The organism is Streptomyces sp. NPDC002888, assembly GCF_042888465.1.
GTDB lineage: Bacteria > Actinomycetota > Actinomycetes > Streptomycetales > Streptomycetaceae > Streptomyces.
The window spans coordinates 1-50,193 of sequence record NZ_JBIAPU010000050.1 but is presented as its reverse complement, the minus strand read 5'-3'; the positions used below and the strand labels follow the sequence as shown (position 1 = coordinate 50,193).

The window sequence follows — 50,193 nt, the reverse complement described above, 5'->3', positions numbered from 1 at the left end:
CCCACTCTCGGCTTCGCTCGAGCGGGGGGACCCCCATCGAGGGCTCTCCGGCGCCTTGCGATGCACGGCACCAGACCACGCGACCTGATCGGGCGTTCATAGTGCAAGGACCCCTTAGAAGCCGTTCTCGGGGCCGAGGAACACCTCGGGCACCTTGTTGTCGAGGACGACGCGGGCGAGGAGGGCGGCGAGCTGCTCGCGCTCGGGGCCGCTGAGGCCGGCGGGGAGGTCCTCGACGCGGCGGCAGGTCTCGTCGTAGAACTCCCTGGCCAGTACGGCCCCCTCGTCCGTCAGCCCGACGCGCACGGCCCGCCCGTCCCGGGGATCGGGCTCCCGTCGCACGAGCCCGCGCTGCATCATCCGGTCCACCAGACCGGTCAGGCTCGACTTCGCAAGGCCGAGGAGTTCGCCGAGTTCGGTCATGCCAAGGGGCTGCGGCATCAGTACGCACAGGAGCTTGCCCTGCTGCGGGGTGAGCCCGTAGGCGCGGCTCGAGTCGGCGTACACGGCGTTCACGAGGAACGCCGAGCGCACCAGCGCGGTCACGAGGCTCATCTGCTGCTCACCTGCGGCTTCGACCATCCGGCCAGGGTACCGAGCGGGGGAGCGGCGAGGGGGCAGGTGGCAACGCGCGGTGCTGTGCGGTCACTCGTCCTGCGGGGGCGCCTCCCCCTCCACCAGCCGCTCCGCGATGTCGTCCGCCCACTCCTGCGCCCACCGCCGGAGTGCGACGATGTCCGGCTCCTCGAGCCCGAGGGCGGCGAACTCGCGGTCGTCGATCCACTCGACGGCCGCGAGACGGCTCTGCAGGTCGGCGAGCTCGAAGACGTCACGTGCGTGGCGGCGCCCCAGCTCCTCGAGCTCGGGACGCGTCCAGTACTCCGCCCCGGCCCGCACATCGACGAGCTCCCGCGCGAGCCCTCCGTCGACGAGATCCCGCACCCTGATCCCGACGAGGTCCTCCAGAGCGACGGCGAGCCCGTTCTCCGTCTGAACAGGTGCCCGCCAGAGCACCTCCTTGAGCACGTCCACTTCCCAGGCCTCCCCCGTCGTCGGCTCACTGACGACCAGCCGCCCGGCCAACGGCTCCACACCGACCACCCGCACAACCCATCCCAGCCCGCTCAGCCCACCCCGAACCGCCTCGACGACATCCCCCATCCCCACCGCACTGTCGGTGGCGACCTCGACCCCTTCCCCGACCCGCCTCACCAACCCATGAGCCCACACCCCACATCTCCCGGACAGCGCAAGCGAATACCCCGCGCCCACAGCAAGGATGTCGGCCACCAGACGCCCGTTCATGGGAGCGACTGTAGGGGCCACCACCGACCACGACCGCCTGGACCGGCCGATCCGCGGTGTGTCGGAGCAGCCCGGTCAGGCCGTTACTTCCTTCTCGTCCTCTCCGTCCACGCCCGAGCTCCCCACCGCACCACCACACCGACCACCAAGGCCACCACGATCGCGCCCCAGTCGATGACGTGCGGCATCCCGGGAAAGAAGGCGAAGAAGCCGAGCGCCGCAATGAGCCCCACGAGGAACCCGCCGGCCCCGACCCGGCGTCGCCGCGCCTCGAATGCGTGGTCGGACTGCCGTCCCTGCTGCTCGATCATGACCGGCTCACTTCGTGACGTGATGGCATTGACTCACCCGCCGCACCCCGTTGACATGGAGATGCGCACACGCCTTCCCATAACGAGGCAAGGTCCGGGGAGAGTTGTTCCGCATCGGGTCGATCTTGCACTCGCTGTGCGTCCTGCCTCGGGATGTGCGGTAGGTCGTGTTGTTCGTGTCGGCATAGGTGAAATCGATACGCCAGTTGCAGAAGCCGCTGCTGAGCGCGCCGACGAAGGCGCAGTCGACGCCGGCGTTCTGGTACGTGATCTTCCTGCCGCTCCCACGGATGATGTGGGAGAACATGCATCCGGTCGGAACCTTCATCGTCACGCCACCCACGCTGTACTCGAAAGAGCGCACAGGAGTTGATCCGATCGCGCCGGCGTGTGCACTCGTTGGGCTGGCGAAGATGAGGCTCCCTGCGGCAGCGAGGGCGGTGATGAGGCGCTTGACGTACGGCGTGACCAAGATGGTCCCCTCCTGATGGTCTCCCGATGAGTACCGGGAACAACCGCGGATGGCGTCACTCCGTTGCAGCCTTCGGCGTTGATTCACCACCATAGGTGATCAAGTAAAGGGGTGCTGACCTGCAGAAACGTTGCCATGGTGGCTGTCGTGTCTATCCTCGGCAGGCAGATCACGCGCGGGGAGGGGGCTGGCGTATGGCAGAGGTGAGGTTGGAGCGGCTCAGGGCGGAGCATGCGGAGGCTTTGCTTGGTTTTGAGAGGGAGAATCGGGCTTACTTCGTTCGGACTGTGCCGGATCGTGGGGATGCGTACTTCGCGAAGTTCGGGAGTCGGCACCGGGCGCTTCTTGCGGAGCAGGACGCGGGGCTGTGTCACTTTCATGTCGTCGTGGACGGGCAGGGAGAACTGATCGGCCGGGTGAACCTCGTGGACGTCGAGGACGGGGTCGCTGAGCTCGGGTACCGGATCGGTGAGCGGGCGGCGGGCAGGGGTGTGGCCACGGCTGCGGTCGGGGAGGTGTGCCGGCTGGCGGCCGAGGAGTACGGGCTCTTTGGGCTCACCGCGGTCACCACGCTCGACAACCTGGCGTCCAGGGCCGTACTCGAGCGCAATCAGTTCACCTTTGTGGAGGACATCGTCCTCGTCGGGCGCCCGGGTGTCCGTTACCGGCGGCGGCTTGGTGCCGCGGCTGACTGAGTGGTCGTCCGTCGGGCCGCGGGCGTGCTTTGTCCGCACGTGGTTGACGTGGGGAGAGGACGGCTGTGCACTCGGCTCGTGGTGATTACCGGATTCGTCGTCTTCCTGGTCGGTGTGGTCGGTGTGGCGATCGGCAGCAAGGGCCAACGAGGTTGGGACATCTGGACCGGCCGGCAGAAGGTGATCTGCTCTGTCGCCTTCGTCATGGTGCTGGTCGGCCTCGTCCTCGCCGACGCGGGTGAGGGGCGCTTCGGAGCCGCCCCGTACAGGTAGACCGACCCGGGGTCGGCGTCAGTGGGGATGACCGACAGAACGTCGTCACTCATGGGAAACCTTCGACGTCGGCTTGCGGAACAGGTCGTAGGCGAAGCTGACCGCTTCGGTGAGAGGGGTGTGGCGGGTCAGTTCGGTGGTGAGGGCGGTGTCGAAGGCGGGGGCGTGGTCGGACAGGACCGAGGGCGGCAGGAAGGACGTGGAGCGGATGTGGCCGGCGATGTCGGGGATCGTCCAGCGGTGTTCGACGGAGAACTCGTGGCGCCCGAGCGGCTCGAAGCCGGCCTGGGAGAGGACCTGGTGGTCGGGGGTCCGTTGTCGTGAGCGGTTCCAGTCGGACGGGACGCGGGTCGCGGCGCCGAGGGTGTGCTGCCAGGTGTGCAGGAGGGCGGCGAGCGCGCGTTGCCAGTCCTGGTCGCCGACCCAGGGGGAATTCGACCAGCACAGGGCGAGGTGGCCGCCGGGCCTGAGCCAGGTGCAGGCGTGCTGGGCGACCCGGGCGCGGTCGAGGCGGTGGAAGGCGTTGCCGATGACGATCAGTTCGAACTGGGCCGGGTCGGCGTGCAGTTCCTCGGCGTCGGCGGTGACCGCCCGGATGTGGGGTGCGTCGGCGGCGACCGCCTTGGCCCGGACCAGCTCGGTCATGTCGGCTTCGGCGTCCACGGACCACACCTGCGCGAACCGGTCGCGCAGCGGGAAGGACAACTGGCCGGTGCCGCAGGCCAGATCGAGCAGACGGCCCTGTCCCGACGGGGCGGCCCGGTGTACGAGGTCGGCGATCATCGCGTCGGGGTAGGGGAGCCGGAAGCGGTCGTAGTAGTCGGCGGTGCCCCGGTACAGGCCGGGCTCGAACCTCACCTCATGGGCCATGCGCCCAGCTTCTCAGAGCCGGACCCGGCAGTGGTGGTGACGAAGGTCGGCCCGTTCATCGGCCTTCGGCCACTGTCCCACCCTCCTCGGGCGCACCTAGCATGCGAAATATGGAGAGCAGGCAGCCCGACCACGAGTTCGGCACATCCGTCAACGAGACGTCCACCACGACCGTGCTCGGCTATCCACGTTCCGACAGGATCCTGATTCTTGTGGGTATGCCCCTGGTCGGCGTCGTCATCGGATTACTCCTGCCGGTTCTGGCGAGACAGATCACCGGCTTGTCCAAGCTGCCTCTGCGGACGGTGGTCGAGTTCGTCGCCGCCGTGGAGGAGACCTGGCAGGTCGTCGCATTCATGGCCGGCGGTGGCGTCGTCGGGCTCGTGTTCGCCTTCGTCTCCCTCTCGGAGTCCTTGACGGTCACGCTCACCGACTCCCGGGTCGAGGCCTCCCACGACCACTGGGGCAAGGAGGGCTACGACCGCGCCGACGTCGCGGCCGTCTTCATGGACGGCACGACCCTCGTCGTCCTGGACCACGACTCCCGCCAACTCGTCCGCGGCACCCATGCGGCGCCCGCGCAGAAACTGGCCGCCGCCTTCCGCGCGCACGGCTATCCCTGGCAGGACAGCGACCCGTACGCCGCTCTGTTCCGGAAGTGGAGCCCCGGCTCGGGCGCCCTGCGCCCCGAGGTCGACGCCGTGCTCGCCGCCCGGAGAGAGGCGCTGAAGCACAAGTCGGGTCACGACGTACGCGAGTTGACCCGGGCCGTCGAGGAACTCGGCCACACCGTCCGGGACAAGGGGACCGAGCAGTCGTGGCGGCCCCTGGTCCGGTCCTGACCGCCGGGAGCGCGGCCCGTCCGGGACCGGCGCCGAGCGCACCAGGGCCTCGTCACGGGCGAGGGCCCCGGCTGCCACGTGCGCGGTCCGTGCGGTGCGCACCGGCGCCGGGCACGTCGAGCACGGCCTGGAACTGCTCGCGCGCTTCACGGACGCGGCCTGTCGCCAGATAGGCGCGGCCCAGGCGGGAACGGATGTCCATCTCCAGCCAGTCGTAGCTGGGCTCGGTGAGCGGGGACAGCAGTTGGTGCCGCAGGAGCGCCTGGCGATGCAGGACGACGGCCGCGTACGGGCTTCCCTCGCCCTGTTCGGCCGTCCCCAGCCGGGTCAGGCTGCGCACGCACAGGAAGATGTCCCCGACCTGCTCGACCAGGTCGACCGCCTGGCGGAGCAGATGCTTGGCCTCACGGTAGTGGCCGAGGCCGAGGTGGACGTCGGCGGCGCAGCTCAGGACCCTGCCGAGCATGCGCGGTCTGCCGCTCGCCTCGGCGTGGGTGCGGGCCTCGGCGAAGCAGACCAGCGCCTCCTCGCTCCGTCGTCCGTACTGGTGGGTGAGGCCGAGAATGACCCATGCCATCGAGGCGACCCAGTCGTTGCGCAGCCGCCGGGACAGGTCCACCGCGGCGGCGACATGGACGAGCGCCCGGTCGCCGTCGCCCACACTCAGGTCGAGAGCGCCCAGCGCGGCGAGAGCCCGGGCCTCTTCGTGCGGGTCGGGGAGGCGCCGGACGAGGTCCAGTGCCTCGGTGAGGCAGGTGCGCGCGTGCGTGTAGCGGCGTTGGTATACGGCGGTGTAGCCCAGGCAGTTCCGCAGCGCGGCGGGCATCCGCTCGTCGGTGGCCTCGTCCACGTGCGCGAGTGCGATCTCCAGAGCCGTCTGGCACTCGTGGTAGCGGCCCTGCCGTACGAAGTAGTCGCACAGCGCCTCGGCGATCCAGCAGGCGTAGTCGGCTTCGCCGAGGGCCGCGGCGTGCCCCACCACGTCGACGAGCTCTCCACCGGCCGCGTCCAGCCAGATCTCCGCGTCCTGCCAGTGCGTGAACGGTGGGCCGACGGGGCGGGGGCCGACGGGGCGGGGGCCGACGGGGCGGGGGCCGACGGGGCGCGGGCCGGTGGGGAAACCGTCGGGGCCCCAGTCGCTGGCGATGCGGGCGGCGTCCAGGTACAGACGGAGTGCCGCTGTGCGGGCGGCGGCGGCTTCGGCGGGTGCGGCCTCCGCGACCCGTCGTGCGTGGACGCGGACCAGGTCGTGCAGCCGGTAACGCCCCGGGCGCGGCTGTTGCAGAAGACTCGTGTCGACCAGGCTCTCCAGGATCCGCTCGGTGTCCTGGAACGGCCGGTCGAGCATGGTAGCCGGTGTCAGCAGGTCGAACTCGACCGTCGGTGCCAGGCCCAGGGCGCGGAATCCGCGCTGCTGCTCGGGGGCGAGCTGGTCGTACGACAGACGGAAGGCCGTCTCCACGCTGCGATCCCCGACGCTCAGTTCGCCGAGCCGGTGCTCGTCGCCCGCCATACGGCCCACCAGGTACTCCACCGTCCAGGTACGGCGGTTCTGCAGCCGCGACCCGGCGATGCGCAGGGCCAGCGGCAGCCCGTCGCACAGCCCGACCAGTCGCTGCGTCGCCTCCGGCTCCCTGCTCGCGCGCTCCCTTCCGATGATGTGCGTGAGCAGGGACACCGCGTCCGAGGTGTCCAGGGTCTCCAGGGTGACCCGCCGGTCGGCGTCCAGTTCGGCGAGCCGTCGCCGCCCGGCCACCAGCACCCTGCTGCCGGCTCCCGCGGGCAGCAGTGGTCGTATCTGGTCGGCGTCCAGGGCGTCGTCCAGGACGAGGAGCAGTCGTAGCCCACTGGTCGCCGCACGCCAGGCGGCGGTGAGTTCTTCCAGGTCGCTCGGCAACTCGCCCTGGGCCGCGCCGAGTGAGCGCAGCAGTCGCTGCAACGCCCGCTCCGGCGACTGCCGCCGCTGCGTGCTGTGCGCGCGCAGATCCACGAACAGGCAGCCGTCCGGGTGCTGGGCGCTGAGCTCACGGGCCGCGCGTACGACGAGCGCGGTCTTGCCGACACCGGCCGCGCCGTCCACCGTCACGATCGACACGGACCCGGGCGCGGCGGGCGCGATCAGCTGCGCCAGCTCGGACTCCCGCCCGATCAGCCGACCGGCGTCGCCCGGCAGGTCGTTGACGGTGCGACGGGCCGGGGGCCGGCTGGGAGGAGCGGGGGAGTGGGCCGCCGGCGCCGGACCGAGGAGGCGCTCGTCGTCCTGGCGCAGTACCGCGTCGTACGTCCGGCGGAGTTCCTCGCCGGGATCGATGCCGAGCTCGTCGCGCAGGCGCCCCCGCATGTCCTGATAGGAGTTCAGGGCTTCCGCCTGGCGTCCGCCGCCGTACAGGGCGCGCATGCGCAGTGCCAGTACCGACTCGTTGAGGGGAGCGGACGTGGACAGCTCGGCGAGTTCGTCCAGTGTGTCGGCGGAGCGGCCCAGCAGGACCAGACACTCGAGTCTCTCCAGCCGGAGCGAGAGCCTGCGCTCCAGCAGCCGTTGACGTTCCGCGTGGGCGCGCTGTCCCGGCAGGCCGGTCAGGGGTTCACCGCGGAACAGGGCGAGTGCCTCGGAGAACCGGTCCATCGCGGTGGTCACGTCACCGGACGCCTTCGCGTGCCGTGCCTCGGCGGCCCGTTCGTCCAGCTCGGTCACGTCGAGCCGGGCCGCGTCACCGACGAAGCGGTACCAGCCCTTGCCGCTGCGGATCACCGACTCCGCGGGCCCGACGCTCGCGATGTCGAGTGCCCTGCGCAGCGGGAGGATGTGGCTCGGCAGAACCTTGTGGCCCGACCCCGGCGGCTGCCCGTCCCACAGGTCGTCCAGCAACTGCTCATGGCTCACCTGCCGGTCCGCACGCAGCACCAGCGCGGCGAGTACGGCCTGTCGCCGAACCGGCCCCACGTCCAGCGGTGTTCCGTCACGCCAGGCCCGAAGTGGCCCGAGTAAAGCGATCCGAAGCCGCTGCGGATCTCCCCCGTCCACCGCGAAGCCTCCGCTCCCGTACGTCACCGGAATTTCATCAGCATTGCAGCACCCCCGGACAGGGTGACGGACACGACATCGCACAACCCGCACAACTGAAGGGGGTCCCGGTGACCGAAGGGGAGTTGGTGGCCACCGCGCTGGCCACGGGTGCGGCACCCGCACTCACGAACACGGCACGCGGAACCGTCCACGACCTCTACATCGGGTTGAGGGAGGCGGTCCGCCGGCGGTTGGCCGGGGACGGGGGCTCCGGTGGCGGCGGCCGTGGTGGGGCGGGCGGCTACGGCGTACGGGTGCTGGACGCGTACGAGACGGACCCCGACGTGTGGCGGACGCGGCTGCTGCGGGTCCTGGCCGGAGCCGGGGTGGAGTCGGACGAGGAGATCCTCGCGGCGGCCCGCGCCGTGCTGCGTGCGGAGCGCCGGACGGGGCACCTCACCGGCACCCTCGAGAGGCTCTGACGCACAGCGCGGGAACGCCGTGGCGGCCCGCCGGACATCCGGCGGGCCGCCACGGCATTTCCCGGGCCGGGGCCTCACATGTGGACGACGGGTGCGGCGTCGGGGTCGGTGACCGGTGCGCCGCGCCGGTAGAGGAGGACGCTGATGACGAGGCCGGCGGCGAAGAAGGCGGCGGACCACCAGTAGGCGGTGGAGTAGGCCTTGAGGCCGGCGTGGGCGAGGACGGTGGGGTCCTTGGGGTTCTTGCCGACGAGGTAATCGGCGGCGGCGCTGGTGGAGAGGGTGTTGAGCAGGGCCGTGCCGAGGGAGCCGCCGACCTGCTGCATGGTGTTGACGGCGGCGGAGGCGACACCGGAGTCCTCGGCGCGCACGCCGGCGGTGGCCAGGCTCATGCCCGGGGCCATCACCAGGCCGAGGCCGAGTCCCGCCACGATGAGCGGCGGCAGGATGTCCGTGGCGTAGCCGCTGGTCAGGTCGAGGTTGGTCAGCCAGACCATGGCGGCCGCGGCGAGCCCCATGCCGAGGGGGACCACCGGCTTGGGGCCGAGGCGGGGGATCAGCACGGTGGAGGCGAGGGTGGAGGCGAGCATCAGTCCGGCGACCATGGGCAGGAAGGCGAGGCCGGTCTTGATGGGCGTGTAGCCGAGGCTCTGCTGCAGGTAGTAGGTGAGGAAGAGGAAGACCCCGAACATGCCGGCGCCGGTGATCAGGATGGAGAGGAAGGAGGCGCCGCGGTTGCGGTCGAGCAGGATCCGCAGGGGGAGCAGGGGGTGCGTGGAGCGGGTCTGCCACCAGGTGAACGTGGCGAGCAGGACGGTGCCGGCGAGCAGGAAGCCCCAGGTGGCCACGGAGCTCCAGTCGTGGCTCTCGGCGTTGGAGAAGCCGTAGACCAGGCAGAACAGGCCGCCGCCGACCAGGACGGCGCCGGGGATGTCGATGGTGGCGGACTTGTCGCGGGTGGTGCGCTGGAGCAGGACGACACCGCCGACGAAGGCGACGACCGCGAACGCGAGGTTGACGTACAGGGTCCAGCGCCAGTCGAGGTACTCGGTGAGCACACCGCCGAGCAGCAGGCCGATGGCACCGCCGGCGCCGGCGATGGCGCCGAACACGCCGAAGGCCTTCGCGCGTTCCCTGGCGTCGGTGAAGGTCACGGTGAGCAGGGACAGGGCGGCCGGTGCGAGCAGCGCGCCGAACAGGCCCTGCCCGGCACGCGCGACGATGAGCATCTCGAAGCTGGTGGCGGCGCCGCCGACGGCGGAGGCGCCGGCGAAGCCGACCAGGCCGACGAGGAAGGTGATCTTGCGGCCGAAGAGGTCGGCGATGCGGCCACCGAGCAGGAGCAGGCTGCCGAAGGCGAGCGCGTAGGCGGTGACGACCCACTGCCGGTCCCCGTCGGAGAAACCTAGGTCCTTCTGGGCCGAGGGCAGCGCGATGTTCACGATGGTCGCGTCCAGCACGACCATGAGCTGGGCCACCCCGATGACGGCGAGGATCCACCAGCGATGACGGGGCGACGCCTGGCCGGTCGGTAGGGACGTGACGTTCGCGTCGACAGGGGTGTCGGCGGATGTTTTGGACATGACGAAGCTCCGGGTGAAGTGGGAGGCGGGGCGTCGAGCTCAGGCCGCCGGAACTCCGGGAGGCGACTCTGACACCTGTCAGATTAGCTTGCGTCTGACAGGTGTCAAGTAAACTGTCGACGAGCCCCAGGCGACCCAGGGGCCATCAGTGAGGGAGGCAAGGGTGGGAGCAGACACCGAATCCGCTCGACGACCGGGACGTCCCGGCGCGGGCACTCCCGCGGTGCCCGACGAGGCGAACATCCTGCTGCGCGGGCTCGAAGCCTTCGCGGAGCTGGGCTACGACCACGCCTCCGCGCGCGAGCTGGCCCGCCGCCTGGGCGTCAGCCACAACTTCATCAACGACCGCTACGGCTCCAAGGCGGCGTTCTGGCGCGCGGTGGTCGACTCCGCCCTCGGGGCACAGCTGGCCCGCATGCCCCAGGTGGACCCCGCGCTCGACGACGCCGAGCAGCTACGGCAGATCATCACCAGCTTCTACCGCACCGCGGCGGACGCCCCGCTGGTCGCCCGGCTCTTCGTCGACGAACTCAACCGGGACACCGAGCGGTTGGAGTACCTCTACGAGCACTACATCGCCCCGACCCTGCAGACCATGGTCTCCAGCATCGAGCGACTCGTCGCCGCCGGACGCATGGCACCCGTCCCCCTGGACGTTCTGTTCTTCGCCGTCATCCCCCCGGTCGGGGGAATGGTGGACATCCCCCTGGCCCGCCGCCTCGGCAGACCCGAATCCGTCACCCCGCAGCAGCAGGCGGCCATCGCGGAGTCTCTGGCGGCACTGGTGATCAACGGCCTGCTGGCGACGGGAGGTTCGGGAGCCCGGTCCTGATCCCGCTGGTCGACCTGCTTCGTGTGGCCCCGCAGCGGGGGCGGAGCGCGGGGCGTCGCCGGGGCACTGGCGTCCGAGGCCGGTGCGGCCCGGCACGCTCACTCCGCGTCGGCGACGACGGAACCGACGCGCTCGGCCAGGCTCGGGTCGCGGCGGACCAGGAGGGTCGCGTAGGCGATGGCGGCGAGCAGGGTGGCCAGCGCCGCGTAGGGGAACCAGCTGTACGGCGCGGGCTGTCCGGGCTTGGCGAGGTAGTAGAGCGGGACCAGGATCGCCAGGGCGCCGATCGCGGGCAGCACGAGATGGCGGACGGTGCGGAATTCCTGGGGGCGGTATCGGCGGTAGTACAGCGGCAGGGCGATGTTGGACGCGAGGTAGACCAGCAGGATCAGGATGGAGCCCAGGCTGGAGGATTCCGTGAAGAAGACCACGGGGTTCATCGAGCCGCCGTCGGACCCGAGGAGATGCCCGAGCCCCCACCCTCCGATGATCAGCAGCGCGGTGGCGGTGAAGGTGACGATCGCGTTGGTCGGCGTACGGCGGGTGGGGTGCACGTACCCGAAGAAAGACGGGAGCAGCCCCTCGCGTCCCGCGTTGAACACCAGGCGGGCCTGGGAGTTGATGCCCGCGATCAGTACGCCGAGGGTGGAGGTCAGGCCCCCGATGTAGGCGACGAACGCGAGCGCGCCGAGGGTGTGGTGGGCGACGTCGATGAACGGGATGGGGGAGTCGCCGAGCCGGGCCACGTCGTAGTCGAAGCCGGTCACCGTGGCGTAGGAGAAGAGGATGTAGCTCACGGTCATGATCGCGACGGAGGAGAACACGGCACGGCCGACGTTGCGCCGCGGGTTCTCCGTCTCCTCCGCCAGCGCGGCCGAGTTCTCCCAGCCGATGAACAGGTACACCGCCAGGGGGAATCCCGCCGCCAGGCCGCTGAGGCCGTGGCTGATGTGGCCGGGCAGGAACGGGGCGGCGGAGAGGTTGCCGCGGTGTTCGACGAGCGTCGCGACGGAGACCACGACCAGTACGAGCATCTCCACGCCGAAGAAGTAGCCGGCCCACTTGGTGGAGATCACCACCCCGCGCAGCATCAGCACCACCGACAGTCCGGTCAGCAGCAGCGTCCAGATGATCCACGGCAGGTCGACGCCGGTGTAGTGGTGCAGGGTGATCTGTACGAACCCGCCCGAGATCGCGATGACGGAGGCCATGGCGATGATGTAGCCCAGTCCGGCGAGCAGGGCCGTGGTCACCGCGCTGACCGGCCCGAACGTCTTGCCGACGAAGGTGATGAAGCTGCCGGCCGAGGGGTGGGCCCGGGAGAACTCGGCGAGCGTGTTGCCGAGCAGCGCGACCGCGATGCCCGCGGCGGTGATGGTCAGCGGGGACGCGACACCCGCGGTGGTGGCGAGAAAGGCGAAGCCGAAGAAGAAGCTCATGGCCGGGCCGACGTTGGCCATCGTGGCCGCGGCGATGTCCGCCATGCCGAGGACGCCGCCGCGCAGGCGCTGGGGCGTGCCGCCGCCAGGGCCCGACGTCGACGACGGGCCGGCGGCTCCGGGGTCGGTCATGACGGCAGCTCCTTCTGCGGGTGGCGGGGCAAGGGGCGCGCGGTGTCGGTACTCGGATCGGCGCGACCGGACGTCAGCTCGGGCGGCCCTGCTGGTGTGCCTTCACCGCTCGTACGGCCGGGCACGCTGGTGTGCCTTCACCGCTCGCACGGCCGGGTCCATCGCGCCGCGGCCGAGCTCGGTGAGCAGTTCGGCGTGGCAGCGGTTCTGCGCCCGTACGACCGCGGGGTCCGGAGTGGGCAGCAGCAGGCACAGCCGGCCGAGCAGGTCGCCCGCGAACTCACGCACCCCGGGGCCGCCGAGCGTCTCCGCGAGGTCGAGATGGAAGCGTGTCTCCAGTTCGAGCAGCCGTGCCGGGTCGTCGGCCACGTCCATCTCGTCGACCAGTCCCCGCAGCCCTTCGAGTCGGCCGGCCGGGAGCTCGCCCGCACCGTGCGCCACGAGACCGCACTCGAGCAGCAGGTGGAACGCGTCCAGTGAGGCCGCCTCGTCGGCGTCGTGCATCAGGGCGACGACCTCGCCCCAGCCCGGCGCGACGAACGTCCCGCCCGCCCGGCCGCGTCGGCGGTCGAGCAGCCCGTCCTGGCACATCCCCTCCAGCGCGCGGCGCACGGTGATCTCACTGATCCCCAGCTCCTCGGCGAGGACACCGGCGTCGGGCAGCCGGTCGCCGGGCGACACGGACTTCAGACGCACCTGCAGGGCGATCCGTGATCGGACGAGTTCGGAGCCCGTCTGGCCCCTGCCGGACAGGACGTGGGCGCTCCGCATCCCGGCGACCGCGGCCGGTCGTGCCGGACCTGGCTGGTCGTAGGGCCCGAACTTGCCCGCTGGATTCACCACGACGTCACCCTAACGGCCTGCTGAGCGGGGTCACGGTGGGCCGCGACGCCGTCCGCGCCGACGGTTCTCGCGACCACGCCAGGGTGTGCTGTGCATCGGGGCTCCCTCCGCGCTGCACGAAAAATAGAGCACGGTGAACACTTAAACAAGTCTTGTTCTTTTGGATCGTCCTGAACTAATTTCCCGGTCACCCCCCAGCGCCCCCCCAGGCCTTCCGCTCTCCTCACTTCCCTCCCTGGATGCCGAGATGACCACACGTCCCCCCGTCCCCTCCACGGCCCCCGTGACCAGCACGGATAGCGATCCGAACGCATCAGGCTCCTCCGGCCTGCAGGCCGGACTGAAGAACCGCCACCTGTCGATGATCGCGATCGGTGGTGTCATCGGCGCCGGCCTCTTCGTCGGCTCCGGCTCCGGCATCGCCGCCGCGGGCCCCGGCATCCTCGTCTCGTACGCGCTCGTCGGCGTCCTCGTCGTCCTCGTCATGCGCATGCTTGGCGAGATGGCCGCGGCCAACCCCACGTCCGGCTCGTTCTCCGCCTACGCGGACCGCGCGCTGGGCCGCTGGGCCGGGTTCACCATCGGCTGGCTGTACTGGTTCTTCTGGGTCGTGGTGCTCGCGGTCGAGGCGACCGCCGGCGCCAAGATCCTCGCGGGCTGGATCCCGGGGGTCCCGCAGTGGGGCTGGGCCCTGATCGTCATGATCGTCCTCACCGCCAGCAACCTGGTCTCGGTCAGCTCCTACGGCGAGTTCGAGTTCTGGTTCGCCGGCATCAAGGTCGTCGCCATCGCCGCGTTCATCGTGCTGGGCGGCCTCGCGATCTTCGGTTTGCTGCCCGGCTCGGACCACCCGGCGTCCGGCTTCTCCAACCTGACCGCACACGGCGGCTTCCTGCCCAACGGCCCCGGGGCCATCCTCACCGGCGTCCTGATGGTGGTCTTCTCCTTCATGGGCAGCGAGATCGTCACGCTGGCGGCCGGCGAGTCCGAGGACCCGCAGGGCGCGGTCACCAAGGCCACCAACAGCGTGATCTGGCGGATCGCGGTGTTCTACCTGGGCTCGATCCTGATCGTGGTGTCGCTGCTGCGCTGGGACGACCCGGCGATCCTCAAGGACGGCTCCTACGTCGCCGCCCTGAGCTCCATCGGCATCCCGCACGCCGCCCAGATCATGAACGCGATCGTGCTGACCTCCGTCCTGTCCTGCCTCAACTCCGGCCTCTACACCGCCTCCCGCATGGCGTTCTCCCTCGGCCGGCGCAGCGACGCCCCGGCCGGCTTCGGCCTCACCACGAACCGCGGCGTACCCCGTACGGCCATCCTCGCCTCGGTCGTCTTCGGATTCGTCGCCGTCGCCTTCAACTACCTCTGGCCGGACACGGTCTTCCAGTTCCTCCTCAACTCCTCCGGCGCGATCGCCCTCTTCGTCTGGCTGGTGATCTGCTTCTCCCAGCTGCGCATGCGCAAGATCATCCAGCGGGAGTCACCGGAGAAGCTGGTCGTCAGGATGTGGCTCTACCCCTACCTGACCTGGGCCACCATCGCCCTCATCACCTTCGTCCTGGGCTACATGCTGACCGACACGGCCGACGGCGGCGGCCGCGAACAGGTGGTCCTGTCCACCCTGGTGGCAGTGGCCGTGGTGGCTGTGGCACTGACCCGCGACCGGCTGCGCCGCAACAGGGCACACAGCCCGGCCGACCCCTCGTAGGGGCCAGGACCTGAGGGGGCGGCAGCTCCGGTCTTCTTGCCGGCGGCCCGACCCGTGGGGCGGCTCCCGTACTCCCGTCGGCGGGGAGCACGGGGCCGCCCCGTCCTGCCTCTCAGTCCAGGAAATAGGACCAGAACGGGATCGTGGCGTACTGCTGGTCTTCGGGTGTCGGCACGGCGCCACCGAACTCGTGGCGGAAGTAGTCGACCAGGTCGGTGCCGTAGTAAACGATGTCCGTCTGGCGCATCGACAACACCGGTGTACCGGTCCGGTCCGGATCGGCCAACAGGTACCGGTGCGAGTAGACCGGCACCATCACCGGAACCTTGGCCAAGTACGAGCGGGCCACGTCCAGGGCGTCCTGCGTGCCCGCCGGCCGCGGATCCCAGTCCGGATGCCAGAAGGCGTTGTGCTCGACGTCGAACAGCACGCCGTCCACCGGCCGGGCCAGCCTTGCGGCCAGGTCCTCCGGGTCGCCGTCCCGCCAATCGGGCCAGTCCCGCCTCCCCGTCGGCAGTCCCGCACCCAGCAGCGTCCGGTGCTCCGGAGCGAAACGGAATCCCCAGCGCTCCTCGACACCGTCAAGTTCCCGCTCGCTCATCCCCCGCTTGATCTCCACTCGGGCAGAGAGCCTGGCGAGCAACGCCTGGGCGTCTTGTGAGGTCAGCGGGTTCTCGCGGCTGATCGGAGTCATGCGCGGAACGGTAGGACACCCGCGGGACGGTGCGCAGGGGGATTTCGCGAAGGCTTCGGCTCGGGACTACGGCACGGGGAAAGGGTGCGCCTGAGCGACCACCGCCCCGGCAACTCAGGGAACCAGGAAGCCGATCAACAGGGCGAGGGGCAAGAAGATCAAGGGGGCCGACATCACCCAGCCCATGCGCCAGGATGTTCTCGAACCGACAAGGATGCAGAACGGCGCCATGAGGAGCAGGTAGAGGAAGAACACTGCCAAGACGATGATGCCTGCGCCCGACCCCACAGTTCCTCCCCGCGACACCGGCCGCAATACCGGCGGCAGCTTCCGTACGGTCATCCGCACACCATTATTTGAACACGTTCAACTCCATCCTGGCCAGAGCGGGGTCGGGGCCGGCACATTGAGCAGGGGCCGCGTACCCCTCACGAGATGATCTGTCCTGTGACAGAGGCGGCAGGCTCGGGCAGGAGCGCCCGCGGCTCCCGCGCGTCACTGGGGTGTGGGGCCGGGCCAGATGGCCGAGGCGTCGTCACGGTGCGGATCTGGCAGCCGGATCGGGCGTACCGGGATGGTGTGTGCGCGTCCTTCGGTGACGGCTGTCCACGGGGCGGCGTGGCCGGAGTAGCAGAGCGTCGTCAACGCGAAGACGTCGTCGGCGTAGACCTCGACGTACTCACCGACGGTCAGGATGCGCAGGCCGGCGGCGGGTTCGGGCAGCACCGTCTCGTCGAGGCGGGCGCCGTCGGGGCCGGTGGCCCAGAGGTGTTTGCCGTCGCAGCCGACGGTGAGGGCGGGTCGGCCGCCACCCGGGGTCTCGGTGCGCAGGGTGACCTCGACGGGGCCGGACACGAGCAGGTCCCCGACCGCGTGCGGGGCGGGCTGCTCCGTCTCCTCGCCGAGCCACGCGTCCAGGCCGGGCCACCACTCCAGACGAGGTGCCGAATCCTCTGGAACGACAAGGGACTTGGGCTGCGCGAGCATGCCGCGGCAGCGCTCGCCCGCGTCGGTCAGGCCGACCCGGCGGGGCGTGGTGTGCAGGACGACGCGGGAGCCGTCGGGTGCCGGGACGACGCGCGGGGCGTAGGAGCCAGTGGGCCCGAGAGGACCGCGGCGGGTCCAGGGGCCTCTCAGGTGAGGAGCCGTCCAGGCCTCGAAGCCGCGCGTGGCGCCGATGGAGCCCAGCAGCAGCCAACTCCCGTCGTCCAGCTGCTCCAGCACCGGGCACTCCAACTCGTCGACATCCCCTGGGGAGATCAGCGGCGGGTGGACCGTCCAGTGCTCCAGGTCGTCGGAGGTGGCCAGGGCCACGCAGCCGCCGGCCTCGACCGGGAGCGAGGCGTCGCTGGCGCAGATCACCATCACCCAGCCGTCGGACTCGTCGTCGCGTACGACGAACGGGTCGCGCCAGCCCATGTGTTCGCCCGTGCGGTACCAGCGCGGGTCGGCCTCGACGACCGGGCCTGTGCCGTGGCGGCGCCACCCCGTGCCGTCGGTTCGGCCGGAGTACGCGAGGCCGATCGACTGCAGCGGCCAGCCGCTTGGCCGGCCTGGGGCATCGGCACCGACAGCAAGAACGCCAAGGCCGCCGGCGCCTTCATGGACTACCTCCTCAACGACAGCAACATCGCCGCGATGACGAAGGGCAACCTTCCTCACCCAGTGAGGCTCCTTCCTCTGGCCGGTGCTGATGGTCTCCGACCCCTCGGTACGCCCGCTGCCGCTGGAGATGAGCGTCTTCCAGGCGCAGCTACCGCCGGACTGGGGACAGATCCTCGCCTTCGGCGTCCTCCTGGTCCTGCCCGTACTGATCGTCTTCGCCTTCTTCCAGCGCTGGTTCGTCCAAGGCGTCGCCAGCTCCGCCGTGAAGGGCTGAGCCTCGGGGTCACTGACGCGCGTCGCGGATGCTGTCCCTTGCCACCGCCGTGAAACTTCGCAGCGCGTCCCAGAACGCCTGATAGGTCGTGTCGAAGTCGGGGCTGTACACGGCGAACGTTTCAGCCATGGCCTCGATGGCGACGTAGACGTCCTTGGAGGCTGTCTCCAGACGGCCGGCCGCCTGAGAGACATCGTCCGGGCCCTCCAGATTCGCCGTGTGGATCGCCAGGGTCATCTCCGCGTGGAGCCGAAGGTGCTGACGAAGTACCTCTCTCAGCGCTGCTGCTCGCGCCTCCGGCTCCGTCAGTTCCACCGCCGGCAGGACACCGAGGAACGAGTCGCCCACGAGATGTGATTTATGGACGACCTGGACGTAGGCGGACCGTCGCGACGCTCGCACGTTCTCAGCCTGCTGTGCGGCGCGGGCCGTCTCAGCCTGAATCTGTGCGGCTCGTGTGCTGCCCCGATTGCCCACCCAGCTCGCGAGGATCGCTGTGGCGCCGGTGAGCGCGGCAACGAGGAACCCTAAGTCCGGCATGAAGTGATGCTGCCAGGAGCCGAGTTGACGCAAACGCCGGAATCTCGCGCTCTCCGCTCGGAAGCTCGGTTGTCGCCTTGGCGGTGCAGCGGTTCATGTGAGTGCTCCGGCAAGCCAGTCGGTTGTGGTGGGCAACCAGTCGGGCCGGGCGTTGCCGAGGAGGTGGTCGCCGTGCGGGACGAGCAGGTACTCGCCGTGCGGCGCCAGGCGGGCCAGCGGCTCTCCGTTGGTCACGCCGGGGATGACGTCGCGGCCGCCGTCCACCACCAGGAGCGGGCAGGCGATACGTGGTGCCGGCGCGGACAGGTCGATGTGGCGGACGAAGTCGCGGGCCGCCTCGGGTCCTCCGGCGCGCCGGGTGAGGATGTCCTGCACGACGGACGGGGCGGTGTCCCAGTCGAGGCGGAAGGGTCCGCTCACGGTGGCGGCGGCGGCCACGCGAGGTTCGTGGGCGGCGCTCTCCGCAACGTAGTAGCCGCCCAGGCTGAGTCCGATGAGCCCGATCTGGTCGACACCGAGTGCGTCGATGACCTGGCCGATCACCCGGTGGTAGTCCGGCCGCACGGTGGTGGTGGCTGCGAGTGCGCCCTGGCCGGGTCCGTCCATCGTGAACACCGCCATGCCCCTGCGCAGCAGGGCCGAGGTGACGGTGTGGAACTCCTCCTTACCGGAGTCCAGGCCGGGGACGACGACCACCGTGGCCGGCGCGTCGGCGGGGCCGCGCAGCCAACCGGTGAAGGCCGGCCCTTCGATCCTGCGGGCACCGGGCTCCAGGAGGGCCAGCGCGCGGCCCATGGCACGGTCCGCCTCTGCCGCGGCCAGGGCCTGGTCCCCATCCGGTGCGAGCGTGGCGATGTGGAACCAGCGTGCTGCCACCTGGTAGTGCTCGCCTGCGGACACGGGTGGGACAGCCTGCTTCGCGCGGGCGACGTGCTGCCGTGCGGTACGGACGAATGCCTCACCCCAGCCGTCGACGGAAGCCAGTTCGCCGGTGACGCGCTGGTACTCGTGCGGGTCGAGCCCGGCTCCAGTGGCGCGCGTCATCTGGGCGGTGGCGAATTCGGCGGCGCTCATCGCGGTGTTCCCGTCGTGAGGACGGCCTTGCCTCGAATGCGGCGGTCCCGCAGGTCGACCAGGGTCTGTGCGGTCTGCCCCCAGTCGGCGACGCGGCCGATCTCCGGATGCAGCCGCCCGCCGTCCACCAGGCGCACCAGAGTCGTCAAGTCGGGGCCGTAGGGCGCACCGGCGTAGTGGAAGTGGCGGATAGTGGCCCCTTCGGGTCCGGCGAGGAGGTCGAAGAAGTCGAGAGTCACCGGAGTGCGGCCGGCCTGGCCGAACCAGATCAGCGTGCCGCCGGGTGCCAGCTTCGACAGAGCGGCCGGCAGATGGGGGCCGCCGGTGGATTCCAGCACCACGTCGAACGGCCCCTGCGCGTCGGTCACCTTGTGCACGACTGCTGCCGCCCCCAGCTCACACAGCCGCTCGCCGCGTGACGGCGTGGCGGTCACGACGGTGACCTCCGCTCCCGCGGCCGCCGCCAGCTCGGTGACGTAGTGACCGACGCCGCCCGAGGCACCGGTCAGCAGGACCCGCCTGCCCGTCACGCTGCCGGCCGTACGAAGCAGCCGAAGTGCGGTGATGCCGGCCAGCGGCAGGGCTGCGGCTTGGACGGCGCCGATGTCATCGGGCAGTACCGCGAGCGAGTGAGTGGGCACCGCCGCGTACTCGGCCCAGCCGCCCTGCGGCGGATGCCCCACCACTCGGGCGCCGATGTGCGGGCCGGAGCCGTCGGCCGCGGCCTGCACCACCAGGCCGGCGACGTCCTTGCCGGGAAGCAGCCCCGGCCTCGGCTGTTCCAGGAGGAACGTCTCCCCCCGGTTCGGCGCGAACGCCTCGACCCTGATCAATGCCTCGTCCGGCTCCGGGACGGGCTGGGCATCCTCCGCGAACGCGACCGGACGTGCCGGATTCCCTGTGGGGATCAGTCTCTGCATGCGGTTCATGAAACGAGCGGCGGTGCCGAGCAGGCCAACAAGGGAACGAAGGTGCCGACAACCATGTGTTGTCACCTATGGTGAAAGGCGTGGATCTCGACTTGGCGCACGTTCGCGCCTTTGTGCTCGCCGCACAGGAGCTGCACTTCGGGCGGGCGGCCGAGTCACTGTCGATCTCACAGCAGGGGCTGTCCAAGCGGATCGCGCGGCTGGAGTCCCGGCTCGGCACCGAGCTGTTTTGGCGCAGCGGCCAAGGAGTGCAGCTCACCGAGGCCGGGCGTCGCTTCCTGGGGCCGGCCCGGCAGACGCTGGCCGCCGCGGACCAGGCCCTGGCCGCGGTGCGGGACGAACGCCGACCGCTACGGGTCGACGTGTGGGGCCACCTGTACGCGCCGATGCGGGCACTTGCCCAGGTGGCGGCGCGGACCGGCGAGCCGTCTCTGGAGCTCGGACACGGCCGCGATCTGCCGTCGGTGGCGGCCGCACTGCTGCACGGTGACATCGACGCGGGCTTCGGGCGGGTCCATCCGCCACTGCCCGCCGGGCTGACGCACCGTCTGGTGCGCCTCGAACCGGTGGACGTCGTCCTCGGTGAGGATCATCCGCTGGCGGCCGAGCCCGCGCTGCGGCCGGAACAGCTGCAGGACAGTGTGCTGTGGACTCCCGGGGCGCTGGAGCGGCTCGACTTCCTGCACCGCTTCGCCGAGCAGTTCGGCATCCGGGACCACGCCGAGGGACCCAACCTGGGCCTCGACCACTTCCTCGCCGGCATGGTCGCTGACCCGCGTCGCTTCTCGCTGATCCCGGCCGACATGCCGCTTCCCCGGGTTCCCGGGGTCCGGTCCGTTCCGCTGGTGGATCCCACACCGCTGTACGCCTGGGCCCTGCTGTGGCGCGACAACGGCGGGCATCCGCTGCTGCGCGAACTGGTGGGCGCTTTCATGACGGAGGCCGGGCGCAGCCGCTGGCTGGAGTACGACCCGGCCCGCGATTGGCTGCCCGAGCCCCACGCCACCACTCCTGGCCGCCCCACGCGGAGATGACCGATGCCACGTCGGTCACGCTGCCCGGGGTGCTGTGCTGCATGCCACACCACCCCTCCAGTCGCCTTTGTCCGCATCTGTGAGGTCCCGGCAGGGCACCTGATCCGGCCGGCACCGCAGACGAGGATCCGGCCGCCGCACCCGAGACATTCGGAGGCGGCGGGAGTCCCGGTCGGCGCGCGGGCCCCTCTCAAGCGCTCAATCCGCAATCGCTGTCGAGGCGTCCTCGGCAGGCGCGTGATCCTCAAGTGGGGCACCACGCACAACGCCCCTGGACCGCAGCCGCGTAGAGGGCGTCTCGGGGAGGCGGTCAAGTCCCGCGGAGGCCTCGCGTCGAGGGGTGACACCGGCACCCGCCGGAGCAGCGCCCGATCCTGAGGTTCCAGCAGGTCATGGCTCCAGTCCAGCACCGCCGACCGGGCGCGGCATCGAGCTTGTGGCGCTCTGCGTGCGACCGGTCAACCCGGCGGACACCTTCCAGGGCCCGCGCGCAAGGTCTTGACCATCACCCCCACCTGCCCCTACGGTCTCGCCGACACTACGAACCGCGTTCGAAATACCGAATGGTGGGGTCGAGTTGAGAGGAGCACGCCCGGCGACCTGCCGGGCCGAAAGCCGAGCCGCTCGTGCCCGATCCGCGCCACGCCCATGCCATGCCGCGTCACGCCACGCCACGCCACACCACGTCATGCCACGGCGCGCCACGTACAGCGCCGTAGACGCCGACAGATGCCCATGCCCGCCCGCACTTGTCGGCCCGCCGCCGAGGAACTGACGCAGCCGCGCGCCGCGTTCCAGTACCCCTGACCGCCCCGCAACCCCTGACCGCCCGGTCGGCCCCCGCCAACCGGTAAGAGCCGCTACGGACGTTGTCGAACCGGTTCGACAACGTCCTGGAAGGACGCCACCATGCCATCCCCAGACGCAACCGCACGGCGCAGAGCCCCGGCCGCCGTGGCGCTGGCCGTCGGCGCGGGCCTGCTGGCCGTGCCGGCCGCCCCCGCGCAGGCGGCGGACACGCCCCAACCCACCGCCCGTTACACCTTCGACCAGGACGACCTGGCCTCCGGGAAGATCACCGACAGTTCCGGCAACGGCCTGACGGCAGACCTGGTGAACGGCTCCACCGCCCGGTCCGTCGAGGGCACGGGCGGCGGCAAGGCCCTCGCGCTGCCCGGCGGGTCGCCCGACTCCAACGGCGCGTACGTCCGCCTCCCCCGCGAGATCCTCGCCGACACGTCCGACCTGACGGTCTCCGCCCGCGTGAAGTGGGACGACGACGAGGCGTCCTGGCAGCGGATCTTCGATCTGGGCACCAACAACACCAAGTACCTCTTCACCACCCCGTCCAACAACGGCGGTGTGCTGCGCACGGCCGTGACCACCGGCGGAGGGGGCGCGGAAGCCCAGGTCAGCGGGTACGCCGAGCTTCCCGCGGACCAGTGGCGGACCGTCACCGTGACCCTCGACAGCTCCGCCCGCCGCGTCACCACCTACCTCGACGGCGTGGCGGTCTCCTCCGCCGCGACCGACGTCAAGGCCAGGGACCTGCTGGAGGATTCGGCCACGGCCGCCGGCTACATCGGCAAGTCCATGTGGCCGGACCCGCTGCTCAAGGGCGCGATCGACGACTTCACCGTGTGGCACGCGGCGCTCAGCGCCGAGCAGGTCGCCGGTACGGTCGGGAGCGTGCCCACCCTCCAGGAGCTCTCGAAGACGTCCTTCGAGGCACGCACCACGACCGGCACCGCCCCGTCCCTCCCCGCGGCCGTCCGCTCCTCCTTCTCCGACGGCTACGACCGTGACACGCCGATCACCTGGGACGCCGTACCGGCCGACAAGTACGCCCAGCCGGGGACGTTCACGGTGGCCGGAACCGCGGCCGGACGCGCGGTGAAGGCGACCGTCACCGTGGTCCGCGAGGGACAGCTCACCGTCGACCTGGGCTCGGACACCGGCGCGTTTCACGGCGGCGCCTCCGGCACCCTCTACGGCGTGTACGGACCGGACGTCCCCACCAACAACCTCATGGAGGGCATGGGCCTGCGCACGGTCTCCACGAAGGCGCAGGACGGCCCGCAGCATCCCGGTGCCGACGCACTCGACGTGGTCAAGCCGCTGGCCGACTCCACCGACGGTGACGTGTACATCTACATGACCGACATCCACCGCGGCTTCCCGTACCAGTGGCCGGGCGACACTCCCGAGGAGAAGCTCAAGCTCTACCGGGAGAAGGTCGCCAAGCAGGTCGACCAGGTCCTGCGACTGCCGAAGGAGTACCAGGACAACGTCGTCTTCGTGCCGTTCAACGAGCCCGAGGGCAACATGTTCGGCACCGGCGAGTGGAGCTACGACAAGGTCAGCTGGCTCAACGACCCCGACGACTACTTCGCCGCCTGGGACGACTTCTACAAGCTCATCAAGAGCAAGATGCCCGACGCCCGCATCGCCGGCCCCAACACCAGCGTCCTGTACGACCAGGTGAAGGGCTTCCTCACGCACGCCCTGGCCGCGGGCACCCTCCCGGACGTCATCACCTGGCACGAGCTGAGCCACCCGGAGGCGGTGCGCGCCAGCGTCGCCAAGTACCGGGCGTGGGAGAAGGACCTGTTCAAGGGCACCGACAAGGAGGGCACCGAACTCCCCATCAACATCAACGAGTACGCCTTCAACTACCACACCTCGGTGCCCGGCCAGATGATCCAGTGGGTGTCCGCGATCGAGGAGTCGAAGGTGGACGCCGACATCGCGTACTGGAACATCGACGGCAACCTCTCCGACTCCGCGGTGCAGTCCAACCGGGGCAACGGCCAGTGGTGGCTGCTGCACTCGTACGCCTCGATGAGCGGCCACACGGTGAACGTGACCCCGCCGTTCCCGGGCGAGAACTACACCATGCAGGGCATCGCCACGCTCGACGAGAAGAAGAAGCAGTCCCGGCTGATCTTCGGCGGCTCCACCGGCAAGGGCCACATCACCTTCGCGGGCGTCCCGAAGAAGGTCTTCGGGAGCCGTGTGCACGCCTGGGTGAAGGAGATCGACTGGAGCGGGCAGGTGGGCGACAACTCCGGCCCGAAGCTGCTCGCGGAGCAGAACCTGAAGGTCGCTGACGACGGCACGGTGGTCGTCGACTTCGGCGACGGCGCGCTGCCGGCGCTGAAGGAGTCCTCGGCGTACGAGATCGTCCTCAGCCCGGCCGGCAAGGCGGCGGGCACGCAGTCGCCGCCCGTGCGCTGGCAGAGCTCGTACGAGGCGGAGGACGCCGCCCACACCGGGTCCGGCTACTCCAAGAACGGCCCGGAGGGCTCGCCCCGCGACGTGTCGAAGTTCTACACCTCCGGCGGCTACGACGTGGGCGGCCTGCGCAGCGGCTCGGACGTCACGCTCGACTTCACCGTGGACGTACCGCAGGACGGCACCTACGACCTGAGCGTCTTCGCCAACTCACTCAACACCTTCGACCAGGTGAAGGAACAGGGCCCGACCAACGTCTTCCTGCGCGTGGACGGCAAGGCGGACGGCGAGCAGGAGCTGTATCTGCCGCTGGGCTACAAGTGGGTGGTCTGGGACCACACCGACACCAAGGTCCACCTCACCAAGGGCAAGCACACCCTGACGCTCGCCGCGAAGAGCGCCGACGGCAAGAGCGTCACGAAGGGCGACGCCATCGTCGACCGCCTCACCCTGTCCTTGCCGGAGGCTTCGGCGGGCACGCAGGTCTACGAGGGCGAACTGGCCTGGCTGGGCGGCGGAGCGCAGCCGGTCTACGACCTGCCGAAGGGCACGAAGACCCCCGCCACCGGCTCGGGCGCGGTCAAGCTCCCGAAGAAGGGCACCGCCACGTTCTGGGTCTACTCGCCCGCCGACCGCGAGGCCACCCTCAAGGTCGGCGCCCTCAGCGGCTCGGGCGCCCAGGTCTCCGTCAACGACCAGGACGTCCTGCGCCTGGCCAAGGGCAGGAACAGCGTGGCGGTCTCCCTCTCCGGCGGCGTCAACAAGGTGACGCTGACCGGGGGTTCGTCCACCACCCTCGTCGACCGCCTCACGGTCACCCCGACCGAGGGCGCACTGCCGACGCGTACGTACGAGGCCGGCGACGCCAAGCTCGCGGGCTCGGCCACACTGTCTCCGCTCTCGCTGGCCACCGACGGCACGGCGATCACCGGTATCGGCGGCGATCCCGGCAACGGCAACACCGCGACGTTCACCGTCACCGCCGACCGCAGCGGCCTGTACGCGCTGCGCATCCGCTACTCCAACCCGGAGCAGTCCGAGGCCACCCACTACAACCCCGACCCGCTCGCCCGGCACGCCGACATCAGCGTCAACGGCGGCGAGGTGCGGCGCGTCGGCTTCCCGCACAGCTTCCATGAGAACAACTTCTGGGAGCTGACCGTCCCCGTCCAACTGAGGAAGGGGCAGAACACCATCGCGTTCCGCTCCGAGGAGCTGCCGAACTTCGACGGCACCACCTACGCCTCGGACACCTTCCCCGGCGTACTGCTCCGTTCCCGCTACGCGCCGCTGATCGACCGGATCGCCGTCGCCCCGTACGCACGGGAGGTGCGATGAGGCGATGACCGCGGGCGACGACTGGATCGGCTGCTCAGGACGGCCCCCGGAGGTCAGTGACCGCCCCGGTTGACGTCGGACGTGGTTGTCAAGGGCCCCGGATCGTGATCGGTCCGGGGCCCTCTCACGTGTTCACGGGGATTTCCCGTCGTAAGGGAGCATCAGTGCGGAGTCGGTGTGGAGCGTGATGCGGGTCGGCGTGAGGTCGACGGCGTCCACCGGAGGCTCTCCGGTGCCCGGGTTGCGGGCGTAGCGCGGATGGGCACCTCCACTGATCTGCCAGCGAATGCGGTGCCCGGCCGGGAAGCGGTAGGCGGTGGAGCTCATCCGTACCGTGACCTCCGAGGGCGCCTGCCCCACCGTCTCCAGCTGAGCCAGCCCGTCACAGACGTTGGTGGAGCGGCCTTGCGCGTCCACGTCGCACAGGCGGGTGAAGACGTCGGCGTACCCGGTGTCCGTGGAGATGCTCAGCCGCGCGGAGACCGGGCCGAGGATGTCCACGGGTTCGGCCAGTGGTGGACCGGTGAACGTCAGGACGTCTCCTCGGGCCTCCAGGGCGCTGTTGTCGCGGGGGCCGGCCGTGCGGGAGAGCAGGGGGCCACCGATGGACGGCGTGGGGTCGGCCGGGTCGTAGCGCAAGGACGTCACTGGAGCGGAGTCCGTGGGGGCGTGCTGGGTGAGATGCCCGTCCGGGGTGGGGAACCACGAGGTGGTGACGGGGGAGAGGGACTGCCAGTCGTCGAGGTCCCGCCACTCGTCCTCGCCGCCGACGTGCACGCGCACACGCGTGGGACGCAGACCGGAGGGCTCCGCACACAGGTGAGCGCGCAGCCAGGCGAGGCTCTCGGCGAAGACCTCGGGCCAGCCCTGCTGCATGGCGGAGGTATGAGTCCAGGGGCCGACGAGCAGGGCGGTGTCGCATCCGGCCTGACGCAGTCGGGCGTACTGCTCGAAGGTCTGGTCGACCAGGGCGTCGTGCCATCCGGTGACCAGACTCGTGGGGACGCTCAGCCGCTCGGCCGCCCGTGCCAGGGACGCGCCGTTCCAGTACGGGTCGTCGGCGTCCGGGTGCGTCATCACGTCGTCCAGCCACGGTATGTCTCCGAGGGCGGACGTGTACGCCCCGCGCAGCGGCCGCGCGGTGACGATGTCGCGCAGGCGGCGCTGCAGGCGCAGCGTCGTCCCGACGAAGGGCGTGATCCCCCGATGCTGGTACGCCATGCCCAGGCCGACGAGCAGGGCGTTCTCCAGTCGGAGGGCACCGTCCGCGTAGAACAAGGCGTAGGGGTCGTGCAGACCCACCTGCACCACCATCGCCTTCAGCTCCGGCGGCGGGTCCAGGGCGAGCGCCCACTGTACGTAGCCCAGGTAACTGGGGCCGATGGTCCCCAGCGTTCCGTTGAACCAGGGCTGCTCGCGCAGCCACGACACCGTGGCCCGGCCGTCGGCGGGCTCGTTGCGCCACAGCTCGAACCCACCGCCTGAGCCGCCGGTGCCGCGGCAGCTCTGCAGGACCACGTGGAAGCCCTGTTCGGCGAAGAGCATGCCGTACATGGGGGACCAGGGCAGGCCCCTGCCGTACGGCGAGCGGACCAGGAGGGTGGGGAAATCGCCCTCGGCACGGGGGAAGTAGTGGTCCGTGACCAACGGGCTGCCGTCGGCGGCCCGCACCACCAGTCCCGGCTCCCACCCGACGTCGTGCCGCTTGGCCGGGAGACCGCGCCAAATCGCCCGCATCATCCGTGAGGACAGCGGCGGCTTGCGCGCGGGCGGTGTCCAGGCCGGCCTCGGCGCAGCGTCGTGGGTGCGTGATGCCATGGTTCCCCTCCTCGATTTTCCGTACGTTGTACGAGAATAGAGGATGCTTGGATACCCTCCAAAGCGGCTTCAGTCATCGGGCCTCAGCGGGATCGGGTCTCGGCGATCGGGCCTCGTTGATCGGCAGAAGGAGTACGAAGACCGTGACGGGTGATGGCGGGTCCGGCGCCGCGAGCGTCGACCCTCAACAGCTGTGGCTGAACCCCAGCCAGTCCCGCAGGGGCCGCAGGCCCGCCTTCAGCCGCGAAGCGATCACGGCGGCCGCCGTAGCCCTGGCGGACGCGGAAGGGCTCGAAGCGGTCACCATGCGGAGGGTCGCCGCACAGGTCGGAGCCGGAGTCATGTCGCTCTACAGCTACGCCTCCGACAAGGAAACGCTGCTGGAACTGATGGTCGACCACGTCAGCGGCGAACTGCCGACGTCGGGTGCCCTCACCGGCGACTGGCGCGCCGACCTGAAGGCCATCGCCCACCTCCAGCGTGTCAACATGCTGCGCCACCCCTGGCTGCCCGCCGCCCTGTCCACCCGACGCAGCCTCGGCCCCAACACCCTGGCGTTCCTGGAACACGCACTGGCCGCCCTGCGACCCACTGGGCTGGACGGCGCGGCGAAGCTGGAGGTCTTCGCCCAGCTCACCGCATTCGTCGCCGGGCACGTCGGCCACGAGATCATGCAGGCGGCGGCCACCCAGTCACCCGACCGGGTCGCCGCCGAAGCCCGCTATCTCGCGACCGTCGCCGCGGACGGCCGCCACCCGGAACTCGCCGAAGCCCTCTCCGCCCCCGTACGCGCCCTCACGCCCGAAGCCACGTTCACCCGGTTCCTCAATCGCCTGATCGACGGCCTCGGCACCGACTGACCCCGCCGGGCAATGGCCGGCTGCGTCAATCGCAGTCGATCGCGGGGATGCCGGACCGTAGGACAGGATCAGTGCCGGTACCGCTGATCGTCAGGATGCCGCCGCCGCGACCCCAGTCCAATCTGTACGTATCCGAGCGGAAGGGGCGGTAGCCGTCGTCGGCCGTCCACGACCCGATCTGCCGGCCCAGGCCACTGGCTCCCACCTCGTAGACGTCACCGTTGCCTATGACCAGGACCGACGTCTCCCGCACCACAACTCGACAGCCCCCAGGGCCCTCGGGCTCGAGCACGTAGTACTCCGCTCCCCCCACTAGATCGCCGCCGACGCCGAACACGATGCTCAGTGCGGCTGCGGCAGTCGACAGGACAAGCAGCCAACGGGGAACGACCCGGTGTTTCCGCACCGCCTCATCGGCTTCCGAACGGTGCGCCGTGGTGCGGACCCGCATGAGCACCAGCGAAATGCACAGCAGTACGCAGCTCATCCCCCAACCGGGAACCACCTGCCCCGCCACGACCAGCAAAAGACCGCTCCAGCTCGCCACGACGGCGAGCACCGCACAACCGACGGCGATGGCCCTGCATATGAAAGGCCGTCTGGCACCGCGCTGTCTTGTCTTCACCGGCCCACACTATGGTCCCGCCATTGCAGGATCTTGGACGGCACGTCATGAGAACGGCGCGCTCGTACCTCTCTTGTGTGAACGGCCGCCGCGCCACCGCGCGCCAACGGCCCACACCACAAGGGAGGTTGGACGGTGGAGCTCGCTGCTGCACTCTTGTCCGTGGTTACCCCTCTGGCCCCTGCCATCAAGGGCTGGCTCGACAGCGTGGCACTTCGCAACCGGTCCTTGGCCCGGGCCGAGATCATCCGGGCCCGGCCGGCAGGTCCGAGGGACTCGTGGGACGCGCACCCGAAGCGAGAGGAAGACAATGGCTGACCGGGAGGCGGTGACCGCCGAGGCTCTGGGCGCCCTGTACACGAAGTACCGGGTCAGTCTGACGGCGACCGCTCAGCAGGCGCTCCTTGCTCGCGGGGTGCCGGAGTCGGTTGTCTCGGCCGAGGACATCGTGCAGAACGCCTTCGCCAAGGCCTTGCGCAATCCGGCATCCATCGAACATCCGATCAGCTACCTGCGTGTGGTGATCCGCACCGAGGTGGCCAATCGGGCCCGGCAGCGGGCTGATCAGAGTCGGTTGGAGGCCCGTCGTGCGGCTGATCCTCTGCGTTTCGACCCGTTGCAGTCGGCAGACATCGCCGCACTGGTGGCCAACCGCTGTGCCGTCGAGCAGGCCCTGGCCGGTCTGTCTCTCTCCCAGCGCACCGCCGTATGGGCGACGAAGGCGCTGGACTGTACCCAGGGCGAGGCTGCGACCCTGATGGACAAAGCCCCGGGCACGGTCGCCACTCACGTCTCCCGCGGCATGGTTCTGCTGCGTGCGAGCCTTGTCGCTGCTGTGGTCGCCGCCATCGTGTGTGTGGCGGGTCGTTTCATCGGCGGTCGGCCGCAACGCACTGATCCGGCGAGGGAACCCGCTGAGGGGGCCGGCGCAGCGCCTACTCGGTGGTGGCATGAGGGACGGGCCATGCTGGTTGTGCTGTACGAGCGTTGGCCAGCGGTCGCCTTCCTGTCACTCTTGGCTGCGTGCGGCATCCTCTGGTGGGTCTGGCGGCGCTGCATGACCAGTAGGTCGGGGGCGCTTCTCGGCAGGTGGCTGAGCGCTCGCAGGACGAGGCAGGTGTGGTCGAGCGCCACGAGCCGACTCGGAACGTCCGGCGAGCCTCCCCGTCGGCAGCACTCCACTTCCCACACCCGCCTGCAAGACCTGTTCCGCCTGTCCGGCTGGTCCAAGGGCGAACTCGCCAGACTGGTGAACCGGCAGGCGGCCGCCATGGGGCACCCGCAGGTGTCGGCCGACACTTCACGGGTGCGGCGTTGGATCGACGTGGGAGAGATCCCGCGCGATCCCGTACCGCGGGTGCTGGCAGCCCTGTTCACCGAGCGACTCGGCCGTGTCGTGACCATCGAGGACCTCGGACTGGTCAGGTACGGGCGCACGGGGAGACGGGAGAGCGGTGGGGAGCTGGGGAATCCCGATCAGCTGCCGTGGGCGCCGGAGCGGACTGCTGCGGTCCTCACCGAATTCACGGGAATGGACCTCATGCTCAACCGGCGGGGTTTGGTGGGCGCGGGCGCCGCGAAGACCGTACGCGGCAGCGCCGTGCACGGCTGGCTTCACACCGGCCCCGGACGCATTCGACCGTCTGAGGAGCAGTCCGCCAAGAGCATGGGCAAGCTGGACACGCAGGCACATCACGCAACCCGGGAAGCCCTGAAAATCCTGGACCTTGTCACACATGCACCGCATGGGGTGGTGTCCCGGGCACAGATCGCCCGCTCCCTCAGGGCGTTCGGCCCGGCCGAGGCAGCAGCCCTGTCGATGCTGATCCGCCAGGGCTACCTCCAACGACTCCCGGACAGCAAGTACACCGCCGGGCAGAACCTGGGCAGCCTGAGAGCGCGAGGTCAAGACGAGCCGCGTGGGGTCGTGCGCGTGCGCCGTCGTTGATGTCAGGTGTGGATGTCAGGTGGGCCGAGGCACGATGGACACCGCGCGGTAGTCGTACCCGTCCTGCTTGAAGCCGGGGGCTTCCCATGTGAGGTCCACCTGCTGTCCGGGCGACAGTGCGCGGAACCCGGCCATCTGGATGTCGGAGTAGTGGCCCCAGCACCCGCCAGGAGTCTCGGGCGAGTCGAGCACCCCCCACCCTTCCTCGTCGCGCCACTCGCGGACAGTCGCAGTCACCATGGGCAAGACGTTACGGGTTCCGCCTGACCCGTCGTCCGCCGACGCATGTCTGGAGGCCACGCTCAACCACTTGGCGATCGGGGGATTTCACCGTTCGCTTGAGCTTGGGAAGCTGCGTCCATCTGGGGCCTGTTGTTGCGCTGCCCTGCACCAGAGCGCTGTCGTTGCCTGGCTTGCCGTGACCCGGTGCTCCGGCGTTCCCGCTGGATCTGGCATACAGGTTGCCCAGCGGATCGCGTACCCGCCAAGTGGCCTCTAGGCCAGGTTCTGACCTAGAGGCCACCGATGGAGACGATGCTCAGCACGTGTGGGCGGTCTGCCGACGCGTGGGTCGGCAGACCGCCATGGACACAGTCGCTCAGGTCAGGGCGCGATGTCCCACTGCTGGCAGGTGTTGTCGAGCTGCTGCCACTGGCGTACCACGGTCCCGTTGGCCGTTCCGCAGTTCGTCACGTCCAGCACCATGCCGCTGTAGACGTTGGAGATGGTGTAGTGGCTGCCGACCCGGGTGACGTCCCACTGCTGGCAGAGGTTGCCGAGTGCGGCCCACAGGTCTATGGCCTGGCCGTTCTTCTGTCCGCAGTTCACGTTGTCGAGGGTCGTACCGCTGTGGACGTTGGTGATGGTGTAGTGGCCGTTGCCCGCGCTGGCGAACTTCCACTGCTGGCAGTTGTTGCCGAGCGAGGCCCACTGGTCGATCGAGGTTCCGTTGGCGGTGCCGCAGTTCACGGCGTCGAGGACCTTGCCGCTGTTGACGTTGGTCAGCCGGTAGGCGGTGCCGGCGACGGGGAAGGTGGCGGTGGGGGTCGTGTAGCCGACGGAGGTGATGTTGGCCTGCACGGCGTTGTCGGCGGCGTTGGTCGGGTAGCCGGAGGTCATGACGCCTTCGAAGAAGGAGCCGTCGGATCCGTTGCTGTTGTCACCGCCGGTGCCGAGGACGATGGCCCCCTCCATGTGCATGGGGGTGTAGCCGCCGAGGTTGGGTAGAGCTCCGTCGTACCAGGTGGTCAGTGAGCCCGATTGCGCGTTGCCGCCCTTGATCGCGTAGGTTGTCGTGCCGTTGTTCTTCTCCATGGCTGTGACGTATTCACTGGAGATGCCGGTGTTGCCCGAGTTGGCGCCGTTCCCTCCGAAGAACAGCCCGTTCTCCAGGTCCGCCTCGACCCAGGGTCCCGATCCGGCACCGGAACACGAGAACCAGCACTCCGTGCCGAAGTTGATCGCGTCCATGTGGCCGTTGCCGGTGTCGTTGCCGGACGTCTCGGCGTTGCCGTAGTCGAAGCAGCACCGGTTGTTGACGTGGTGGCCGCTGGTCACCATGTAGGCACCCTCCGGGGCGCTGCCGGTGGCGATGCCCCTGGTGCTGTTGTTGCGGTAGCCGACGCCGGCGGACACGAAGATCCCGTATGCCGCATGGCCGCCGACCGTGACCGGCAGGGCGTTCGCGATCGCGCCGACATCCTGTCCGCCGTTGCCGCCGGGCCCTTCGATGGTCAGGTCGTTGTGGTTCGAGCTCTGGTCGTAGACCTTGGTGATGACGCAGGTCGTGCCGGAGCAGAAGGAGTCCTGTGCCGCGGCGTTGGCGTAGCCGCCCGCGGTGAGCGTGTCGATGTTGGTGGTCGTGGCGTCCGAGGCGCGCTTGACCTGGTAAAGAGCGCCGCTGTAGGAGGCGTAGAGCGCCCGTGTCGTGCTGTGCGCCGCGGCACACGGCGTTCCGGCGGCGGCGTAGATGTCGCAGGGCAGGGACGAAGCCGCCTGGGCCGTGCCCGCGGTACCCACCACCCCGACCAGGACGCCGGCGAGAAGCGTGAGAACCGCGCCCACTGACAGTAGGAGCCCTCTCAGGTGTCTACGTATCACTGTGAACCTCTTCCGTCTTGCGTTCTTCTCGAGCCCGGAGTTGGAGTTCGGCGCGGCCTCGGCATCGTTCAGCAGGCATTTGTTAGCGCTCACATTTTTGGCACTCGAATGACACCGCTCATCCAGAGCTCCGGGGAATCGGGTACGGGTGGCCGGTGGGCGCTCTGTTCGAGCGCGGCAGCCGAATGCGAATGCGTCACCGCCGCAGCGGTGACCGTTCATGAAACGGAACGTCGTGCATGCGCCGTTCTGGCGCAGTGGGTCATGATCGTCCGTTCTTACGAGCCCTGCCTTTTGTACGCTGGGCTGGAAGGACGGTCAACACTGCGGGACAGTCAAGACTGTGGAAACAAATCGGGTCCGCTTCCTCCCCGAGGCGTACGACAAAGCGACAAAGCGGGGATGCCCGGACCGCCCCTGACGGCGGCCGTGGAGTTGGAAACCCGAGTTCCACAGCTGTGCCGGTGGAAGAGTTTGCGATCTATGGGGATCAACGTGCCTTGACCTCCTCCAAATGTGTGCGCTAACAATTCTTCACGGCACGCGGACTCCCACCGGAGAACGCAAGTTGACTCCCCTTCGGAGATCGCACCCGACCTGTCAAGCGTGATGGGGCATCAGAAGAGGTGAAGCATGGATCGCGCACCGGTGCTGGCGGATGTGGCCCGGAGAGCGGGCATCTCGCACCAGCCCGCCTCGCGTGTGCTCACCGCCATCCGAACGTGCGGCCCGCCACCCGGGACCGCGTTCTCTACCGCCTCACGCGAACTCGGCTACCGCCCCAACTCGGCACCGCCCCAACTCCGCCGCTCGCAACCTGGCCACCCGTCGCACCCGCACCCTGGATGCGGACAGCTTCAGCACCAAGCTCAACGGCCCGGCGTTGTGCCAACGACCACCACGGGCAGCGGACTGTGCCTCGCCGGCAGACCCGGTCAGTGTGCTCACCCGATTCCAGAGTCGGGGCACCCGAATGGATCAGGCGGCCTGTGTGGTCGCGCGCCTGGAGGCTCTCGGTGCGACGCCCGCCCACGGCCAGGGCACAGTGCCGTGGACGGTCCTCGCCGACCCGGAGGGCAACGAGTTCTGCGTGGTCACGCCGGGTCGGAAAACACTCCAGCCGAGCGCCTCCGCCCAGAACCGGCCGACCGCCAAGCCATCAAGAGCCTTTATGTTCACCTGAACAGGTCGCAGTGCCGTGCCGGCGATCCTGTGCACCCGCTCCGCAACGACATCCGCACAGGCAGGCTGCTTCTGGAGGAACCGGCGCCCGTGGTACCAGGAGTAGCGTGGGAGGGCGGGGCGAGTCCCGTGATCGCACCGATTCCCGAAGACGGGTGATCCTCATGACCGGCTCCGATGCGCTCCCGGTTTCCCGGCATCTGCCCAGTGGCGTTCACGAGGCCGTACGGCCCGGGTGTGCGCTGCTCCGGCTGGAGACCACGGCGTCGCGCGAAGGCGTTCTCGATGGTGCGTGGTGGCCGCGGTCGCGCGACATCGGTGTCGAGCTGCCCGCGCTGCTGAGCGCCCTCACCGGCCACCTCGGCCCCGTCACGCGCGTCGGGCTGGACACTGCCGCCTGGGAAGGGCTCCCGACGCGGATCGTCGTCGACGACCGGGTGGTGCGCATCGACTCCTTCCCGGTGGGCGACGACACCGTCCTGATCACCTGCGGCGACCAGGACGTGTTCTCGCTACTCGTGATCCCGCCGCACGCGACCCCCGCGGCCGCGCACGCCGCGATGGCCCAGGCCGTGCGGGCCGACAACATCACCCAGGCGGAACAGATCCTCATCGACACCCAAAGCGCGCAGGTGCCGCCGGACTGACGAGCGAGCCGTGCCCGGCGGAGCCGTACCGCACGACAACGGTGAGGTCAGCCGCGCCACTCCACCAGGAGCAGAGTCGCGTCATCCGAGGTGCGGCCGTCCCGCGCCCGCTCGAGCGCGTGGGACAGGGAGCGCGCCACCGCCGGATCCCCGGCCGGTCACGTGGGCCCGACCGCATCGGGCCTCTCACCTGAGCCCGGAGCCTCCTTCTGACTCCCATGTGTCTTGTCCGTCGAGGCCGCTCTCGACGAGTGTCAGCAGGCGCGGAGCCGACAGCGGGTTCCCTGGGTCGGCGGCAGCGGTCAGCAGGCGGGTAGCCGCTCCGGCCGGCTCGTCCGGTGGGATCACCAGCAGTTCCCAGCGTCCCACGGTGCCGCAGTCCACAGTGATGGCATGCGCCTCGGCTGCGAGGTCGGTCAGGGCCACCTCGATCACATGGCCGGGCGCCATCACCTTCTGCGGGGCATCGGGCCAAGAGGCGGTCCCCACGGTGACGCGGGTGACGGTGTCGGCGCTCGGTTCCAATGCGCCGACCAGCGCGGGCAGCTCCAGTTCCAGTGCGTCGCAGCGCGGCCACCACGCTCCGTCCAGCGGGCCGTGGCTGACGTCCGGCGTGAGGCTCAGCCGGGGCAACGGCATCCGGTAGGTGTGTGGGTCACCCGAGGTCGTACCTTCGGCGGGCTTGGTGATGGCGTCCATCGTGCGATCCCGTCCCGGGCGGCTTCGGGCTGCCTGTGTCTGTCACTCGCCGGGAACGGCGCCGCCGTGGTCGTGCGCCCGAATGGCTCTCGGTACGTGCCAGGCTACTCCCGGCCGTGGGCGGACGGCGCGGCGCGCAGCCATCGCGCGGAGACACGTCCGTACGGCAGACCACAGACAGAACGGCGTGACCGCACCGGCCGGTACGGCCGCCGGCTCATCGCTCTCCTCTGCTTGATCATCGGCCTGCCGGGGACAGCCCTTCCCTGAGGATCAACACGCAGGGGGCGACAGGACCGGGCAGCCCGACGACCTCTCCCATGTTCTGCCAGCCCCAGGCCGAGAAGGCGGCTTGTCCCTCCCGGTCGGCAGGGTGGAGCAGGGCGACTCCAAGGGAGGAGTGCAGGTCGGTGAGCAGACGCTGTTGCAGGCGGCGGGCGATGTCGCGGTGCTGAGCGTGCGGATGGGCCACGACCTGACTGAGGACGACGAACCGCGGCCGGGAGGTGAGCCGTTGGATGCTTTCCTGGAGTGTTCCGTCGAAACCCCGGCGCCCGGCACTGTCAGGGCCCACCGGAAAACCGAAGGCGCAACCGACCAGCACCGTCGTCTCAGCGACCAGCAGCGCGAAGCCGGGGCGATGGGCACCGCCCGCCAGGCGGCGCAGGAAGTCTCCACGGTCGTGGTACGCCTCGCCGGGGGTACCCGCGACAGACTCCGCGGCCAGGTCAGCGATGTCCTCGCGCATGCCCTCGGCCTGCCAACGGGTCAGCCGGCGAAGGCGGATCCCGTCTTTGAGGGCCAGCTGATCCGACCGACGAGCGGGGTCCTCGGGCGCCCGCGTTCCGGTACTCGTGAGGTCGCCGAGTACGGCGGGCGGTACGGGGCTCACGGGGGCCCCAAGGAGCAGCGAAGCAGATCCGGTGACAGCGAGAAGCTGGGTGATCTGCGAGCACGGGTGGTGCAGGAGCAGGGAGGCGTGTACCCGGCCGGCGCGCCGCGACGCCGACAGGAAGACGTCCAGGCCGATGGCGTCGCAGGACCCGACCGTGGTCAGGTCGATGTCAATGACGGTGACGCCGTCCAGCAGACACTGCTCCAATGCGGCCCGCAGCAGTGGTGTCGTGGCCGGTCCGATGTCACCGGCAAGCGTGACGAGCGTCCGCTCCCCTCGGTTCCGCCGATGGATGTCCAGCCGGGAAAGGACCATCACGCCTCCCCTCGGCAGGGGCCCGGGCCGGTACGGGTACGCGGTGCCGGCGCAGCCATGCAGAGCTTGCGCGGATTTGCTTCGACCGTGGCGGACACGATGCCGACCCGTCTCCGCGCCGACCACTGGGGCGGCCCGGATTCGTCTCTCGCCGAGGACGACCCGGCGTGGCGGCCGGAGTGCGTGATGCCCTCGGTACTTCAACCGTACGCCGCCCGCAATCGGAAGGGGCTGCGCCGAGGGTGCCAGGAGTACGGTGTGGAGGGTCGAGGGTACTTCGTATCACCGGTGACAGGGCCGGCTCGTCCTCGGCGCGCGGCGCTGTAGAGGCCGCGTGACACCTTACGGGCCGTTCCCACGGCCCGGGACAGGTTCCGCACGATGACCACCGAACCCCTGCACCCACCGCACTCGTCCCTGACCGTGGACGTACCGGATGACCCTCCCGCCGAAGGCAGGGTCGAGGTCCGCATCGTCTCCCTGGATGCCGAAGCGGCCCGGCGCGTCGCGGACGCTCTCCGGCTGCTGTTCGCCGGGGGCGAGCAACGCAGCTATCCGGCGCTCCCGTCGGGCATGGGGACGCGTCTGCATCTCACGCTCGACCCCGAGCGGGGCGTTGGCCGGCTCCGCTCCTGGCTGGAGGCCAGCAGGCCGCCGGTCGACCGGACGCATCCGGGCGAGACCGCGTGATGCGTGTGGTCACCGGGCAGGCCGGCGTCCGCCGAACCCCCTTGGACGAGGCCGTAGCCCAAGTCGAATCGCAGTCGTTCCGCCCAAACCACTTCACCACACCGCTCGGCACAGGCACCCCCCGGCTCTCGCCGACTCGGACGGGAACACCCGGCGTCCGCCGGCACACGACCGGCGACAACCAGCGCGGGCCCTGGCGCGCGAGGCAGGCACCCAGCGCCCGCGCCACGCGGCACCACCCCAGCCCACCGCAACGCCAGAACGCCTCTCCTGAGCCGTCGCTCCAGGGGGCGGCGGCCCCCAACGGCAGGCCGCCTTCCACCTTCCCGGCCGGTGCTCCAAGTCCCGGTTGAGCACACGGACTTCATCCGACAGATCGGCGACGAGCGGATCCTGCAGGTGATCGGCAGTCTGCATGACGGGACCGGCACGGGTGCGCGCTGTTCCGGCTGGAGACGACAGGGTTGCGAAGGCGTCCTCGACGGGGTGTGGTGGCCACGGTCCCGTGACAACGGCAGTCCGGCAGTCCGGCAGTCCGGCAGTCCGGCGGTCCGGCGGTCCGGCGGTCCGGCGGTCCGGCGGTCCGGCTGCTGCCCGGCTGCCCGGTCTCCTGAGCGTCCCGCGCACGCCGTGTCGGCACCGGCCGTCCGCGACGGCAACGTCACCCCGGCCGGACGGATACTCATCGGCACCGCTGAAACGGCAGGGGCCCATCCGCCGGCCTGACACGTCGGCTGCCGACCGAGGCCGGGGGCGCCGAGGAGGCCGCGCTTCCCGGGCGGGGACGCTAGAGGCGGGCGTACTGCTCCGTCTGTTCGGCGAACTCCTGGGCCACGGTGGCGCTGACCGTGGGCTGGGTGTCGCGGATCGTGTCCAGGTAGTCGTCCGTGGTGGGGAGGATGCGGGTTCCGGTGTCGAAGGTGCGCTCGAACCCGGCCTGGGAGACGGTTCGCGCCACGTGGGCGATGTCGGCCGGTGTGAAACCTTCGCTGGCGGACGCGAGTGCCGCGCTGTCGGCCTTCGCGCCCGCTCGTGCCAGGTAGCTCTCCCAGAGCGCGGTCCTGGCGCGGTGATCGGGAGGGCCGATCGGCAGTACGTAGTCGAAGCGGCCGTGCCGCAGGAACGCGGAGTCGAGCGTGGTCACGTTGTTCGTGGCGCAGACGAGCAGCCGCCCGTCCTGGCTGCGGAACCGGACGATCGCCTTGAGCAGCTCGTTGACGACGCCGACCGCGGTCGCGTCCGCGCCGCTGCGTGCGCCGGCGACCTCCTCGACCTCGTCGATGAACACCAGGACGTGGTCGAGCCGGGAGATCTCGTCGAAGCGCCGGCTCAGCCCGCTCGCCAGGCCGTACTCGGCGGCCAGACGCGCGGGGAACAGCTCGAGGAAGGGCCATCCCAGGCGGCTGGCGATCGCGTGCGCGAAGGTGCTCTTGCCGGTCCCGGGCGGACCGAACAGCATCACCGCGCGCGGCAGCTCCACACCGTGCTCCGCGGCCAGTCCGGGATGGGCCAGTGGCAGGACCAGACGGCGCTCGATGAGCTGTTTCTCCTTCTGCATGCCCGCGACCTTCTGCCACAGTCCGCCGGGTGGCAGCTCCGCTCCGAGGGAGGAGAGCATGGCGGCCGCCTGTGGGGGCAGCGGTCTGCGCTTCTCGAAGACGATCAGGCCCGATCGGGCGCCGAAGTCGCAGTGGCGCAGTGCGGTGGCACCGGTCTCGCCCGCGGGCAGGGCGGCGTGCACCGCGCGGACACCGTCGGTGAAGAGCCGTCGCTCAAGGGCCGTGATCAGGGCGCTGCCCAGCCCCTGGTGCCGCCAGGCAGGTGCCATGCAGATGCGCAGGATCCACGCCCGCTCACCCTCCACCCTGCTCACCGCGGCGCCGACGATCACGTCGTTCGCCGTGGCCACCACAGCGGGGTGGAGGGCCTGGAGGGCCGTCACGGCGTCCGAGAGCGGGAAGAGGGCCGGCTCTTCGGTCGTGCCGCTCTCCATGTCGACACGGAGGACTCCCTCGAGATCGTCCGGGGAGTAGTCCCGGACCCGCCAACCCGTCATGACCAGCTCCGCGTGTTCGGCCGTGTTCCCATCATCGGCCGCCGCGTGGGGTACGCGCGCGGCAAGCCCCGGCCCGGTCAAGCGGGACCGCGCCACTCGATCAGCAGGAGGGTCGCGTCGTCCGTCGTGACGCCGCCCCGCGCCAGCTTGAGCGCGTGGGAGAGGGACCGGGCCACGGCCGGGACCTTCTGCGCCGTACGTTCGACGCGTTCCACCCAGCGGATGAGCTGTTCCTCGCCGAACTCCACACCGCCGGCCAGGTGCTCCTCCACCAGTCCGTCCGTGAAGCACATGATCCGGTCCCCGCGGTCGAGGTCCAGCTCACTGATCAGGGGTTCGTGACCGCCGAAGCCGACGGGGAGCGTCGTCGGGCCGTGCAGCTGCCGCACGACGCGGCGTCCGCGGATCAGCAGCGGAGCCGGATGCCCCGCGTTGACCCACTGGAAGCGGCCCGTCGCCGTGTCGAGCCGCATCATCTGAGCGGTCACGAAGTGATCGGGGCCGAACTGCTCGGCGACGGCCCGGTCCATGAACGCGTAGATCTCCGACAGCCCGACACTGATCCGCCGGGCATGCCGATAGGCGCCGATGGCCACCGTGGCCATCGTGGCGGCGTCCAGACCGTGGCCCATCGCGTCGACCATGGCCACGTGCAGCAGATCCCCGTTGAGGGCGTAGTCGAAGCTGTCGCCGGCCACGTCGTAGGCGGGCTCCAGCACTCCGGCCAGCCTGACCCGGGGCGAGGACATCGCCAGCGGTGGCAGCAGCGCCCACTGGATCTCCGCGGCCACAGTCATCGGCTCGCTGCGCCGGGCCCGGAAGAAGAGATCGGTGTACCCGTCCTTGGCCATCAGCATGTCGGCCACCAGAGCGGCGATCCGGCACAGCAGCCGCCGGTCGTCCTCCACCACCTCGTCCAGGGTGACGGCCATGACGCCCAGCTGGTCTCCGCCGTCCTGCAGAGGCAGATAGACGCGGACGCCGTCCGTCCGCGGCACTTCGAGGGGACGCGCGGCCTGGAAGGCATGGCCGGCGTCGGAGCTTTCGATCGGCTGCGGATCGCCGGCCGTCAGCCCGTCGAGCGGCAAGGGCACCAGCCACACCTGGCCGTAGTCCTGCAGGAAGACCGAGGTCTCCCGGCCACCGAGCCTGCCCACAGCCCGGGCGACGAGCGGGCCGAGGAGATGGGGCGGCACTTCGTGGCCCTGGTCCAGCAGAGCCCCCAGGAGCTCCTCACCGACTCCCCCCGACCGGCCCGTCCCAGCAGAGCCGTGCGGTCCCGGAGCGCGGCGGCGCCCAGGACGGATGCGCCGGTGGATCCTCAGGAAAGGTCTGTGCACACGGACTCCCGACGCAGCCGCCCGGCCGATTCAGCGTTGCAGCGGCCTCTGCCGCCCACCCCACAGGATCTCTCACGACGACGACCTGAGGGGATCGGCGGCTCACCTCACGCGGCCTTCACCCCCTTCGGACTCCTCCTCTTCGTCGGGAAGGCGGACGTCGTCGACGGCGATGTTGACCTCGACGACCTCCAGGCCCGCCATCCGCTCCACGGCGCTGATGACGTTGGAGCGCACGTCACCGGCCACGTCGACGATGGAGACGCCGTACTCGACGACGACGTTCAGGTCGACGGCGGCCTGGCGCTCCCCGACCTCGACCTTCACTCCTCGTGTGACGCCGCCGCCTCCGCCTCCGCCGGGGACGCGTTCCCGCATGGCGCCGAAAGCGCGGGCCATGCCCCCGCCGAGGTTGTGGATGCCCGGTACCTCACGGGCGGCCATGCCCGCGATCTTGGCCACCACGCCGTCCGCGACGGTGGTCTTCCCCCGGGTCTCCGCCGGAGCCCCGGCCCCGGTACGGCCCTTCAGTGTGCTCACGCCCGCGCCGGTCCGGCCCGCAGATCCGGTGCTGATTGTGGTGTCCGTCATGGCGATCGCCTCGGCCCATGTCCGATGTGATGTGCAAACCCCGGGTACCCGCTCCTCCCGAGCCGCGAACGGGATCGGCATGAGCGAAAGGACCGGTTCTCCGCCGTCGGCCCGCGTGGTCTGCACCGAAGAGACAACAAAGCGCTTGGTCACACGTGCGTGCCTGGGGCGTGGGCGGAGTAGCGTGAACACACCGGGAGTTCTTCGTGCACCGCTCAAGCAGGACGCCCACGAACTGGTCCTCCTCTCCGCCACCGGCGTCCGGCGTGACCTGCTGGTGGTCTCACCGGAGACCGGCGCGGTGGCCGCCGGTCGGCTGATGGCTGCCGCGGGTACCACGGGCGGCCTTCGCTGTGACGACGGGCGGCCTTCGCTGTGACGACGGGCTGACGGCGGAGAACGAAGCGATCCGTCATGGCAGCGGCTCCTGAAACCGGGAGGACGCCGACAGCGCCGATGCGCGAAGCCGGGAGCACGACGAACGCATCGCTGCCTTCCTCTACGGAGATGCCCTGGCGGGGGATCGGCCGCCGGCCCCGGAGACGCCGCAATGGTGCGGATGACGACGGCCCCAACACGAGGTGCCGGAGCGGGCCGTCGTCATGGACCCGCGTCGTTCTGGGACTCGGGGGAGTAAGTTGGCGACGCGAGGATCCTTCGTACACCGGCGCTCAGGCCGGTCTCGTCCTCCTGGTTCGACCACACCGGGTGCTTCGCGCTCGAGGCAGGTTCCGCCTTATGGCCGCCGAAGTCGCTCACTTGTCCGATCGTGCCTCGGCCGCGCCAAGGGTGTCTTCGTACCCGGCAGTCGCCCGACAGGTCGCCGACGCGCTCCGCCGGTTCTTCGCGTGCGACCAAGTCGGCAGCTCTCCCACGGGACCCGAATGCGGCGGCTCGCGCGGGCAGCGGATCGCGTCCGGCAGGAGCAGCTGACCGCCGCCCCCGCGGCACACCCGTCGCCCACGCAGGGGCAGCGCGTGCCCCCGGCCGCGCCCTCGCCGGAGCGGCTCACCCCCACCGAGGCCAAGGAGCCCGGCATGTCGCTCACCTCTCCCACCACGCCGGCTGGGCTGCCGTCGAACACCGCCGTGTCGCCCCAGGGTTACGACGGCACCTCCCCCTTCCCGCCGGACGGCCCGGCCCGTCAGTCGAGGGCGGCGAGATGATCGGCGTCGCCGCCTCGCCACTCGACGAGGAAGATGGTCGCGTCGTCGCTCGTGGTGCCGCCACGTTGGTGTTTCAGCGCGTGGGAGAGCGCTCGCACCACCGCCCGTACCTCGGTGCGCTCGCGGAGGATCCGGTTGGTCCACTCGATGAGCTGCTCCTCACCGAACTGTTCCCCGCCCGCCTGGTGCTCCTCGATCAGGCCGTCGGTGAAGCACAGCAACCGGTCGCCGGGTTGCAGCATCCGCTCGCTGACCACCGGCTCCTCACCACCGAAGCCGACCGGCAACGTGGTCGGGCTCTCCAGCCGGTCCACCACGGCGCGGTCGCGGATCAGGAACGGAGCCGGGTGGCCGGCGTTGACCCATTGCAGCCGGCCTGTGCTGATGTTCAGAATCATGATCTGCGCGGTGACGAAGTGATCGTGGCCGAACTGCTCATTGATGGCCCTGTCCATGAACGCGTACACCTGGGACAGATCGGTATGGGCTCGTCGCGTGTGGCGATAGGCGCCGACGGCCACCGTCGCCATGGTCGCCGCGTCCAGCCCGTGGCCCATCGCGTCGAGCATGGCCACGTGAAGGATGTCGCCGTTGAGGGCGTAGTCGAAGCTGTCGCCGGCCACGTCGTAGGCGGGCTCCAGGATTCCGGCCACCTCGACCTGCGGAACGGTCATCGACAGCGGGGGCAGCAACGACCACTGGATCTCCGCGGCCACGCTCATCGGGGCGCTGCGGCGGGCCTGGAAGAACTGGTCGGTGTAGGCGTCCTTGGTGACGATCATGTCCGCGACCAGACCGGCGAGTCTGCGCAGCAACCGCCGGTCGTCGTCGTCGACGCTGTCCAGGGTGACGGCCATCGCCCCGATCTGGTCGCTGCCGTCCAGCAGCGGCAGGTACATCCGCACACTGCCGCCCTCCGGCACCTCCACCGTTCTGAGGCTCAGGAACGCCTCGCCGGCGGGGGAGTCGTCGACCGGCTCGGGGCCGCCGAGCTTCAGCCTCCGGCCTGGCAGCGGCACCAGAAGCACCTGTTCGTAGTCCTGCAGGAGGATGGAGACGTCCCGGCCGCCGACCCTGGCCACCTCCTCCGCGATGAGTGGGGCGATCAACTCCGCCGGCATCTCGTGGGCCCGGTCCAGCAGCACACCCAGCAGTCGTTCGCCAAACCCCTCCGACCGGTCCACCCCAGTCCTGTCCGGCTTCCGCCCACCATCCGTCATCGCTGTTTGCTTCCCTTCGTCCCGGGAGGCATGGAACCCATCGGGCGGCTGTGTCCACGCAGTCTTCGCCAGGTGGCCCTGCGGCCCGGCCTGGTCGAACCGCAGCCGGTGCGGGGCGGTGCCGGCCGGAACGGCGTCGGCGCCTTCAACACTCCGATCACGTATCCCGACTCCGGTGCCCCGAGGCAGCGCACACCCCGACCCTCTCGGATCCATCCCGCAGTCAACGTCGATCGGCGTGGCACGACGCTGTAGACCGGCACAGGCTTGCATCGCCGACCGGTGCAACGAGCCGATTACGCCACAGGCGGCATGTCGCTTCCCAACGCCCGTCGCCACAGGAGGCTTGGGCCGACGCGGACATGGGCACGCCGCCGGTGAGCGGGCCAAGCTCGGGGTACCGGTCTGATCGACCGGGCCGGGTGGCCGGGGCACCTCCTTGGGAGCCGGTGTGCAACGGCCCCGGCGCATGCACACCGGGGCCGCCCTTCCGGGCCGTGGCACGTGAGAGTGCACTGGCCCGCTTATCATCATATGTCTGATACGCACGAAATACACTCGGAGTGTCAGGCATTCTCAGGCGCTACGGCCCCTCTTCCCGGCCTCCGCAAGCGGCGGCCCCGGCGCCCTGGTGGGGTCGGCGGGCTTCGCCGGATCGCCCGTGTTTCTTCGTGGACACCGCGTTGGGGTCGCGGGTTGGGGTCTTTGGCGTTGATCTCGGTGAGCCAGGTGGTGAGCGCGTCACGGTCGACAGCTTCCAGGACGGCGAGGAGGGCCGCGAGCGACTGTCGGTGAACCGCAGGGTCACGGCGGGCCCGTCTGCATGTGGTCACGCCGGGCACCAATTGCGGCAAGTACTTCCGTAACTCGTTGGTGCTGTTGATATTCCGCCTCTGCTCGCCTCAGGTGTCATCACCGCCCGGTTCGGAAGGTGAGGGGAAGTTGGGAGGCGGTCGGTGATGCGAACAGTGCCTGGACGGTTTCGGTGGCCAGGTCGCGCAGCCAGGTGTGGGCGCGGTCGTCGTCGTAGTGCTGGTGCCACAGCGGGTACAGCGGGATGGCGGGCATCTGGAGGGGCAGGGGCAGTGTGATCAGGCCGAGTTGGTCCCGGGCCGCGCGGGTGGCCGCGTCGGGAAGGGTGAGCACCAGGTCGGTGCCGGGGGCGAGTTGCAGCGCGAAGGCGACGGTGGGGCAGGCGGCGACGACGCGGCGTTCGTGCCCGTACGTGGTCAGGGCGTCGTCGATCGGGTCGCGCAGGCGTCCGCGCCGCGAGACGGTGAGGTGTTCGGCGGCCGCGTAGCGCTCGAGGTTCAGCGGGCCTTCGGTGAGTGGGTGGCCGGGCCGGACGGCGACAACGAGCTGATCGCGGCCGACGAGGCGGTGTCGGATGTCGGGGAGCGTCGGCCGGCTGGAGCTGGATTCGAGGTCGACCTCACCCCGTCGTAGCTCGGGGGTCTCCGTGCCGGATTCGGCGGGCAGGCGCAGCTGGACGCCGGGGGCTTGGCGGTGGATGGCGGCGATCAGGGCCGTGCCGCAGGCGGCGGTCAGGGCGTCGTGCCAGCGCACGGTGAACACCCGCTCCAGAGCTGCCAGGTCGAGTTCCTGCTGTGCGGACAGAAGTTGGTGGGCCTGCTGCACGAGGGCGTGGACCTGGGAGCGGAGGGCCAGCGCGCGGGGGGTGGGGACCACATACTGCGGCCGGTGCGTACCAGGATCTGGTCACCGGTGGCCTTGCGGATGCGGCCCAGGGAGCGGCTCATCGCCGGTGCGGTGACGTGGAGGCGGGCCGCAGCGCCGGCGACACTGCCCTCTTCGAGGAGTGGGCAAAGGATCAGTCGGAACCCGTCACGTCTGCAACTGCCGGGGGATGCTGCCTGGCATGGGTTGCCTGGGGGAGCCGGCGAGTGGTCGGCGTGAGGTGCGGGCGGCTTCTCGTCAGACCTTTTCGACTCGCACGGAGTGTCCCGTGAGGAGTTGATTCATGTCGTCGGCGTCGGAGGTGAAGACGGTTGCCTGAGCTCCCTGCGCGGCTTCTCGCCCGGCCACAGCCGCCAGAATGGCATCGATGGCGTATTTGTGCCCATGCAGGCCGGCTGCTTTCAGCATGTCGCGCGCCATGGCGATCACCTGCTCGTCCGTGTGTACGATGCGGATCCGGGACAGTGTCCAGTTCCACAGCGCCTGCCTCGACGTTTCGCGAGGGTCCCATGCCTCCAAGGTCGTGAGCGCCGAGGTGACGATCGGGATGTCGAGCCGCGGGGCCGCCTTGATCAGCGCAGCCATCTCCCGATCGCCCTGAACCGCCTTGGAGAGAGCCTCGGAGTCGAACACGAAGACGCGCTGTCGCGGCCGGTGCAGCTTCGCTGGGGCGGTGCGGCTCACGCGGCCTCGTCCGAGTGTGATCGCTGCTCGTCATGCCAGCCGTCGATGGCGGCGATGCGGTCCAGTGCTGTTTGCTGCTCGTCGTCCGTCACGGCGCCGTGTTCTTCTTCGAGACGCTCGGCCAACTCGCGCAGTCGGTCCATGGCGTCCTGATGAGCGGCGGCGGCAGCGATGTAGCCGGACACCCCGCGTGCGTCGACGCGCTCCTTGATCGATTCCACCAGCTCTTCCGGCACGGTGATGGTGATCTTCCGGGTTGCCATACTGCAAGTATGCCATGCACTGTGTGGCGTGGCCTGCTCCTCGTGGAGAAGTCGCGTCCGCGGCGGGAGTGCCCGAGACGCCGTCGTTCGCCCATGTTGGTGTCAGGCATGGATGCCAAAAATCCCAAGGCCGTGGGTGCATCCAGGGGTCGCCTGCTCGGGCCGTCCTCCCGCCATGCACCGTGCAGATCTGCGAGCGGCGCAGCTGGTGCCCCGCAGGTCGCAGACGTCCGCCGCTTTCTCGTCCGTCTGGAGAGGGGGGCCACCGCTGCAACCGCCAAAGAGTCGAACCGAGTTCTGCGCTCGGCGCTGACCTCCGCCTGTCGCGAGGAGCTCATCATGCGCAACGTCGCCAAGCTCGTCGAGCCGCCCCGCACGGACACACCCGAGTTGCACCCCTGGACCCGTTCTGCCCGACACTTGTCCGGCGTGGCACCGCGTCTGAGCGTTCGGCGGGGGCCGGGAATCATCCGCCGGCCGCGCGGTCCGTTCGGTTCGTCCGAGGAGTACGCTGAAGACACCGAGGATATTTCGCGCACCGGCTTCCATGCTTGTGTCGTTTTCGGCGATTGAATATGCCGGGTCGGTTGCGGCCGGCCCGGGGCAGGGTTCGCGTCATGACCGCGACCATTTCCCCCTCGCCGACACTCGACGAAGACCGCTCCTCCTCGTCTTCTCTCCGTCTGTCGCTTGCTCCCGCCGGTCCCGCCCCGGCTCTGCTGGACGGCGCATGGTGGCCCCGTTCCCGCGATCTGGTGGCGGAACTCCCCTCCCTGACAGCCGTACTGGATCCGCTGTGGGGGCGGATCACCCGGGTCACGGTGAATCCCACCCACTGGCCGGTCGTCCCGCGTAAGGTGCCCGTCGCCGGGCATGTGGTGAACGTGGGCTGGTTCCTGCCCGAGCAGGACCCGCACGAACTGCTGCTGCTCTCGTACCACATGGGTCGCTGGAACCTTCTGGTGGTCCCGCCGCAGACGGCGCCCGTCTCGGCCGCCTGGCTGATGGCCGCCGCGAGCGACCCACTGGGCACATCGACCGCGAGCCGGTTGATGGAGGAGGCGGCGCGCCTGCGCACGGTGGCCGAGACCGACCGGGCCGTGGAAGCGGTCTGGGACTCCGAAGGAGGACATGAGGCCCGCGGTCCGGACGCACGTCCACGGATCCCGGCCGTCACCGCCGCGCTGCCGTATCAGCCGATGGGGAGATGAGAACCGTGGAGACATTCGTGACTGTGGCTGTGATCCTGGGAATGATCGCTCTGGGCGTGCTTCTCATCCATCTGCTCAACTCGCAGCACGATGAACGCATCGCCGCCTTCCGCTACGGCCGTCCCCGGTCGGCGGTCTCGGGACCGGCGCCCTCGGTTCCGCAAAAAGGCACGTGGGCGGGCCGGAGCGAGCGACATGGGTGACCGCCGTGACCATCGCGACGGGGGACGCGGGTGGCTGCGGCCCCGGCGTCGCCCCCGGAAGGGAGTGGTGGTGAGTCTCCACCGGTAGAACCGCGGTGCCGGAGAGTTCCGGCTCACTACTGGTGTTGGCCAGAAGCCTGACGGGGGACCGGCGGAGCCGTCCGCCGGTGCGCACGCGCCGCGATGGCCGTGGCCGTACGGGCCGTGGCCCTGGCCGTACGTGACGACAACGACGCTTCGACCGGACGGATTTCGCCGTCACCGGCGTCACGCCCGCCGACCGGACGGGTGTACCGGCAAGGCGCTCCGGGGCCCGCCGCCGAACTGATCGCTGTACAGCTTCCCAGCCCGGAACGGAGCCCCGTAGCCCGGGACACAGCCCCCTGGCCCCGAACCCGGGCCGCAGCATCACACAAGACGGACCGGAGCTTTCCCGACTCGATGCCGGCCGGGCTCGGACCTTCCGTTCCGAGCCCTCGGCGCATCCCCGAACAACCGTCCGGCCACCGCTGAAAATGTGAAACCGGGCTACCGGACCGGCAGTTCAACCCGTCACCGCGCACATCCCGTATCGGCCGTACGCCCGCCGCCAGGCCCGACCAGGCCCGGCCAGGCGGCGCTCTCCGACCGGTCGTCCGAACCGAGGAGCCATGGCCCTTCCCCAGCTGAGCGTTTACCGACACGACCACGACACCCGTGCACTGATCACCCTCGCCGGAGAGATAGACCTGGTCACGGCCCCGCTGGTGCGCGCCGCTCTGGCCGAGTGCCTGCGCGACGGCATCCGCACCGTCGACGTCGACCTCACAGCGGTCACCTTCTGCGACGCCAGCGGACTCAACGCCTTCCTCGCGGCAGCCCGGCTCGCCACCGATGCCGGAACGACCCTGCAACTGCACTATCCGCCCCGGACCATGGCCCGTGTCCTCGAGATCACCGGCTCCGGCTTCCTGCTCCGCCCGATCCTGGCCGCTCGAGCTCCGTCGCGTGGGATCCCCGCTGCCGCGGGCGGTGCGCTGTGACGGCCCCGCCCCGGCGGGAACATCCGCCGCAGGCGAGGGAAACACGCCGTTCCCGAGGAACGCGGTACGCCTTCGCCGGCTGAACCGCTGGCAGGCCGAGACCCTGCGGGAGGACCTGGCCGATCTGGACGTGGTGTCCTCCCGGGCGCTGCCCGGCTAGAAGTACCGGGGCCGGGAGGCGCTTCTGCGGCGGCTCACCGCCGGTTGCTCTGATTGCTATTGCGGCCTTCTTCCTCATCCGGAGAGCGCTGAGGCGCCGAAGAAATGGGACCGGTTCAGGCCGGCGCGTCGATCTGCCGTTGACGTCCGTCGGCTAGGACCGCGGTTTCTGTGATGAGGACGGCGACGGTGACCGGGCCCGGGGCGTCCGTGGTGGCCGCGTCGGCTACCGCGGCCCGGACGGCGCGGGCGACTTCCAGTGGGTGGTGTCCGGGGGCGACCGCGAGGTGGACCTCGATGTGGCGGCCGGGTGGATCGTCATGGTGCTCCACCTTGACCGGGCGGCTTCCCAGCACGGTGGTGAGGCGGGCGACGCCCGGAACGGCCGCCGCGACGTCGGCGAGCTCCCCGGTGGATCCCGGCTTGGGTCCTGTTCCGGTCGTCGGGGGCGAGGTTCGCGTGGTGGCGACCTCCGGTGGGGGCCTCATGGCCCTCTGTGTGGCCACCGACCTGACGTCTGGCTCCGGGCCCTCATGGAGATCCGTCACGCGCAAGTCGGCTGTCATCGTGGCCAGGCCGAGCCGTTCAGCGGCCGCGTTGAGCAGTGTGCTCCTCAACTGTTCGGCGGTGTGAGGCAGTGGCTGCCCGAGGGATGTCGTGAAGGCGGCCTCGATCCTGAGCGGGCCAGGTGGTAGCGCGCTGGCCGGCGGACGGACGGCTGGCTCGGACACGGGCTCCAGCGGTGCCGCCCCGATGCGCAGGGTTTCCAGCCGGACACCGGGAATCCCAGCGGCCGCGAGCCCGAGGTCCCGGACGGCCGCTTGCTCGGTAATCCATGTCCCGTCGTCGGGCCCGCCCAGCGGGAGCAGTCGGCCCAGGTCGAGCTGGTGCCGTACTGCCTGCGTCAACGCCTCGGTTGTCACCGGCCCTCACCCTCTTTCTTCTACGACCGCGGTTCTCTTCCTTCCGCCCCCTGCCCGGAATCCGCGAGGGCTACGGGCAGGGGTGCTCGGAGCTCTCGTCTGACCACCCCGCCTCAAGATCCACATATGGTGCGAAAGGTCATTATATGAATATAATCGGAATAAAGAGCTTCAGGTGTGCTTCTTAAGGGAGGAATATCCCGATGACGGAGAACGCCGGCGTAAGGCACGGCGGCGAGCCAGGTTCTCGCGGCCGGACGACCATCGCCGATGTGGTGGTGGAGAAGATCGCCGGAATGGCGGCACAGGACGTGCTGGGCGTCTATGCCCTGGGCAGCGGGTTCGCCCGCTCGATGGGA

General features: G+C 70.0%; 46 protein-coding genes and 4 pseudogenes. 21 read left to right on the top strand and 29 right to left on the bottom strand.

Annotated features, from left to right (window positions below; all coding sequences use genetic code 11):
* Positions 1-114 precede the first annotated feature (114 nt).
* From ACFYWX_RS46240 to ACFYWX_RS46225, 4 genes are all read right to left on the bottom strand, one after another.
* Positions 115-555 carry a MarR family winged helix-turn-helix transcriptional regulator gene (locus tag ACFYWX_RS46240; RefSeq protein WP_389431544.1) on the bottom strand — a complete coding sequence of 147 codons (441 nt, stop codon included), beginning with the start codon at positions 553-555 and terminating at the stop codon, positions 115-117.
* 90 nt (positions 556-645) lie between these two features.
* On the bottom strand, positions 646-1,305 hold the full coding sequence (locus ACFYWX_RS46235; protein WP_389431542.1) for a hypothetical protein: 660 nt from the start codon (positions 1,303-1,305) through the stop codon (positions 646-648).
* Between the two features lie 83 nt (positions 1,306-1,388).
* Positions 1,389-1,616 (bottom strand): hypothetical protein, encoded by a 228-nt coding sequence (locus ACFYWX_RS46230; protein ID WP_389431541.1) that lies wholly within the window; start codon positions 1,614-1,616, stop codon positions 1,389-1,391.
* Between the two features lie 7 nt (positions 1,617-1,623).
* Positions 1,624-2,088 carry a hypothetical protein gene (locus ACFYWX_RS46225; protein WP_389431540.1) on the bottom strand — a complete coding sequence of 155 codons (465 nt, stop codon included), beginning with the start codon at positions 2,086-2,088 and terminating at the stop codon, positions 1,624-1,626.
* 194 nt (positions 2,089-2,282) lie between these two features.
* Here ACFYWX_RS46225 and ACFYWX_RS46220 point away from each other — a divergent pair, with 194 nt between their 5' ends.
* On the top strand, positions 2,283-2,783 hold the full coding sequence (locus tag ACFYWX_RS46220) for a GNAT family N-acetyltransferase (protein WP_389431539.1): 501 nt from the start codon (positions 2,283-2,285) through the stop codon (positions 2,781-2,783).
* Between the two features lie 78 nt (positions 2,784-2,861).
* Positions 2,862-3,056, top strand: a complete 195-nt coding sequence (locus ACFYWX_RS46215) for a hypothetical protein (RefSeq protein ID WP_389431538.1) — start codon at positions 2,862-2,864, stop codon at positions 3,054-3,056.
* A gap of 45 nt (positions 3,057-3,101) precedes the next feature.
* On the opposite strand, the gene ACFYWX_RS46210 is transcribed toward ACFYWX_RS46215, so the two are convergent.
* Positions 3,102-3,926 (bottom strand): class I SAM-dependent methyltransferase, encoded by an 825-nt coding sequence (locus ACFYWX_RS46210; RefSeq protein ID WP_389431537.1) that lies wholly within the window; start codon positions 3,924-3,926, stop codon positions 3,102-3,104.
* 110 nt (positions 3,927-4,036) lie between these two features.
* Here ACFYWX_RS46210 and ACFYWX_RS46205 point away from each other — a divergent pair, with 110 nt between their 5' ends.
* Positions 4,037-4,768 (top strand): hypothetical protein, encoded by a 732-nt coding sequence (locus tag ACFYWX_RS46205; RefSeq protein WP_389431536.1) that lies wholly within the window; start codon positions 4,037-4,039, stop codon positions 4,766-4,768.
* A 52-nt stretch (positions 4,769-4,820) separates the two neighbouring features.
* On the opposite strand, the gene ACFYWX_RS46200 is transcribed toward ACFYWX_RS46205, so the two are convergent.
* Positions 4,821-7,712 carry a BTAD domain-containing putative transcriptional regulator gene (locus ACFYWX_RS46200; RefSeq protein ID WP_389431535.1) on the bottom strand — a complete coding sequence of 964 codons (2,892 nt, stop codon included), beginning with the start codon at positions 7,710-7,712 and terminating at the stop codon, positions 4,821-4,823.
* A 191-nt stretch (positions 7,713-7,903) separates the two neighbouring features.
* Between ACFYWX_RS46200 and ACFYWX_RS46195 the strand changes: the two genes are divergently transcribed.
* Complete coding sequence (locus tag ACFYWX_RS46195) at positions 7,904-8,257, top strand: hypothetical protein (RefSeq protein WP_389431534.1); 354 nt, start codon at positions 7,904-7,906, stop codon at positions 8,255-8,257.
* A 74-nt stretch (positions 8,258-8,331) separates the two neighbouring features.
* Here the strand turns inward: ACFYWX_RS46195 and ACFYWX_RS46190 are convergent, their stop codons facing one another.
* Positions 8,332-9,840: an MFS transporter gene (locus tag ACFYWX_RS46190; RefSeq protein ID WP_389431533.1), complete on the bottom strand. Its 1,509-nt coding sequence runs from the start codon at positions 9,838-9,840 to the stop codon at positions 8,332-8,334.
* Positions 9,841-10,003: 163 nt separating this feature from the next.
* Here ACFYWX_RS46190 and ACFYWX_RS46185 point away from each other — a divergent pair, with 163 nt between their 5' ends.
* Positions 10,004-10,672, top strand: coding sequence for a TetR/AcrR family transcriptional regulator (locus ACFYWX_RS46185; RefSeq protein WP_389431532.1), 669 nt, complete (start codon positions 10,004-10,006; stop codon positions 10,670-10,672).
* 98 nt (positions 10,673-10,770) lie between these two features.
* Here the strand turns inward: ACFYWX_RS46185 and ACFYWX_RS46180 are convergent, their stop codons facing one another.
* The gene (locus ACFYWX_RS46180) at positions 10,771-12,243 is read right to left on the bottom strand and encodes an APC family permease (protein ID WP_389431531.1); all 1,473 of its coding nucleotides are present in this window, start codon (positions 12,241-12,243) and stop codon (positions 10,771-10,773) included.
* Between the two features lie 102 nt (positions 12,244-12,345).
* Positions 12,346-13,086, bottom strand: a complete 741-nt coding sequence (locus ACFYWX_RS46175) for a FadR/GntR family transcriptional regulator (RefSeq protein ID WP_389431530.1) — start codon at positions 13,084-13,086, stop codon at positions 12,346-12,348.
* A 247-nt stretch (positions 13,087-13,333) separates the two neighbouring features.
* Here ACFYWX_RS46175 and ACFYWX_RS46170 point away from each other — a divergent pair, with 247 nt between their 5' ends.
* Entirely contained in the window at positions 13,334-14,797 is a 1,464-nt protein-coding gene (locus tag ACFYWX_RS46170) for an amino acid permease (protein WP_389431529.1), read from the top strand.
* Positions 14,798-14,909: 112 nt separating this feature from the next.
* On the opposite strand, the gene ACFYWX_RS46165 is transcribed toward ACFYWX_RS46170, so the two are convergent.
* From ACFYWX_RS46165 to ACFYWX_RS46155, 3 genes are all read right to left on the bottom strand, one after another.
* Positions 14,910-15,491: a hypothetical protein gene (locus tag ACFYWX_RS46165; protein WP_389431528.1), complete on the bottom strand. Its 582-nt coding sequence runs from the start codon at positions 15,489-15,491 to the stop codon at positions 14,910-14,912.
* Positions 15,492-15,605: 114 nt separating this feature from the next.
* Entirely contained in the window at positions 15,606-15,833 is a 228-nt protein-coding gene (locus ACFYWX_RS46160; RefSeq protein ID WP_389431527.1) for a hypothetical protein, read from the bottom strand.
* A 153-nt stretch (positions 15,834-15,986) separates the two neighbouring features.
* Positions 15,987-17,153: a mucin-1 gene (locus ACFYWX_RS46155; RefSeq protein ID WP_389431526.1), complete on the bottom strand. Its 1,167-nt coding sequence runs from the start codon at positions 17,151-17,153 to the stop codon at positions 15,987-15,989.
* Between the two features lie 25 nt (positions 17,154-17,178).
* On the opposite strand from ACFYWX_RS46155, the gene ACFYWX_RS46150 reads away from it, so the two are divergent.
* Complete coding sequence (locus ACFYWX_RS46150; protein WP_389431525.1) at positions 17,179-17,370, top strand: hypothetical protein; 192 nt, start codon at positions 17,179-17,181, stop codon at positions 17,368-17,370.
* A gap of 9 nt (positions 17,371-17,379) precedes the next feature.
* Here ACFYWX_RS46150 and ACFYWX_RS46145 read toward each other — a convergent pair whose 3' ends face one another.
* The 3 genes from ACFYWX_RS46145 to ACFYWX_RS46135 are packed head-to-tail and all read right to left on the bottom strand — an operon-like array spanning position 17,380 to position 19,904.
* Positions 17,380-17,943: a hypothetical protein gene (locus tag ACFYWX_RS46145; protein WP_389431524.1), complete on the bottom strand. Its 564-nt coding sequence runs from the start codon at positions 17,941-17,943 to the stop codon at positions 17,380-17,382.
* A 60-nt stretch (positions 17,944-18,003) separates the two neighbouring features.
* A complete protein-coding gene (locus tag ACFYWX_RS46140) occupies positions 18,004-18,984 on the bottom strand; it encodes an alpha/beta hydrolase family protein (protein ID WP_389431523.1) in 981 nt (326 codons plus the stop codon).
* Positions 18,981-19,904, bottom strand: coding sequence for a zinc-binding dehydrogenase (locus tag ACFYWX_RS46135; protein WP_389431522.1), 924 nt, complete (start codon positions 19,902-19,904; stop codon positions 18,981-18,983). Before ACFYWX_RS46135 ends, ACFYWX_RS46140 begins: the two co-directional genes overlap by 4 nt.
* Before the next feature lie 89 nt (positions 19,905-19,993).
* Here ACFYWX_RS46135 and ACFYWX_RS46130 point away from each other — a divergent pair, with 89 nt between their 5' ends.
* The gene (locus tag ACFYWX_RS46130; protein WP_389431521.1) at positions 19,994-20,947 is read left to right on the top strand and encodes a LysR family transcriptional regulator; all 954 of its coding nucleotides are present in this window, start codon (positions 19,994-19,996) and stop codon (positions 20,945-20,947) included.
* A gap of 909 nt (positions 20,948-21,856) precedes the next feature.
* Entirely contained in the window at positions 21,857-25,519 is a 3,663-nt protein-coding gene (locus tag ACFYWX_RS46125; protein ID WP_389431520.1) for a LamG-like jellyroll fold domain-containing protein, read from the top strand.
* Between the two features lie 132 nt (positions 25,520-25,651).
* Here ACFYWX_RS46125 and ACFYWX_RS46120 read toward each other — a convergent pair whose 3' ends face one another.
* Positions 25,652-27,337: a CocE/NonD family hydrolase gene (locus tag ACFYWX_RS46120; protein ID WP_389431519.1), complete on the bottom strand. Its 1,686-nt coding sequence runs from the start codon at positions 27,335-27,337 to the stop codon at positions 25,652-25,654.
* A 143-nt stretch (positions 27,338-27,480) separates the two neighbouring features.
* Here ACFYWX_RS46120 and ACFYWX_RS46115 point away from each other — a divergent pair, with 143 nt between their 5' ends.
* Positions 27,481-28,197: a TetR/AcrR family transcriptional regulator C-terminal domain-containing protein gene (locus ACFYWX_RS46115; RefSeq protein ID WP_389431518.1), complete on the top strand. Its 717-nt coding sequence runs from the start codon at positions 27,481-27,483 to the stop codon at positions 28,195-28,197.
* Between the two features lie 25 nt (positions 28,198-28,222).
* Here the strand turns inward: ACFYWX_RS46115 and ACFYWX_RS46110 are convergent, their stop codons facing one another.
* The gene (locus tag ACFYWX_RS46110) at positions 28,223-28,756 is read right to left on the bottom strand and encodes a hypothetical protein (RefSeq protein WP_389431517.1); all 534 of its coding nucleotides are present in this window, start codon (positions 28,754-28,756) and stop codon (positions 28,223-28,225) included.
* Positions 28,757-29,150: 394 nt separating this feature from the next.
* Here ACFYWX_RS46110 and ACFYWX_RS46105 point away from each other — a divergent pair, with 394 nt between their 5' ends.
* Positions 29,151-30,770, top strand: a complete 1,620-nt coding sequence (locus tag ACFYWX_RS46105) for an RNA polymerase sigma factor (protein ID WP_389431516.1) — start codon at positions 29,151-29,153, stop codon at positions 30,768-30,770.
* Positions 30,771-30,785: 15 nt separating this feature from the next.
* On the opposite strand, the gene ACFYWX_RS46100 is transcribed toward ACFYWX_RS46105, so the two are convergent.
* Positions 30,786-31,010 (bottom strand): cold-shock protein, encoded by a 225-nt coding sequence (locus tag ACFYWX_RS46100; protein WP_389431515.1) that lies wholly within the window; start codon positions 31,008-31,010, stop codon positions 30,786-30,788.
* A gap of 363 nt (positions 31,011-31,373) precedes the next feature.
* Positions 31,374-32,834: an arabinofuranosidase catalytic domain-containing protein gene (locus ACFYWX_RS46095; protein WP_389431514.1), complete on the bottom strand. Its 1,461-nt coding sequence runs from the start codon at positions 32,832-32,834 to the stop codon at positions 31,374-31,376.
* A gap of 1,027 nt (positions 32,835-33,861) precedes the next feature.
* Here ACFYWX_RS46095 and ACFYWX_RS46090 point away from each other — a divergent pair.
* A pseudogene (locus ACFYWX_RS46090) lies at positions 33,862-33,972 on the top strand (VOC family protein); the annotation flags it as partial.
* A 244-nt stretch (positions 33,973-34,216) separates the two neighbouring features.
* Entirely contained in the window at positions 34,217-34,699 is a 483-nt protein-coding gene (locus ACFYWX_RS46085; RefSeq protein ID WP_389431513.1) for a DUF5994 family protein, read from the top strand.
* Between the two features lie 186 nt (positions 34,700-34,885).
* Here ACFYWX_RS46085 and ACFYWX_RS46080 read toward each other — a convergent pair whose 3' ends face one another.
* Both ACFYWX_RS46080 and ACFYWX_RS46075 read right to left on the bottom strand, forming a co-directional pair.
* A complete protein-coding gene (locus tag ACFYWX_RS46080; RefSeq protein WP_389431512.1) occupies positions 34,886-35,398 on the bottom strand; it encodes a DUF5994 family protein in 513 nt (170 codons plus the stop codon).
* 238 nt (positions 35,399-35,636) lie between these two features.
* The gene (locus ACFYWX_RS46075; protein ID WP_389431511.1) at positions 35,637-36,608 is read right to left on the bottom strand and encodes an STAS domain-containing protein; all 972 of its coding nucleotides are present in this window, start codon (positions 36,606-36,608) and stop codon (positions 35,637-35,639) included.
* A 381-nt stretch (positions 36,609-36,989) separates the two neighbouring features.
* Between ACFYWX_RS46075 and ACFYWX_RS46070 the strand changes: the two genes are divergently transcribed.
* A complete protein-coding gene (locus ACFYWX_RS46070; protein WP_389431510.1) occupies positions 36,990-37,298 on the top strand; it encodes a hypothetical protein in 309 nt (102 codons plus the stop codon).
* A 787-nt stretch (positions 37,299-38,085) separates the two neighbouring features.
* On the opposite strand, the gene ACFYWX_RS46065 is transcribed toward ACFYWX_RS46070, so the two are convergent.
* The 3 genes from ACFYWX_RS46065 to ACFYWX_RS46055 all read right to left on the bottom strand — a co-directional run bounded on the left by ACFYWX_RS46065 (position 38,086) and on the right by ACFYWX_RS46055 (position 41,285).
* Positions 38,086-39,354 carry an ATP-binding protein gene (locus ACFYWX_RS46065; protein ID WP_389431509.1) on the bottom strand — a complete coding sequence of 423 codons (1,269 nt, stop codon included), beginning with the start codon at positions 39,352-39,354 and terminating at the stop codon, positions 38,086-38,088.
* A 77-nt stretch (positions 39,355-39,431) separates the two neighbouring features.
* Positions 39,432-40,661, bottom strand: a complete 1,230-nt coding sequence (locus tag ACFYWX_RS46060) for a PP2C family protein-serine/threonine phosphatase (RefSeq protein WP_389431543.1) — start codon at positions 40,659-40,661, stop codon at positions 39,432-39,434.
* A gap of 135 nt (positions 40,662-40,796) precedes the next feature.
* Positions 40,797-41,285, bottom strand: coding sequence for an Asp23/Gls24 family envelope stress response protein (locus tag ACFYWX_RS46055; protein WP_389431508.1), 489 nt, complete (start codon positions 41,283-41,285; stop codon positions 40,797-40,799).
* 184 nt (positions 41,286-41,469) lie between these two features.
* Here ACFYWX_RS46055 and ACFYWX_RS46050 point away from each other — a divergent pair, with 184 nt between their 5' ends.
* Both ACFYWX_RS46050 and ACFYWX_RS46045 read left to right on the top strand, forming a co-directional pair.
* Positions 41,470-41,664 carry a hypothetical protein gene (locus tag ACFYWX_RS46050; protein WP_389431507.1) on the top strand — a complete coding sequence of 65 codons (195 nt, stop codon included), beginning with the start codon at positions 41,470-41,472 and terminating at the stop codon, positions 41,662-41,664.
* Between the two features lie 505 nt (positions 41,665-42,169).
* A complete protein-coding gene (locus tag ACFYWX_RS46045; RefSeq protein WP_389431506.1) occupies positions 42,170-42,451 on the top strand; it encodes a hypothetical protein in 282 nt (93 codons plus the stop codon).
* Here ACFYWX_RS46045 and ACFYWX_RS46040 read toward each other — a convergent pair.
* The 4 genes and pseudogenes from ACFYWX_RS46040 to ACFYWX_RS46025 form a co-directional block, all read right to left on the bottom strand.
* Complete coding sequence (locus tag ACFYWX_RS46040) at positions 42,430-43,671, bottom strand: PP2C family protein-serine/threonine phosphatase (RefSeq protein ID WP_389431505.1); 1,242 nt, start codon at positions 43,669-43,671, stop codon at positions 42,430-42,432. The genes ACFYWX_RS46045 and ACFYWX_RS46040 overlap by 22 nt on opposite strands.
* Positions 43,672-44,583: 912 nt before the next feature.
* Positions 44,584-45,506, bottom strand: a pseudogene (locus ACFYWX_RS46035) (LysR family transcriptional regulator).
* 100 nt (positions 45,507-45,606) lie between these two features.
* The gene (locus ACFYWX_RS46030) at positions 45,607-46,053 is read right to left on the bottom strand and encodes a hypothetical protein (protein ID WP_389431504.1); all 447 of its coding nucleotides are present in this window, start codon (positions 46,051-46,053) and stop codon (positions 45,607-45,609) included.
* Positions 46,050-46,316: a hypothetical protein gene (locus ACFYWX_RS46025; protein WP_389431503.1), complete on the bottom strand. Its 267-nt coding sequence runs from the start codon at positions 46,314-46,316 to the stop codon at positions 46,050-46,052. The genes ACFYWX_RS46030 and ACFYWX_RS46025 overlap by 4 nt, the downstream gene beginning before the upstream one ends.
* A 219-nt stretch (positions 46,317-46,535) precedes the next feature.
* On the opposite strand from ACFYWX_RS46025, the pseudogene ACFYWX_RS46020 reads away from it, so the two are divergent.
* The 4 genes and pseudogenes from ACFYWX_RS46020 to ACFYWX_RS46005 all read left to right on the top strand — a co-directional run.
* Positions 46,536-46,721 (top strand): annotated as a pseudogene (locus tag ACFYWX_RS46020) (site-specific integrase); the annotation flags it as partial.
* 212 nt (positions 46,722-46,933) lie between these two features.
* The gene (locus ACFYWX_RS46015) at positions 46,934-47,527 is read left to right on the top strand and encodes a DUF5994 family protein (RefSeq protein ID WP_389431502.1); all 594 of its coding nucleotides are present in this window, start codon (positions 46,934-46,936) and stop codon (positions 47,525-47,527) included.
* 5 nt (positions 47,528-47,532) lie between these two features.
* Complete coding sequence (locus ACFYWX_RS46010) at positions 47,533-47,730, top strand: hypothetical protein (protein ID WP_389431501.1); 198 nt, start codon at positions 47,533-47,535, stop codon at positions 47,728-47,730.
* Between the two features lie 650 nt (positions 47,731-48,380).
* Entirely contained in the window at positions 48,381-48,752 is a 372-nt protein-coding gene (locus ACFYWX_RS46005; protein WP_389431500.1) for an STAS domain-containing protein, read from the top strand.
* Between the two features lie 275 nt (positions 48,753-49,027).
* On the opposite strand, the gene ACFYWX_RS46000 is transcribed toward ACFYWX_RS46005, so the two are convergent.
* Positions 49,028-49,834: a hypothetical protein gene (locus ACFYWX_RS46000; RefSeq protein WP_389431499.1), complete on the bottom strand. Its 807-nt coding sequence runs from the start codon at positions 49,832-49,834 to the stop codon at positions 49,028-49,030.
* Positions 49,835-50,037: 203 nt separating this feature from the next.
* Here ACFYWX_RS46000 and ACFYWX_RS45995 point away from each other — a divergent pair.
* Positions 50,038-50,193: pseudogene (locus ACFYWX_RS45995) on the top strand (Asp23/Gls24 family envelope stress response protein); the annotation flags it as partial.

Coding starts and splice junctions, on each gene's coding strand:
- ACFYWX_RS46190 (WP_389431533.1), bottom strand. CDS start 9,840: ATGTCCAAAACATCCGCCGACACCCCTGTCGACGCGAACGTCACGTCC.
- ACFYWX_RS46230 (WP_389431541.1), bottom strand. CDS start 1,616: ATGATCGAGCAGCAGGGACGGCAGTCCGACCACGCATTCGAGGCGCGG.
- ACFYWX_RS46085 (WP_389431513.1), top strand. CDS start 34,217: ATGACCGGCTCCGATGCGCTCCCGGTTTCCCGGCATCTGCCCAGTGGC.
- ACFYWX_RS46170 (WP_389431529.1), top strand. CDS start 13,334: ATGACCACACGTCCCCCCGTCCCCTCCACGGCCCCCGTGACCAGCACG.
- ACFYWX_RS46240 (WP_389431544.1), bottom strand. CDS start 555: ATGAGCCTCGTGACCGCGCTGGTGCGCTCGGCGTTCCTCGTGAACGCC.
- ACFYWX_RS46015 (WP_389431502.1), top strand. CDS start 46,934: ATGACCGCGACCATTTCCCCCTCGCCGACACTCGACGAAGACCGCTCC.
- ACFYWX_RS46075 (WP_389431511.1), bottom strand. CDS start 36,608: ATGGTCCTTTCCCGGCTGGACATCCATCGGCGGAACCGAGGGGAGCGG.
- ACFYWX_RS46100 (WP_389431515.1), bottom strand. CDS start 31,010: ATGGTGACTGCGACTGTCCGCGAGTGGCGCGACGAGGAAGGGTGGGGG.
- ACFYWX_RS46120 (WP_389431519.1), bottom strand. CDS start 27,337: ATGGCATCACGCACCCACGACGCTGCGCCGAGGCCGGCCTGGACACCG.
- ACFYWX_RS46045 (WP_389431506.1), top strand. CDS start 42,170: ATGCGGCGGCTCGCGCGGGCAGCGGATCGCGTCCGGCAGGAGCAGCTG.
- ACFYWX_RS46140 (WP_389431523.1), bottom strand. CDS start 18,984: ATGAGCGCCGCCGAATTCGCCACCGCCCAGATGACGCGCGCCACTGGA.
- ACFYWX_RS46070 (WP_389431510.1), top strand. CDS start 36,990: ATGACCACCGAACCCCTGCACCCACCGCACTCGTCCCTGACCGTGGAC.
- ACFYWX_RS46025 (WP_389431503.1), bottom strand. CDS start 46,316: ATGGCAACCCGGAAGATCACCATCACCGTGCCGGAAGAGCTGGTGGAA.
- ACFYWX_RS46160 (WP_389431527.1), bottom strand. CDS start 15,833: ATGACCGTACGGAAGCTGCCGCCGGTATTGCGGCCGGTGTCGCGGGGA.
- ACFYWX_RS46205 (WP_389431536.1), top strand. CDS start 4,037: ATGGAGAGCAGGCAGCCCGACCACGAGTTCGGCACATCCGTCAACGAG.
- ACFYWX_RS46080 (WP_389431512.1), bottom strand. CDS start 35,398: ATGGACGCCATCACCAAGCCCGCCGAAGGTACGACCTCGGGTGACCCA.
- ACFYWX_RS46005 (WP_389431500.1), top strand. CDS start 48,381: ATGGCCCTTCCCCAGCTGAGCGTTTACCGACACGACCACGACACCCGT.
- ACFYWX_RS46210 (WP_389431537.1), bottom strand. CDS start 3,926: ATGGCCCATGAGGTGAGGTTCGAGCCCGGCCTGTACCGGGGCACCGCC.
- ACFYWX_RS46135 (WP_389431522.1), bottom strand. CDS start 19,904: ATGCAGAGACTGATCCCCACAGGGAATCCGGCACGTCCGGTCGCGTTC.
- ACFYWX_RS46125 (WP_389431520.1), top strand. CDS start 21,857: ATGCCATCCCCAGACGCAACCGCACGGCGCAGAGCCCCGGCCGCCGTG.
- ACFYWX_RS46040 (WP_389431505.1), bottom strand. CDS start 43,671: ATGACGGATGGTGGGCGGAAGCCGGACAGGACTGGGGTGGACCGGTCG.
- ACFYWX_RS46165 (WP_389431528.1), bottom strand. CDS start 15,491: ATGACTCCGATCAGCCGCGAGAACCCGCTGACCTCACAAGACGCCCAG.
- ACFYWX_RS46180 (WP_389431531.1), bottom strand. CDS start 12,243: ATGACCGACCCCGGAGCCGCCGGCCCGTCGTCGACGTCGGGCCCTGGC.
- ACFYWX_RS46235 (WP_389431542.1), bottom strand. CDS start 1,305: ATGAACGGGCGTCTGGTGGCCGACATCCTTGCTGTGGGCGCGGGGTAT.
- ACFYWX_RS46065 (WP_389431509.1), bottom strand. CDS start 39,354: ATGACGGGTTGGCGGGTCCGGGACTACTCCCCGGACGATCTCGAGGGA.
- ACFYWX_RS46055 (WP_389431508.1), bottom strand. CDS start 41,285: ATGACGGACACCACAATCAGCACCGGATCTGCGGGCCGGACCGGCGCG.
- ACFYWX_RS46220 (WP_389431539.1), top strand. CDS start 2,283: ATGGCAGAGGTGAGGTTGGAGCGGCTCAGGGCGGAGCATGCGGAGGCT.